General features: G+C 53.7%; 45 protein-coding genes and 1 tRNA gene (2 of these 46 running past the window's edge). 5 read left to right on the top strand and 41 right to left on the bottom strand.

The window, feature by feature from the left end:
* The 14 genes from WKI47_RS09925 to prmA all read right to left on the bottom strand — a co-directional run.
* Nucleotides 1-324: the 5' portion of a GatB/YqeY domain-containing protein gene (locus WKI47_RS09925; RefSeq protein ID WP_037289974.1), read on the bottom strand. Its footprint begins 120 nt before the window's first position; the window shows 324 of its 444 coding nt (coding positions 1-324); it begins with the start codon at nucleotides 322-324; its stop codon lies off the left edge, out of view.
* A 123-nt stretch (nucleotides 325-447) separates the two neighbouring features.
* Nucleotides 448-621, bottom strand: coding sequence for a 30S ribosomal protein S21 (rpsU, locus tag WKI47_RS09920; protein ID WP_005547957.1), 174 nt, complete (start codon nucleotides 619-621; stop codon nucleotides 448-450).
* 195 nt (nucleotides 622-816) lie between these two features.
* Nucleotides 817-1,179 (bottom strand): histidine triad nucleotide-binding protein, encoded by a 363-nt coding sequence (locus WKI47_RS09915; protein WP_340226978.1) that lies wholly within the window; start codon nucleotides 1,177-1,179, stop codon nucleotides 817-819.
* A 319-nt stretch (nucleotides 1,180-1,498) separates the two neighbouring features.
* Nucleotides 1,499-4,978: an SMC family ATPase gene (locus WKI47_RS09910; RefSeq protein WP_340226977.1), complete on the bottom strand. Its 3,480-nt coding sequence runs from the start codon at nucleotides 4,976-4,978 to the stop codon at nucleotides 1,499-1,501.
* On the bottom strand, nucleotides 4,975-6,162 hold the full coding sequence (locus WKI47_RS09905; protein ID WP_340226976.1) for an exonuclease SbcCD subunit D: 1,188 nt from the start codon (nucleotides 6,160-6,162) through the stop codon (nucleotides 4,975-4,977). Before WKI47_RS09905 ends, WKI47_RS09910 begins: the two co-directional genes overlap by 4 nt.
* 35 nt (nucleotides 6,163-6,197) lie before the next feature.
* Nucleotides 6,198-10,190 (bottom strand): helicase-exonuclease AddAB subunit AddA, encoded by a 3,993-nt coding sequence (gene addA / locus WKI47_RS09900; protein ID WP_340226975.1) that lies wholly within the window; start codon nucleotides 10,188-10,190, stop codon nucleotides 6,198-6,200.
* Nucleotides 10,191-13,748: a helicase-exonuclease AddAB subunit AddB gene (gene addB / locus WKI47_RS09895; protein ID WP_340226974.1), complete on the bottom strand. Its 3,558-nt coding sequence runs from the start codon at nucleotides 13,746-13,748 to the stop codon at nucleotides 10,191-10,193.
* A gap of 111 nt (nucleotides 13,749-13,859) precedes the next feature.
* The gene (locus tag WKI47_RS09890; RefSeq protein WP_340226973.1) at nucleotides 13,860-14,243 is read right to left on the bottom strand and encodes a hypothetical protein; all 384 of its coding nucleotides are present in this window, start codon (nucleotides 14,241-14,243) and stop codon (nucleotides 13,860-13,862) included.
* A 216-nt stretch (nucleotides 14,244-14,459) separates the two neighbouring features.
* Nucleotides 14,460-15,809: a class I SAM-dependent rRNA methyltransferase gene (locus WKI47_RS09885; RefSeq protein WP_340226972.1), complete on the bottom strand. Its 1,350-nt coding sequence runs from the start codon at nucleotides 15,807-15,809 to the stop codon at nucleotides 14,460-14,462.
* 42 nt (nucleotides 15,810-15,851) lie between these two features.
* Nucleotides 15,852-16,283 (bottom strand): NUDIX hydrolase, encoded by a 432-nt coding sequence (locus WKI47_RS09880; RefSeq protein ID WP_340226971.1) that lies wholly within the window; start codon nucleotides 16,281-16,283, stop codon nucleotides 15,852-15,854.
* A gap of 111 nt (nucleotides 16,284-16,394) precedes the next feature.
* Nucleotides 16,395-17,738 carry a tRNA (N(6)-L-threonylcarbamoyladenosine(37)-C(2))-methylthiotransferase MtaB gene (gene mtaB / locus WKI47_RS09875; RefSeq protein WP_340226970.1) on the bottom strand — a complete coding sequence of 448 codons (1,344 nt, stop codon included), beginning with the start codon at nucleotides 17,736-17,738 and terminating at the stop codon, nucleotides 16,395-16,397.
* Nucleotides 17,738-18,502, bottom strand: coding sequence for an RsmE family RNA methyltransferase (locus WKI47_RS09870; RefSeq protein WP_340226969.1), 765 nt, complete (start codon nucleotides 18,500-18,502; stop codon nucleotides 17,738-17,740). Before WKI47_RS09870 ends, mtaB begins: the two co-directional genes overlap by 1 nt.
* 137 nt (nucleotides 18,503-18,639) lie before the next feature.
* A complete protein-coding gene (locus WKI47_RS09865; protein ID WP_340226968.1) occupies nucleotides 18,640-19,308 on the bottom strand; it encodes a site-2 protease family protein in 669 nt (222 codons plus the stop codon).
* A complete protein-coding gene (gene prmA, locus WKI47_RS09860) occupies nucleotides 19,309-20,286 on the bottom strand; it encodes a 50S ribosomal protein L11 methyltransferase (RefSeq protein WP_340227501.1) in 978 nt (325 codons plus the stop codon).
* Nucleotides 20,287-20,388: 102 nt separating this feature from the next.
* On the opposite strand from prmA, the gene WKI47_RS09855 reads away from it, so the two are divergent.
* Nucleotides 20,389-20,889 carry a PH domain-containing protein gene (locus WKI47_RS09855; RefSeq protein WP_340226967.1) on the top strand — a complete coding sequence of 167 codons (501 nt, stop codon included), beginning with the start codon at nucleotides 20,389-20,391 and terminating at the stop codon, nucleotides 20,887-20,889.
* Nucleotides 20,890-20,972: 83 nt separating this feature from the next.
* Here WKI47_RS09855 and WKI47_RS09850 read toward each other — a convergent pair whose 3' ends face one another.
* The 10 genes from WKI47_RS09850 to lepA all read right to left on the bottom strand — a co-directional run bounded on the left by WKI47_RS09850 (nucleotide 20,973) and on the right by lepA (nucleotide 34,255).
* Nucleotides 20,973-22,484: a DHA2 family efflux MFS transporter permease subunit gene (locus WKI47_RS09850; RefSeq protein WP_340226966.1), complete on the bottom strand. Its 1,512-nt coding sequence runs from the start codon at nucleotides 22,482-22,484 to the stop codon at nucleotides 20,973-20,975.
* On the bottom strand, nucleotides 22,477-22,935 hold the full coding sequence (locus tag WKI47_RS09845) for a MarR family winged helix-turn-helix transcriptional regulator (protein WP_340226965.1): 459 nt from the start codon (nucleotides 22,933-22,935) through the stop codon (nucleotides 22,477-22,479). Before WKI47_RS09845 ends, WKI47_RS09850 begins: the two co-directional genes overlap by 8 nt.
* A gap of 842 nt (nucleotides 22,936-23,777) precedes the next feature.
* Nucleotides 23,778-23,954: a hypothetical protein gene (locus WKI47_RS09840; RefSeq protein WP_340226964.1), complete on the bottom strand. Its 177-nt coding sequence runs from the start codon at nucleotides 23,952-23,954 to the stop codon at nucleotides 23,778-23,780.
* Nucleotides 23,955-24,143: 189 nt separating this feature from the next.
* Nucleotides 24,144-25,265, bottom strand: a complete 1,122-nt coding sequence (gene dnaJ / locus WKI47_RS09835; RefSeq protein ID WP_340226963.1) for a molecular chaperone DnaJ — start codon at nucleotides 25,263-25,265, stop codon at nucleotides 24,144-24,146.
* A gap of 204 nt (nucleotides 25,266-25,469) precedes the next feature.
* Nucleotides 25,470-27,314 (bottom strand): molecular chaperone DnaK, encoded by a 1,845-nt coding sequence (gene dnaK, locus WKI47_RS09830; RefSeq protein ID WP_340226962.1) that lies wholly within the window; start codon nucleotides 27,312-27,314, stop codon nucleotides 25,470-25,472.
* Nucleotides 27,315-27,485: 171 nt separating this feature from the next.
* On the bottom strand, nucleotides 27,486-28,070 hold the full coding sequence (grpE, locus tag WKI47_RS09825) for a nucleotide exchange factor GrpE (RefSeq protein ID WP_340226961.1): 585 nt from the start codon (nucleotides 28,068-28,070) through the stop codon (nucleotides 27,486-27,488).
* A gap of 71 nt (nucleotides 28,071-28,141) precedes the next feature.
* Nucleotides 28,142-29,170: a heat-inducible transcriptional repressor HrcA gene (gene hrcA / locus WKI47_RS09820; protein WP_172247126.1), complete on the bottom strand. Its 1,029-nt coding sequence runs from the start codon at nucleotides 29,168-29,170 to the stop codon at nucleotides 28,142-28,144.
* A gap of 167 nt (nucleotides 29,171-29,337) precedes the next feature.
* Nucleotides 29,338-29,808, bottom strand: coding sequence for an N-acetyltransferase (locus WKI47_RS09815; RefSeq protein ID WP_340226960.1), 471 nt, complete (start codon nucleotides 29,806-29,808; stop codon nucleotides 29,338-29,340).
* A 497-nt stretch (nucleotides 29,809-30,305) separates the two neighbouring features.
* The gene (gene hemW / locus WKI47_RS09810) at nucleotides 30,306-31,505 is read right to left on the bottom strand and encodes a radical SAM family heme chaperone HemW (RefSeq protein ID WP_340226959.1); all 1,200 of its coding nucleotides are present in this window, start codon (nucleotides 31,503-31,505) and stop codon (nucleotides 30,306-30,308) included.
* Nucleotides 31,506-32,440: 935 nt separating this feature from the next.
* Nucleotides 32,441-34,255, bottom strand: coding sequence for a translation elongation factor 4 (lepA, locus tag WKI47_RS09805; protein WP_340226958.1), 1,815 nt, complete (start codon nucleotides 34,253-34,255; stop codon nucleotides 32,441-32,443).
* A gap of 240 nt (nucleotides 34,256-34,495) precedes the next feature.
* Between lepA and rpsT the strand changes: the two genes are divergently transcribed.
* A complete protein-coding gene (gene rpsT / locus WKI47_RS09800; RefSeq protein WP_037290044.1) occupies nucleotides 34,496-34,771 on the top strand; it encodes a 30S ribosomal protein S20 in 276 nt (91 codons plus the stop codon).
* A 154-nt stretch (nucleotides 34,772-34,925) separates the two neighbouring features.
* Here the strand turns inward: rpsT and holA are convergent, their stop codons facing one another.
* The 8 genes from holA to WKI47_RS09760 all read right to left on the bottom strand — a co-directional run bounded on the left by holA (nucleotide 34,926) and on the right by WKI47_RS09760 (nucleotide 45,257).
* Nucleotides 34,926-35,945 (bottom strand): DNA polymerase III subunit delta, encoded by a 1,020-nt coding sequence (gene holA / locus WKI47_RS09795; protein WP_340226957.1) that lies wholly within the window; start codon nucleotides 35,943-35,945, stop codon nucleotides 34,926-34,928.
* Nucleotides 35,946-36,152: 207 nt separating this feature from the next.
* Nucleotides 36,153-37,508 (bottom strand): hypothetical protein, encoded by a 1,356-nt coding sequence (locus tag WKI47_RS09790; protein WP_340226956.1) that lies wholly within the window; start codon nucleotides 37,506-37,508, stop codon nucleotides 36,153-36,155.
* The gene (locus tag WKI47_RS09785; protein ID WP_340226955.1) at nucleotides 37,509-38,054 is read right to left on the bottom strand and encodes an RNA polymerase sigma factor; all 546 of its coding nucleotides are present in this window, start codon (nucleotides 38,052-38,054) and stop codon (nucleotides 37,509-37,511) included.
* Between the two features lie 294 nt (nucleotides 38,055-38,348).
* Complete coding sequence (locus WKI47_RS09780) at nucleotides 38,349-41,054, bottom strand: ComEC/Rec2 family competence protein (protein WP_340226954.1); 2,706 nt, start codon at nucleotides 41,052-41,054, stop codon at nucleotides 38,349-38,351.
* Between the two features lie 11 nt (nucleotides 41,055-41,065).
* Nucleotides 41,066-41,605, bottom strand: a complete 540-nt coding sequence (locus WKI47_RS09775; protein ID WP_340226953.1) for a ComEA family DNA-binding protein — start codon at nucleotides 41,603-41,605, stop codon at nucleotides 41,066-41,068.
* Between the two features lie 276 nt (nucleotides 41,606-41,881).
* Entirely contained in the window at nucleotides 41,882-42,397 is a 516-nt protein-coding gene (locus WKI47_RS09770; protein ID WP_340226952.1) for a dCMP deaminase family protein, read from the bottom strand.
* 135 nt (nucleotides 42,398-42,532) lie between these two features.
* Entirely contained in the window at nucleotides 42,533-44,983 is a 2,451-nt protein-coding gene (gene leuS, locus WKI47_RS09765) for a leucine--tRNA ligase (protein WP_340226951.1), read from the bottom strand.
* A gap of 100 nt (nucleotides 44,984-45,083) precedes the next feature.
* Entirely contained in the window at nucleotides 45,084-45,257 is a 174-nt protein-coding gene (locus tag WKI47_RS09760; protein WP_340226950.1) for a hypothetical protein, read from the bottom strand.
* 259 nt (nucleotides 45,258-45,516) lie between these two features.
* Here WKI47_RS09760 and WKI47_RS09755 point away from each other — a divergent pair, with 259 nt between their 5' ends.
* Nucleotides 45,517-46,593 (top strand): HEAT repeat domain-containing protein, encoded by a 1,077-nt coding sequence (locus WKI47_RS09755; RefSeq protein ID WP_340226949.1) that lies wholly within the window; start codon nucleotides 45,517-45,519, stop codon nucleotides 46,591-46,593.
* 367 nt (nucleotides 46,594-46,960) lie between these two features.
* On the opposite strand, the gene WKI47_RS09750 is transcribed toward WKI47_RS09755, so the two are convergent.
* From WKI47_RS09750 to WKI47_RS09725, 6 genes are all read right to left on the bottom strand, one after another.
* The gene (locus WKI47_RS09750; RefSeq protein WP_340226948.1) at nucleotides 46,961-47,815 is read right to left on the bottom strand and encodes a methyl-accepting chemotaxis protein; all 855 of its coding nucleotides are present in this window, start codon (nucleotides 47,813-47,815) and stop codon (nucleotides 46,961-46,963) included.
* Between the two features lie 233 nt (nucleotides 47,816-48,048).
* Nucleotides 48,049-49,620 (bottom strand): ABC transporter substrate-binding protein, encoded by a 1,572-nt coding sequence (locus WKI47_RS09745; protein WP_340226947.1) that lies wholly within the window; start codon nucleotides 49,618-49,620, stop codon nucleotides 48,049-48,051.
* Between the two features lie 85 nt (nucleotides 49,621-49,705).
* Entirely contained in the window at nucleotides 49,706-50,605 is a 900-nt protein-coding gene (locus WKI47_RS09740) for a carbohydrate ABC transporter permease (RefSeq protein WP_340227500.1), read from the bottom strand.
* Nucleotides 50,606-50,644: 39 nt separating this feature from the next.
* On the bottom strand, nucleotides 50,645-51,583 hold the full coding sequence (locus WKI47_RS09735) for an ABC transporter permease (RefSeq protein WP_340227499.1): 939 nt from the start codon (nucleotides 51,581-51,583) through the stop codon (nucleotides 50,645-50,647).
* 296 nt (nucleotides 51,584-51,879) lie between these two features.
* Nucleotides 51,880-52,959, bottom strand: coding sequence for a LacI family DNA-binding transcriptional regulator (locus tag WKI47_RS09730; protein ID WP_340226946.1), 1,080 nt, complete (start codon nucleotides 52,957-52,959; stop codon nucleotides 51,880-51,882).
* A 102-nt stretch (nucleotides 52,960-53,061) separates the two neighbouring features.
* Nucleotides 53,062-53,844, bottom strand: a complete 783-nt coding sequence (locus WKI47_RS09725; RefSeq protein ID WP_340226945.1) for an AraC family transcriptional regulator — start codon at nucleotides 53,842-53,844, stop codon at nucleotides 53,062-53,064.
* A 123-nt stretch (nucleotides 53,845-53,967) separates the two neighbouring features.
* Here WKI47_RS09725 and WKI47_RS09720 point away from each other — a divergent pair, with 123 nt between their 5' ends.
* A complete protein-coding gene (locus WKI47_RS09720) occupies nucleotides 53,968-54,921 on the top strand; it encodes a glycoside hydrolase family 43 protein (protein ID WP_340226944.1) in 954 nt (317 codons plus the stop codon).
* Nucleotides 54,922-55,316: 395 nt separating this feature from the next.
* Nucleotides 55,317-55,390, top strand: a tRNA-Pro gene (locus WKI47_RS09715).
* 174 nt (nucleotides 55,391-55,564) lie between these two features.
* Here WKI47_RS09715 and WKI47_RS09710 read toward each other — a convergent pair.
* From WKI47_RS09710 to WKI47_RS09700, 3 genes are all read right to left on the bottom strand, one after another.
* Nucleotides 55,565-56,041: a DinB family protein gene (locus tag WKI47_RS09710; RefSeq protein ID WP_340226943.1), complete on the bottom strand. Its 477-nt coding sequence runs from the start codon at nucleotides 56,039-56,041 to the stop codon at nucleotides 55,565-55,567.
* A gap of 81 nt (nucleotides 56,042-56,122) precedes the next feature.
* A complete protein-coding gene (locus WKI47_RS09705; RefSeq protein ID WP_340226942.1) occupies nucleotides 56,123-57,286 on the bottom strand; it encodes an amidohydrolase in 1,164 nt (387 codons plus the stop codon).
* Between the two features lie 383 nt (nucleotides 57,287-57,669).
* A protein-coding gene (locus WKI47_RS09700; RefSeq protein ID WP_340226941.1) for an amino acid ABC transporter ATP-binding protein crosses the window boundary here: on the bottom strand, nucleotides 57,670-57,671 show a 2-nt sliver of it. It continues 751 nt past the right edge of the window; only 2 of the gene's 753 nt are visible here; the start codon falls outside the window, past its right edge; only part of the stop codon is in view: it crosses the right edge, with 2 bases visible at nucleotides 57,670-57,671.

Below are 57,671 nucleotides of genomic sequence, written 5' to 3'. Positions count from 1 at the left end.
CTGGATGGTCTGCTGTACAATGGCTTTAACTTCTTCTTCAGCAAGCTGAGCGGGAAGGTATTCAGCAACAATAACGATCTCGGCTTCGACAGTCTCGGCCAAATCGTCACGACCTGCTTTTTTAAACTCTTGGAGGGAATCTTTGCGCTGCTTGATTTCACGACTCAGAATATCAAGCACTTCTGCGTCATCCAAAGTCCGCTTCAAATCGATCTCCTGATTCTTGACCGTTGCGCGAATCATTCGTATGGTCGAGAGTTTGAATTTATCCTTACTCCGCATGGCTTGTTTCATATCTTCGTTCAATCGTTCGCTAAGATTCATTTAAAATAAAGCCTCCTACTGGTGATGTGTTTGTTGCCGAAGCAATTCGGCAAAAATCGCCTAAAACACATCTTGGTGATGTGTTTGTTGCCGAAAAAATCGGCAAACGAAAAAAACACATCTTTAGAACTTTCTTTTGCGAGCCGCCTCAGACTTTTTCTTACGCTTTACGCTAGGCTTCTCATAATGCTTGCGCTTTTTGACTTCCGCCAGTACGCCGTCTTTTGCAATAGAGCGTTTAAAGCGGCGAAGAGCAGCATCAATAGTCTCATTTTTGCGAACTTTAGTTTCAGACACCAGTTTCCCCTCCCTCCGACCAGACCGTCCAAGAGCATAACACGGTTAATCAACTTTCATTATAGGCGAAAATTAAACCCCGTGTCAATGCTTATCAAAAAGGTTATACGGATATATTCGCGCATCTGCCTGTTCCTGCCTCGCTTGCTTGAAAAGCCACCGGCGGCAGGCGACGTTTGGAGTTTTTTTGCTTGGTTACTCGTGCGATCCCGAAATTCCCGTTAACGCCCCAAGCTTTGCACCGCCAAGCAAATGGAAATGCAGATGCGAAACGGTCTGACCGCCGTCGGAGCCACAGTTATTGATCACCCGGTACCCGCTCTCCGCAATACCGAGTTCTTGAGCCAGCTGTACCGCTACTTGGTGGATTTCTCCGATTACAGCCAAGTCTTCTTGTTCGATCTCATTCAGCGACGGGATTGGCTTTTTGGGTACGATCAGTACATGCACCGGAGCCGCAGGCTGAATATCGTGAAAAGCATAGATTCTTTCATTCTCGAATACTTTTTTGCTTGGGATACTGCCTTCGATAATTTTGCTGAAAATCGTCTCGCTCATAAGGGTTCCTCCTCGTCTATTCGGCGGCCATAGGACACGAACAGATTCGTGCAGCCGTTCAATGGGAATGCCGAGCTTTGCTCCGCAAGTTCACTTTATTCATTGTACAAATAAACGCAGGAAAAAACAAAAAAAAGAAGCCCCCCGCAAATCCCAAAAGAATCTGCATGCTTGAACGACGATCGAGTCCAGGCTTCGGAAAAGCCAAAGGAAAATCGTAGTTCGGGGTACTTCTCATATGATGTCGGCTGACTGTATTATAACAACGACTTGAATCTGTATCTGTGATCGAAATCACGTATTCTGCCCGAATACTGAATTACATTTTCTCCAAAACAACTTTTGAGCCTGCGCCTGCATGATCTGCCGGTTGGACGACAAGCCGTCTCGGCAATCGGGCACGCAGCTCTTGCACGTGACTGATAACCCCTACCGACAACCGGTCGTTATGCAGATGTTCCAGCGAAGTAATGACCGTATCCAACAGCTCGGGGTCGAGCGTGCCAAAACCTTCGTCGAGGAAAAAGAATTGAAGCGGGTATTCGCCGCGCAGCTGAATCTGCGCAGACAAAGCAAGTGCCAGCGATAGCGAGGTCAGGAATGTCTCGCCGCCCGACAACGTAGATACAGGTCGCCGCACGCCCCCGTTGGCATCGTCGCAAACGACAAATCCGCCGCTGGAATCGACCTCAAGCGAGTAACGCTGTTTGGTCAAGAACCGCAGGCGATTCGAAGCGGCCCGGCTGATCTGGATCAACTGCTCCTCCGCTACGTACTCCACGAAAGCATTGCCTCGGAAACAGGTCTGAAGCCGGGTCAGGCGATCCAGTTCCGAAGAAGTCTCTACGCGCGAGGTCTCCAATTCGCTCCAGCGTCCATGTCTTGCCGATACGTCTTCCAGATCCCGCTGCGCACGCGCTCGGCCTGCCAGAGCTTCTTCGTCGAGGCGCCGCGCTTCTTCCAATCGCTTCACGCAGTCTATCCACTGTTCTTCCGAAAGTTGGATGCCTTCCAGCAATGTTTCCAGCTCGCGCAGGCGTGAGGACAATTCATTCTCCCGTTCGCGGTGAACTTGCACGCGGCGTTCAGCTTCCGCGATCTCATCGGCAGCCATCCGGGATGACTCCGCCTCCTGTTCCGTTGCGAACAATGAGGAAGACAGCGCTTCGTTCCAGGAAGCTTCGGCAGCGGTCGCATGCTCCGCTGCCGAAACTACCGCTTGTTCCGCCGCCGCCGAAGCATTCGCGGCGAGCTGCCAGGCTTCGCGTGCCGCTTCCAGATCAAGGCGCGTTTGTTCCGCCGACTGGCGCAGGCTTTGCAAGCGGGTCGTTGCTTCACGCAGAAGCTCAGCAACCGAAGATCCGCCGGAAACTTCATGCAGACGCAGTTCTTTTTCCTTGAGCAGCTCCGACCGGCCTTCGGCTTGCGCGGTAAACTGAACAAGACTCCGTTCCGCTTCAGCCGAAGCTTCTGCATAAGCTTTTAGCGTTTCTTCCATTCCGCGAATAACAGGCACGCTTTTGTCCAACCGTTGCTTCAGTTCTTCGGCCTGCGTATCGCGGCCGCGAATGTCTGCGCGCTGACGCTCCAATTCGTCCCGGCGAAGCTTGGCGAAGGAAGCTTTCCAACGTTCTTCGGCTTCGCTTAGCCGCTGCTCCAATTCGCTGACGCGCTCGGCTGCGCGCTGACGTTGACGCACCGCGCCGTCCAGGCGGATGCGGGGGGCTTCCGCCCCCCGGGCGGAAGCCCCGTAAGCGCGCTCGGCGTCCCTTGCCTGGCCTTCGAGCTGCGCGGACCCGCGCTCGAAGGCTTGGGCCGCAGCCTGCAAGCGGACGAATTCGTCCGCGCGGGCCTGCGGCGTTAAAGAGGTCGCCGAGGCACGCGGCGAGCCGGGGCTTGCGCCGGCCGCTTCGAGGGGCGGCCCGGGGTTGCCCTGCGCGGATTCGGGCGCAGGGTGCTCGGCTTCCGCCTGCGCAGCGGCGGAAGCGCCCGGCGTCTGCGCCAGTTCTTCGCGCAGGCGCCGGGCCAGGGCTTCGCTGCCCTGCCGCAGGCGGGCGGCGGCGAGGCGAAGCTCGCGCGCGCCGAGCTGCTGGGCGCGCAGAGGTTCCAGTTCCGCCGCAGCTTCGGCGGCGGAAGGGTCTTCGCCCGCCGGCAGCGGGTGATGCGTCGCTCCGCAGACCGGGCACGGGTCGCCTTCGTTCAAAGCTTGCGCCAGCTCCGCCGCCATACGGCGTCTGGCGTGTTCAAGGCCGGCATGCTCCAAGCGCTGCTCCTCTGCCGCCAGGTCTGTCAGCCATTCGGACAGCTCCGTATCGAAAGCTGTCAAAGCTTCGCTCTGAGCGTGCGCCTGATCAGCGAAACGCTCCAGTTCTTTTCGGCAGATTTGCTCTTGCCCACGTCCTGCCGCAAGTTCCGCCTCGGCTTTATTTTCTTGACGCTGCGCTTCGTCCAAATCGCGACGAATTCCAGGAAGCTGATCTTCCAAACTCGCCATGGAATCCGCAAGGCGTCCTGCCGCTTCCAATTCGGCGCGATCGGCGCTGCGAACCTCGCAGGCATTCAGCTTTTCCTGCAAGTCATTCCGCAGGACATTGGCCTGTTCCAGTTTGCGCCGAAGATCATCAGCATCCTGGCGCGCGCGCTCCAAACGCAAAGCCGCTTCGCTCCGTCCGCGTTCCAGACGTTCGCTTTCTTCGCGCAGCGTTTTCAGCTCCTGTTCAAGCTGAAGCCCTTGCTCGAGTTCCGCTGTTCGGCGCAGCAGCTGCGGTTCTGCGCTTGTTAAAGCTTCACGCGCCTGAGCCTCCGCCGAAACCGCGCTATCCGTGCGGCTTTTCGCTTCATCCAGCGCAATGCGCAGCCGCTGCGCTCCGGCAGTCAGTTCCTTCGAACGAACCGCAGCCGACCGGAAACGCTCCAGTGTGGGTAACAGCTGCGCCGAAGCTCGCGCACGTTCGGCCCGAATCTGAAGTTCGCGCACAGATTCAGCGCGACTGCGCAGTTCTTCAAGCGTCGCCAACACGCGGTCGCGTTCGCCTGCATGTTCGCGCACACGCGATAGTTTGTTATGTTCGGCAGCAGCCGTATCCAGCGTTTTACGCTGCTTCTCCGCCAAAGCGGACGCTTCCTTCAACTGGTTATTTGCTGCTTCCACAGCTTCGGCAGAAGCGAGTCCAAGCCCTTGCTGTTCGGCCTCGACCGCACGCAGCGAACCTTCGGTATCGCGGGTACGCTTATTCAGCTTTTGAATCAGGCGGTCCCCATACTGTTCCAAATGGAACAGACGTTGAAGCATTTGCCGCCGATCGCTGCCTTTCAGCGATAAAAACTCCGCGAATTTGCCTTGCGGCAGCACGACCGCGCGCGTGAAATCATCCATTTTAAGCCCAATCCGTTCTTCGACCGCGCGCGTCACCTCCGCCAGCTTATCGGCTACCACGTCGTCGCCTTCCGGCTTGACCTCGATAAACCGGCTCAGCGTATTGCTGACCGACACTTCGCCCGTACGCTTGAAACGACGTTCGACGCGGAAACGCCGCACGCCCGCCGAAGATTCCAGTTCAAACGTGAACGCGACGAACAACGTGTCTTCGGAATGGTTCATGATCCCCTGCGTGCCTCCGTAGGCGCGCTCGACTTTGCCGTACATCGCCAGCGTGATCGCATCGAGCACGGTGGACTTTCCGCTTCCGGTCGGTCCGAAGATCCCGAACAACCCCGTTTCGCATAGCTCGGTAAAATCGACTTCCTGCGCTTCGCGGTAGCTTTGCAATCCCGATAATTTCAGCGTAATCGGCTTCATTCGGTGTCTCCTCCTTCCAAAGCGGCATCCCGGTCTTCGGAAGCCAATTCCATAAACAAGCTCACCATGGCATCGTCAGGCTCCGCGCCACCTGTTTGTCTGCGGTAAAAAGTTTTGAACAATTCATGCATAGGCAAGCGCACACGCTCTTCCGGCATATCTGCTTGTTCTAGCTGCGGATATACCGGACGGATATGGACAAGCCCTTCGCAGGCTTTTCTCAGCGACTGAATATCGCCGAGAGACATGGCTTCAGTCAACGTGATTTTGAGATCGATAAATGCTCCTGCGTCCCGGCCTTCCTCCAGCCAACCGTACACCTGCGCAATGCCCTCTTTTGCATTCCATTCGACAAGCTGCCGCCCGCAGGACAGATAGATTTCCTCCAGCTTCGGTTCTTGGCCCGGTTCGATATCCATCAGCATGACCGACTTCGCCTGGCCCGCTTCGGAAAAGCTGTACGCGATCGGCGAACCGCTATACCGAATGATGCCTTCGCCTTTGACCGATTGCGGACGGTGCAGGTGTCCCAGTGCCGTATACTGCGCACCGCAGGCAAGCGCCGACGGATCGACCGTGTACGCGCCGCCCACCTGGATCGGACGCTCCGAATCGGATTCCAGACCGCCGAGTACATAAATATGGCTCATCGCCAAGTTGACCGTTTCCGGCGAAAAATCGGCCGCCAGCTTGCGCATCAGCAGACCTACGCGTTCGCTGTACGCGCGGCGCAGCAACGTCTCGTCCGTGCCGTCGATCGTCAACAGTTCGTTCAAGCGTGCTTCCGACGGATAAGGAAGAGCGGCGATAATCGCACGCTCTCCCGTGCGTGCCACGTCGAGCGCGAGCGCTTTTTCCGTCGGCAGCCCGATTAACGAGATCCCGCTGTCTTTGACCAACGGACGTACCGACGCTACCCGTTCCGGGTGATCGTGATTGCCGGCAATCGCCGCAAGTTGGCAGCCTTCTGCCCGAATGCGGGCCACACTTTCATAAAAAAGCTGCTCGGCCGCCGCAGGCGGATTCACGCTATCGTACACGTCTCCCGCCATCAGGATTAGATCGACCTTTTCGCGGCGGACGATCTCCACCAACTCTTCCATAAATTTTTCCTGTTCTTCAAACCGGCTTCGGCCTTCCAGCGTTTTGCCCAGATGCCAGTCCGCCGTATGCAGCACGCGCATGTTTTGCGCCCCTTCCTCTTTATCCTTCTCTGTCTTTACAATCTTACGCCTTGCCCGGCATCGAAAAAGTACAGCCACTTTTCCGCAACCGGCTCGCCCAGCATCTCTTCGACAGCCTGTGCATAAAAATCGAGCTGGAAACGATAATGCACGGACAGCTCTTCGATTCCCCGATCCGCGTGGAGCCGATCCGTTTTGTAATCAAGCAAAATCAGCTTCCCGTTCTCGCGGAACAGGACATCCACAACCCCCTGCACAAGCACGCGTTCACCAGGCAAACGTTCCAAACGGACGCGGCGGTCCAGTCCCGAAGCTGTTTTTTCGATATCGGTCGGCCAAGCTCCCGAAGCGCCGCTTCGCACAGGAAGTACCAGCGCCCCGAGTTCGTCGTCCGTTCCGATCCCCGTGCTGAACGGAAGCTCTCTGCGCAGCCACTCTGCCGAAGCGGCTCGTTGGCCAATATCGCTGCGGATAAAAGCTGCGATATCGGCCGGATTGACGGTATCCGCTTCGACTTGAAGCAGAATGCTTTTGCCGACAAGCGCCGCCAGCGTCTCCGAAGCTTCGTCCTCGCCTGTATCCGCCTGGATCGGCAGATGCTGCATCACAGTATGGTAAGCCGTACCGCGTTCCGCTCCGGTCAAGCGGCTGCGTTCCATAAATCTCGGACGTCGAAGCTGAAGCGTTGGCGAATCTCCGGCATTCCCCACTGACTCTTCCGATCGTTCTTCGGTCAGGCCCGATACCTTTCTTGCAGCTTCCAGAGCATCCGCTGCCGGATATTCTTCCCCTGCAAAACGCGACTTGATTTCCGTGACCGACGTCTTGGCTGCGGCTCCGCCAGCTTCTGCATAAGGGTATGCCCAATCGAACACATCCCGGAAATTTCCGCGCAACCCTTCAATCGGCTCCCCGCTCATGATTGCTTTCAGTTGTTGGATACGCTCGGCATAAAGTTCTTCTCCGGCTGAGCGTTCGGCAGCAGATTCCGCATCGCCGCTGCGTACCGAGAACACCCATCCATGGTCCGAAGCCGGCGCGGTAGCGGACAAAGCCGGATCCGCCAGTCCACGCAGCTCTTCGGCTCCCGTTTCAAAAATCAGCGACGGGCCGACCCAATCCAGATACGAGCGTGCTTTGGCCAACGTATAATCGGCGATCCCTTCCGCGTTGCCAGCAGACTGCATCCAGGCTGCGATCCGCTTAGGCACATCTTTGACCGAAGCGGTCAAAATCATCTTATCCCGAGGCCGGGTCAACGCCACGTAGAGCACGCGCATCTCTTCAGCCAACAATTCCATATGTGCCCGTCTGCGAATCGCCAGCGCGGGCAGCGTCGGATAGCTAACGCGACTGGCCTCGTCCACGAATCGGGGACCGAAACCCAGTTCTTTGTGCGTCATGAACGGTGCGTTCAGATCCTGCATATTAAAGTTTTTGGAAAGACCCGCGACAAAAACGACCGGGAACTCCAGTCCTTTGCTTTTGTGGATAGTCATGATCCGTACCGAATCCTGTCCCGCTTCCGACGGAGCTTCGGCCAGATCGCCGCCGTTTTCTTTCAAACGCTCCACAAATCGCAGGAAACGGAACAATCCCTGCGCCGACGTCGACTTTTCGAACTGCGCCGCCCGATTATACAGAGCCAGCAAATTCGACCGGCGCTGCACGCCGCCCGGAAGTCCCGCCACCCAATCGGCATATCCCGTCTCCCGGTACAGCGTCCAGATCAGTTCGCTAAGCTCGCCGCCGCGCGCCAAGTCGCGCCAGCGTTCCAAGGAATCCATGAACCCTTTTAGTGTACGTTTTAAAGGATCAGCAACAGCCTCGTCGCTTGGCGGTTCCGATGTACTTGGACTTAACCGTTCATCCGCACGTTCCGAATCGGTTACACCCGAACTTTCACCGGCGGCGAGTCCGCCCTCGGCCGCCGCGGATACCGCTTCGTAAAACGAAGCCCGTGGTCCGCATAACCGCACCTGTGCCAATTGATCTTCGGTCAAGCCTACGATCGGAGAACGCAGTACCGAAGCAAGCGGAATATCCTGCTGCGGATTGTCGATGATGCTCAGCAAAGACATGATCACTTCGACTTCGGTGGCTTCGAAATACCCGCGTGCCGCATCGCCGATCGCCGGAATACCGGCCAATCTCAATTCTTCGATCATCATCGGCGCCCATGTGCTTACCGAACGCAGCAAAATCACGATATCGCCGTATTCGACCGCACGAAGTCCTCCTGCGTTTTTGTCATAGATCGAGAGCGCTTCGCTGCCTGGCGCCGATCCGATCAATTCGTGAATCCGGGCCGCGATCGCCCGCGCTTCAAGCCTTGCCGTCTCGATCTCGGCCGCTTCGGCGGCAAGACCGGTCTCTGCGGCCTCGTTTTCTTCCGATCCGCTTCCTCGCTCGACCAACATCAGTTCCGGCGCATACTCGTTATGCTCCGCATCCAGATAGGATTGCGCGCCATAAGCCAGTTCCGCGCGTTCATCGTAAGCAATTTCGGCGACTCTTTCGTTCATGATCCCCCGGAAAATACCGTTGACCGCTTCGACCACTTCTTTTCGACTCCGGAAATTCCGGGCCAGATCGACGCGAAGCCCGCCTTCCGAGAAGTCTTCGCCGTATGCACGGTACTTATGCAGAAACAGTCCCGGCTCCGCCAAGCGGAACCGATAAATGCTTTGCTTCACGTCGCCGACCATAAAGCGGTTGCCGGTTCCTTCTCTCGCGATCAGCGACACGATCTTTTCCTGCACAGAATTCGTATCTTGATATTCGTCGAGCAGCACCTCATCGAAGCGCTCCCGGTATTCCAAAGCCGCTGCCGAAGGCACGGGACGACCCGGGCTCGAAGAAGGATCGCGCAGAATACGAAGGCAGTAATGCTCCAAGTCGGAAAAATCCACCATCCCCCGGACTTTTTTCGCTTTTGCATAACGCTCTCCGAATTCAATCGTCAGCTCGGCAAGCTCTTCCATCAAAGGAGCGGATTCATTCAATTCGGCCAAAAAAGTTTCGGGCGAACGCCCGAAATAAAACTCGCGGATATCCGTCAGATCATCCTTAGCGGCATCGCGCAGCGCTTTGGCCTGCTCTTTGATTTGCGGGTCGCATTGATCTTTGCGAACCGCGCTCAGCTTACCGAAAACCATGCTCTCGAAATGGACATACAGCCTCTCCCACGGTTCCCGCTCTGCCGCAGCTTGCAGACGCCGAACCATATCGAGGTCGTTTTGCAGCGTATCGAGATAAGGAGCAGGCCCGTCTGGCGATGCCGCCAGATCGTACGCACGCAGCAGCAGATTTTCCGTACCGGCCAGCGCCAGACGCGCATCGGCCATCAGACTGCGAGTCCAATCGGTATTGCCGAGCGATTGCACGTCGTCCACGCGGAAAGCCGCTGCCGATTCCCTGAGCCAATGCTCCGGCCACGGATGGCTTCGCGCAAAGTCGTACAATCGCTGCACAAGAGCAAACGCAGGGTCGTCGGAACGTTCGCCGCCGAACCAGTCGATCAACCGCCGAAACATTCTTCCGTCTTCTTCGAGCGCGTAGTTTTCCTCGAACAGCTCTTCCAAAATCTCCTGGCGCATGATCTCGCTCTCATGCTCGTTCGCGATACGAAAAGCAGGATCAAGCGGAATAAGCGTATAATGGCGGCGAATGACCTCCAGGCAAAAAGAGTGCAGCGTCGTGATCGAAGCTTGCCCAAGCAGAGACAATTGGCGGCGTACATGTTCGTTTTGCGGATCGACAGACAGTTCTTTGTTCAGCGCATCGCGTATCCGTTGCCGCATTTCCGATGCCGCGGCCTTCGTGAACGTCGCGATCAGCATCCGGTCTACGCCGGTGCCTTGATCGGGATCGGTCACTTTGCGGATAATCCGCTCGACCAGCACCGCCGTTTTGCCCGATCCTGCCGCGGCTGCCACCAGCATATCGCCACCGGAGACCGCTATCGCTTTCCACTGGTCATCGCTCCATTGGCTGCCCGCCGGCTTTTCGGCATATGACATTCCCATTTATTGTTTCTCCTCCCTAAGACCTTCCTCGTCCGTTTCGTCGAACATCTGCCAGATCCGATCTTTGCCCGGCTTGCCCAGATGGTTGTAACCGGCATGATCCAGACTTTCGTCAAACTGGCAAACGGAATGGTACGGACAGAAATCGCAAGCCGTCTCTTGTTGGATACGATACGGACGAGCCTCGGATTCGCCTTCCGTGATCCGTTTGCCGATGCCCGCGATGTTACGGCGCACGCCTTTGAGCAAAGACTCCCACTGCTGCGGATCGGCGACGGCGGAGCTGCTATAGAAGCTGCCGTCTTTTTTCACCGCGACCGGAATCACCGGCGATTGGCCGCTGGCGAGCGTTCGGTCCATTTTGGCCACCACATCCGTATCGGCCAGCACCAGACCTTTCATTTTAAAACGCTTGAGCATTTCCTGAGCCGCCGCATCCCGTGCCAATCCGTTTTGCGAAGACAACAGCGGATTTTGCACATGGAAATACAAGGTTCCCGCCGGAAGCGCGGGTGCGCCGATCCACTGCTCCGCATGCGTCAAAATCACATCCAGATACGTGAGCATTTGCAGCGACAGACCGTAGTAGACTTCATGCAGCTTCAAGTCTTTGGAACTGGATTTGTAGTCGATGACCCGCAGCAGCAAGCCTTCGTCGCCTTCGGCAACGTCGACGCGGTCGATCCGGCCGATGATTTCCATCGTACAGCCGTTGTCCAGCTCGAAAGTAAGCGCCGGAATGTCTTTGCCCGGGCCGAAGTCGACTTCGATGCCAAGAGGTTCGAAATCGCCCCGCCGCGCATGTTCGCCCAAAATGACCGAAGCACGGCCGACGATATCCATCAGTTTGCGCGAAATATAGCCGTACCGGCTTGTGCTGAACAGAATCTCGCCTTGCAATCTCGGTGCGATCTTGTCCACTGACGCGCGCGCTTCCGCCAAACATTCTTCGGTCGATAGCGATCCCCAGCTCCGGTTTTCCAGCTTCAACCGCATCGCGATATCGCTGAGTGCCGCATGGAACAACTGCCCGATATCCGGCGCGTTCAGCTTGTATAGTTGGCGTTCTTTGAGCTTTAAGCCATGTGAAGCAAAATGCGAAAACGCGCAAGCCGTGAACTTTTCCATGCGCGAGACGCTGGAACGCAGATTGCGACCGTACAAACGCACGCTGGTGTCCTTGGTCAACCGGTCCGAATCATTGGCGTATACCAGCGAAGCCAGTCGGCTGTTCAACAGCTTTTGCCGCCGCGGATCGCTTTGATAAGCGTCCAGTACCTCCCACCAGACCGGATGGATCTCCGCGCCCGTTTTCCATAACCGAAGCTGGGCCAGCAAATGCGGCAGCGTCGGTTCGGGCCGCGTGACGAACCGTTCGTAATCGGCCCGTTCCATCCCGATCGCAGGCAGTCCCTGTTCTCGGCGCTCGCGCATAAACGGGAACGCGGCGCGCAGATCCAGCACGATCTCCGACGGCAGCAAAGGCTTGTCCTCGTCGTCGCTTAGGGCATAGCTCAACCAAAGTTTATGCGTAGCGCTCGTCAATGTATGGTAAACCAGCAGCTTTTCGTCCAGCATCCGGCGTTCCGATCCCGGCGACAATTCCAGGCCGCCTTCGGCCAGACGGATACGTTCCGGCTCGCTGAGGAGTCCGCTTTGTACGGGAGCGAGCGGCACGACGCCATCGTTCAAGCCCAGTACGAACGCATAACGAAGACCTAAAGGCCGCGTGCGATCCATATCGCCCAGCAGCACCCGGTCAAGCGCAGGCGGCACCAATCCCAGCGTCAAGCCGGCAATCCCCGTTTCCAGCATACCCGCAAACTCGTCAACGGTGACCTTCTCGTCGTCGATCAACTCCGCGATCTGATCCAACAAATCCAGCAACGCTCCCCAAATTTGGCGATTCACGTCGGCTGCCTGCGGATCGCCGGCTTCGGAAGCTTCGCGCGCCAATCGATCGAGCCGCTGCGGAACTTCGGCCGCTTCCAGCATCCGATAAACACTCTCGCACATCGCTCTTGCCGTCTCCGCCTGCTTCAAGTCGTGTTCGAAATCCGATAACGGAGCCACGATCCGATCCCGGCAAGCTTCCAAACGCGCCATTCTGGCTTCCGCTTCCTCCGCAGCCTCCTGCGCGACCGGACGGCCTTCGTCATCCAGCGAAAGCTTCGGCGCTTCGCGCCAAGGGCGGCCGTCTGTCCATCTCGTTCCGCGAATGCCGGAAGCGAGCACGAAGTTCTCCAATCGGTCCAGCTCGCTCCGCGTGATGCTGTCGTCCTCCGGCAGCATCAAATCCGTTTTCACGCAGCGGAACACGTCTTCGTACTGCCAACGGCGAAGCACGACATCGAGCGCGGCGCGCACGAATTCGGATAACGGATGATGCAGCACCCCTTTTCGGCGGTCCGTAAATACGGGAATCCCGTAATCTTCGAGCACCGGTGCCAGCACGGATTCGTAATCGTCCAGACTGCGCACGAATACGGCCATGTCGCGGTAGCGGGCGCCCTTTTCCCGAGCCAACCGCAGCATCTCCCGCGCTACGGCGTCCGCTTCGGCCCGACGGTTATCCGCTACATGCAGGGTAATCCCCGGCTCGCCTTCGTCGTTAAGCAGCACCTTTCCGTTCAACCCGTCGCGAGCCGAGCTTCGGTCTCCGCGCAGTTCGGCTTCAAGTCTTGCCAGCATTGGACTGGAGACAAATCTCGGCAACTCATTCCCTTTCTCGAAAACAACCTCGCATCCGTGATCCAGCGCCTCGGTCAACTTGCGCAGCTTGCGGTAGGTGGTCCCGGTCTGGTGAAACAGATCCAGATCACCGGGCTGTTCTCCTCCGTCATAAGGGCGATCCAAGGTCAACGAGCAGACAACCGAGTCCGCCATGCCGAGCAGCGCGCCTATGACTTCATACTCTCGCGGCGTAAAGCTGTCGAAGCCGTCGATCCATATGCGTGCTCCTTTTACAAGCGAAGAATCTTTCAATTGGCTGGCCAATCGAATCAAGGTATCTTCGGAATCGACATACAGCTCGGACAACTTATTTTCAAAATCCTGATAAATCGGCAGCGCGTCTTCCAGCTTTTCTTGCAGAAGCGGCGAATGTCCGATCGAGACCAGGTCTTGCATATGTTCTTCCAAAAGAACGGAATCGATCTTGTAACGCTTGAGTTCCGTGTACAAATCATTCAGTTTGGCGATAAAGCCGGGCTGCTCGCTGGAAGCGCCGAACAGACGGAGATCGCTCCGCCGTTCGCGCAGAAGGCGGTATAGCAGCATCCGTTTTCCTTCGTCTCCGATCGCCGTCAGCGCCGAGCCTCCCGTTTCCTGCATGACGCGGTAAGCCAGCCGGTGAAAGCTGACGACCTGCGCACGCAGGCTTCCGCTTTGTTCTTGTCCGGCAAACAACGCATACTCAGTCTGAAAAGTCGATTGTTCCGGCACGATCAGCAGCATAGGCGGGCCCAGCGGGTCGGCTTTCATTTGGGTACGTATTTCATCCAATATCCGGCTGGTCTTGCCGCTACCGGAACGTCCGAGTCTAATGTGTAACGTCATCGGCCGATGGCCTCCTTATTTTGCAAACTTTAGCGGTTGCTTATACTATCTAGTATACCTGAATCGGGCATGTAAAAAAACCATAAAAGGAACATATGTTCTTGAATCTTTTTAATGGTTACGACCGGTCAGTCTACGCCAAATTCGACGAGGAATATTCAAAGCCCACATAAATCCAACCAAGATCGGCGAGACGCCGCCCATAATCGCCGCGCCAAGCCATGCTGCGTCGCTATTTTTGCCAAGTATGTACCCGACCCAAGCTCCCAGCCCCGTCAGTATGCCGCAGAAAAGGATAATGAGGCTCCAGAACCCTACCGTAGACGCAAAGTCGCGCAAAATCTCCCCCGGCAGTGCCCGTGCTTCGCGGCGCAGATCTTCTCGGTTCCGAATCATTCCGTCTTGTCGTTCGAACGATTCGGCGCTTCGACTACTGCCGGGTCCCTTCGAACGACGTTGTTTGTCCGTATTCCGACCGTTTGTTTCCTTGTTCACAACGATTCCTCCCTGACCTCTAAAATACTGGATCATCGCGGTTTACCCATTGAACGCAGACCTCATCTCGACTACAGTCAATGTACTCATCCTGTCTCTTATAGCGTACGACGAGTAGCGCTTGATTTCAAAGTCCTGCAACTCTAAAAAAAGCTTGCCTCCCGCCCAAAAGCGAAAAGCAAGCTATAATCGGTTCTTTATAAACGTTGCAAAAAATTAACGGCTGCGCACTTCGAACACGGCGAACTTCAAATAATGCCCTTCGTCCACGCCCGAGATTTGCGGATGGTCTTTGCCTGCCGCGCGCCATTCGATCAAGCGCAGCGTTTTGCCCGCGTCGCGCGCCGCTTCCTGAATCGTTTCCAGGAACAGATCCGGACGCATATGATACGAACAACTGGCTGTCACCAAATAACCGCCTTCGCTGACCAGCTTCATCCCATGCAGGTTGATGTCTTTGTAGCCGCGAACCGCGCCTTTGACCGCCGAACGCGTTTTGGCGAACGCCGGCGGATCGAGAATCACGACGTCCCAACTGCGGCCGCCGCCTGCCGGCATCGGTACGGATGTGTCGACTTTGGACAAGCCTTCCGCGCGGCGTTTGCGTTCTTCCAGCCCTTTCACGTTCTCGCGCAGGTAATCGAAAGCGTCGGCGACCACGAACTCGACGCGATCGTCGAAGCCGTTTAGGCTGACATTCTCGCGCGCGCTTTCGATCGCATGTGCCGAGATATCGAGACAAGTGACTTTTTTCGCGCCATACTCGCAAGCATGCAGTGTGAAGCTGCCTGTATGCGAGAAACATTCCAATACCGTCGCGCCGTCCCAATGCGGAAATTCGACGACTTTGCCGTTTTTATTGACCGGACGCTGTTCGCCTTCCACGTCTTGGAGCGCGATGCCGCTGCGTTCGCCCCAGCCGGTCATCAATGGACGGATCGAAGCGCGGTTTTCCCGTTGGTCGAAGAAATAACCCGTTTTTTGTCCTTGCTCAATATCGACTTTGATCAGCAGGTCGTTTTCTTTGACGGTCACATGACGCGGGCATTCGCCGTACAGAACGCCTGTCGTCTCTTCGAGACCTTCAAGATTTCTTACCGAAACGTCGCTGCGCTCGTAAATGCCGACCGGGCGCATGACTTCGACCAGGGCGTTGACGATCTCGGCACGGCGGCGATCCATGCCAAGCGTCAGGATTTGCACGACCAATACATCATCGAAGCGATCCACGATCAAGCCCGGCAAAAAGTCGGCTTCCCCGTAAACGAGCCGATAAGCTGTGCCGACGACAAAGCGATCGCGGTGGCGCAAACAATCCCGGAAACGCGAAACGAAAAACGCTTCGTCCATCTGTTCGACCTTGCCGTGCGACAACAAACGAACGGTAATTTGCGAATTTTCGTTATAGTAGCCTGTACCGAGCGGCTTGCCGCGATGATCGGTCACTTCGACTACATCGCCGGGTGCCGGATTTCCTTCCGTGCTTGCGATCTCGCTTTTATAAATCCACGGATGGCCTTCTTCAAGACGCTTTTTCCGGTTTTTGTCCAATATGACTTTTGCCAAATTGCTTCCTCCTCAAATTGCCGCTGCGCTTGCCGCTGTCTGTTACAGCTTCAGCCCCAGCATTTCCATCGCCGATCTCAGGATCGGATGGTTGTTTTCATAGCCTGACTTCTTATGCAGGATCAAGGCTTCCTCGGGCGAAAACCATTCGACGCCCCGGATTTCTTCCTGCTGGGCGCGTAATTCGCCTCCGAGCGCTTCGACCAAATAATAACGGACTTCTTTGTCGACCAGCCCGTATTTTTCGTTCTCGTATTGGTAGCGAATAATATCCACGAGTTGGATGATGCGGCCTTCGATGCCCGTCTCTTCGCGGATTTCGCGCAATGCCGCCTCGCGCGGCGTCTCGCCCGGCTCACGCTTGCCTTTGGCTAACGACACCTTACCGTATCGATCTTGAATCAGTTGGATTTGCAGGCGTCCGCCTTCTGTGCGATAGACGACACCGCCCGCCGATATTTCCGTTCTGCTCACCGTCTTCTCTCCTTATCCGTGCTTTGCCTTTTCGCAAGCAAAGGGACTTCGCAACCTCCGGCGAAGTCCCTTCTGCCTCCCACGTTCCCTCTGTCGGCCGAAAGGCCGAATTTAGGATACCGACGGCGTGCGCACTTCATCCAGAACACGCAGCAGTTGACCCCGACATTCATTCGCGCCCGCTTCCGTGATCTTGACGCGGCACAATTGCCCTTGAAGCTCTTGCGAGCCTTCGAACACGATCGTCAGATAGTTGTCGCTGTGCCCGCCTACGAAACCTTGCGGATACGTCCCTTTTTCGTTTTTTTCCGGGATCACGTCCACGACTTCGCCAATGAACTTTTGCGCATACGCAAGCTGCATCTTTTCGGACAGTTCGATCAGCTCGTGCACGCGCGCGTTTTTGATTTCTTCGTCCACCTGATCGTCCATCCGTGCGGCAGGCGTGCCTGTACGTTGCGAATAAGGGAACACGTGCATTTCGGAAAAGCCGATTTGTTGCATGAAATCATAGCCGTTTTGGTACATTTCGTCCGTTTCGCCAGGGAATCCGACAATCACATCGGTCGTGATCGCTACGTCCGGCATCGCTTCGCGAATGCGTGCGATTTTCTCGGCAAATTCAGCAGTGGTGTACTTGCGGCGCATTCTTTTCAATACCGAATCGTCGCCTGCTTGCAGCGGAATATGGAAATGGCGGCACATCTTCGTGGAACGCTTCAGCACTTCCAGCATTTTGTCGTCGATTTGGCTGGCTTCGATCGAACTGATCCGGATACGCTCCAACCCTTCGACTTTGTCCAGCTCCGCCATCAGGTCCGACAGACGGTAGTTATCCATATCGTCGCCGTAGCCGCCCGTATGAATGCCGGTCAATACGATCTCCTTATAGCCGGCTGCCACCAGTTGGCGCGCTTGTGCCAGCACGCTTTGCGGCTCGCGGCTACGGGACAGTCCGCGCGACCACGGAATGATGCAGAAGGTGCAGAAGTTGTTGCAGCCTTCCTGGATTTTCAGGAACGCGCGCGTATGGCCGTTGAAACTCGGCACATCGAGTTCTTCGAACGTGCGCGTCTTCATGATATTGCGTACCGCATTGATCGGCTCGCGTTTGGCTTTGATCTCATCGACGAGCGGCAGAATCTTCTCGCGGTCCTGTGTGCCGATTACCAGATCAACGCCCGGAATCTCCAAAATCTCGGCCGCGGACGTCTGCGCGTAGCAGCCCGTCACCGCGACGATGGCATTCGGATTGCGACGAACGGCGCGGCGAATGATCTGACGGCTTTTTTTATCGCCCGTATTCGTGACCGTACAGGTGTTAATCAGATAAACGTCCGCTGTCTGATCGAACTCCACCTGCTCGTATCCGTCTTTTTTGAACAGCTGCCAGATGGCTTCCGTATCGTAGAAATTGACTTTGCAACCCAGCGTATAAAAAGCAACTGATGGCATTATAAACTTCCTCCCATTTCTCCGGACTCGTACAGAATGCAGGACAGCGCGGTCATGCCCGCCGTCTCCGCTCTCAGGATGCGTTTGCCGAGTCCCGTAATTTTGGCGCCGGCAGCTTCCGCTTCATCGGCTTCGCGTTCGGCGAAACCGCCTTCGGGGCCGACGACCAGCAGCACGTTCGCTTCGCTTTCCCGGCGACTTTCGGCGAACGGACGAACGGCGTCGCGCAATTGCAACCCGTTTTCTTTTTCGTAGCAAAACAGTACCAGATCGTAATCGCCGAAAGTCTTCAGCAATTGCTTGTACGTAAGCGGCTGCTTCACTTCGGGAATACGGCTGCGGTGACTTTGCTCGGCGGCTTCCTTCGCGATCTTGCTCCAGCGCTGAAGACGTTTTTCTTCCTTCTTCGCGTCATACTGGACCACCGTCCGCTCGGACAGGAAAGGCACGAACGCGTTCGCGCCGATCTCGGTACATTTTTGAATGACCGTCTCCAGCTTGTCGCCTTTAGGCAAGCTCTGGGCGATACTTACCCGGAAACGGGCTTCGTTCTTTTCGGCGATCTCTTCCAGTACGGCCGCGACGACCTCGCCCTGCTCGACGATCTCAAGCTCGGCAAGCACTACGCGCAAGATACCGTCGCACACAATAATCTTGTCTCCGGCGCGACCGCGCATGACACGGCTGATATGACGCGCATCCTCGCCGAGAATGCGGACTTTTTCATTTTCGAATTGCTCTTTTTCCACAAAATATCTCTGCATCGCTCATCCACTTCTCTTCCGTTTTTGACCAAATTCCATCATACACAATTTGGCCTGCCCTGACCAGTGGACAACGCGAAAAACCGGCATTTCCCGAAGGAAAAGCCGGTCATGGCTATCTTTTTCGAAGCGCACGGTTAGCCGAATATCGACGCGCCCCAACCGAGGAACAACTGCATGATATCTCCGATCCATACGTACATGCGTCCGATCGTATTTTCACGCAGCGGAGGAATAAATACGATCAGCAGGAAAATGAAGATGGAATACGGCTCGATCTGTTGCAGTTTGCGCCGAATCCGCAGCGGAGCGATATCCTCAATGATCCGGTAACCGTCAAGCGGCGGCAGCGGAATCAGGTTGAACAGGAACAATAGGATGTTCATCTGGATCAGGTAATTGAAAAAGAGCAACAAGGCTTCCGTCACACGGGAAGTATCCGCGTTAGCGAAAAACCCGTTCATATTCAACGCCTGGAAAATCATGGCCCCGACGAACGCGATCAACAGATTGCTTAGCGGCCCGACCGCCGAGACGATGATCCCCATCAACCTCGGTTTGCTGAAATTCTCGCGGGTGACCGGAACCGGACGCGCCCAGCCGAATCCCGCGATCAAAATCAGGATCATGCCGAGAAAATCGACATGCCGCGCCGGATTCAGCGTAACGCGTCCAAGCAGTTGCGCCGTGGGATCTCCAAATTTATAAGCCGCGTACGCGTGCGCAAACTCGTGCACGGTGAACGCGATAATCAATACGATCAGAACAAACGGCAGGACGTCCCAAGAAAAGGCCAAAAAGTCCATTTAGACCACCTTTTCCGCGATAAATGCCAGCCATTCCTCCTCGCGGTGCACATCCCGAATCGTCAGGCCTGCCGCAAGCAATCCTTCACGGACCGCGTCTTCTTTATCTTTGTAAATGCCCGATGCCAGATACAAGCCGCCCGGACGCAAAGCTTCGAACACGTCGTTCGTGAACAGCAGAATGATCTCGGCCAAAATGTTCGCCACGACGATCTGCACCGGAAGTTCTACGCCGATATCGGACGATGCGCCGTGACCTTCGGGACGCAGCACGGAGAGCAGATCGCTTTCTTTGACCGTGATCTCGTTCGACAACCCGTTCAGCGCTACGTTTTCTTGCGCGCTTTTGACGGCTACCGGATCGAGGTCAAGCGCCAGCGCCCGTTTCGCGCCCAGCTTGATGGCCCCGATCGACAAAATCCCCGAGCCTGTGCCGACGTCGATCACATCTTCTCCGCCTTTGACGATGCTTTCCAGCGCGCGCAGGCACAAAGCCGTCGTGGGGTGCGTTCCAGTGCCGAAAGCCATGCCCGGGTCCAGCTCGATAATGCGTTCGCCTTCGGACGCTTCGTATTCTTCCCATACCGGTTTGATCGTAAGCGTATCGGATACTTTTAACGGCTTGTAATAAGCTTTCCACGCCGTGGCCCATTCCTCCTCGTCGACCAACCGCGTCTCGTACGTCGGACTTCCCGTGTCGATATTGAATGTTTCCAGCTCGGCGGTACGGCTTTTGACTTCTTCCAGCACGTCTTCGATCTTTACGTCATCGGAAAAGTAACCTTTGATCTCCGCGCGTCCTTCCGGAATATCGTTCAGCGGCTCGTCGAACCATTCGCCGTACGGACGCTCCCGCTTTTTGTTCAAGTTCCCCGATTCTTCGATCGAAACCCCGCCCGCTCCCGCTTCGTGCAGGAAATTCGAGATGGCTTCCACCGCTTCCTCTGTCGTATGTATGGTCAATTCGTGCCACAACATCATCTATCGCTCCTCAATGTTTAACTTTTTCGCTCGTTTCATTGTACTATAGAGTGAGAAGCAGCACAAAACCCCAACTTTTCGTGAAAAGAGGATGAGTGTATGATCTATTGTACGAATTGCGGCGCGTCAAACGCGGACGATGCCAACTTCTGCGGAAAATGCGGCAAGCCCCTGCAAGGAGAATCACGTTCCGATGCCTCGGCGCGACCTCCTGCGCGAGCGGAACAGCCGGATGTGCGGACAGAAAAAACGTTGTGGGAAGGCCGTCCTTCCGACCTCGGCGACCAGATCAAAACCGGACTGCTGATGAACAATATCCGCTACAAAATCACGAGTCAGCGCCTGATCGTAACTACGGGATTGGTCGGCAAAAAATCGGAAGAAGTGGAACTCGTCCGGATCAAAGATATCGCGATGGAAAAAACGGTCATGGACCGCATGATGGGCGTCGGCACGATCATCGTCTATTCCAGCGATCCGACCACTCCCGAAGTTCGCCTGGAAGACGTGAAAGAAGTGGAAAAGGTCAAAGACTTGCTGCGCGACGCGGTAAGGGCGGAAAAAGAGCTGTATGGCACGCGGTATCGGGAAGACCTGTAAATGTAAAAAGACGTATAGAAAAAGCCCGCTCTCCAGAGATAGGAGAACGGGCTTTTGTTGCGTTTTAAAGGTATCGCAAAAGATTAAGCGTTGGCGTTTTCCGAAGCGGTTGTCTGCACCTTGTGCGGTACCGCTTTTTTGTTGTCCACGGCCACGCGCTTGATAAAGAAAGCCAGAACGAACGCGGCTGCGGTCATCCACGTTGCGACGACGAACGAATGGTTAATGCCTTCCACCATCGCCTGCATCGTAACGGTTTGCATTTGAGCGGCGTTTTGCGGATCGATGCCCATGCTGACGACCAGCTGTTTGCCGACTTCGGCCGCTTTGTTCGACATGATCGATACCAGCAGCGCCGTACCGAGAGCACCGGCAATGGTACGAAGCGTGTTGGACATCGCCGTGCCGTGCGCATTCAGACGGGCCGGCAATTGGTTGAGGCCCGCTGTTTGGATCGGCATCATCATCAGCGACATGCCGAACATGCGGATGGTGTAAACGGCGATCAGATGACCGTATGTCGTATCGACGGTCAATTGGCTGAATTCGTAGGTCGTTACCGTCATGATCGCAAGACCCGCGACAGCCAGCCAACGCGCACCGATTTTATCGAAGATGTAACCGGTAATCGGCGACATGATGCCCATCAGGATCGCGCCCGGCAGCAGCATCAGACCGGATTCGACCGGCGTAAAGCCGCGAACGTTTTGCAAATACAGCGGAAGCAGAATCATGCCGGAGAACAAAGCCATCGTCGCGATGACGTTGATGATCGTAGTCAGCGTAAACACGTCGTATTTGAATACGCGCATTTCCAAAATCGGTTTGTCGCTTCTCAGCTGGCGAATCACGAACCACAGCAGAGCGACGGCGCCGATTGCGAGCGTCCAAACGACTTCGCTTGCGCCCCAGCCTTCCGAACCCGCTTGGCTGAAGCCGTACAGGATGCCGCCGAAACCGATCGTGGACAACACCACGGCAAACATATCGAGTTTCGGGCGGGACGTCTCGGTCACGTTACGCATAAACAGAATGCCCAAAATGACGGACAAAATGCCGAACGGCAGAATCAGATAAAACAGGTAATGCCAATCGTAATGCTCGACCATCCAACCGGACAGCGTAGGACCGATCGCCGGAGCGAAGATCATGGCCACGCCGACGAGACCCATGGCGGAACCTCTTTTTTCGATCGGGAAAATGGTCAGAATCGTGAAGGTCATCAGCGGCATCAGGATACCTGCGCCCGCGGCTTGTACCATACGACCAGCCAACAGCACGCCGAACGTATCGCTGAACGCGCACAGCAACGTACCTACGGTGAACAAACTCATTGCGGTAATAAACAGGTTTCTCGACGTGAAGCGGGCCATCAGATAAGCCGTCACGGGAACCATAACGCCGTTGACGAGCATGAAGCCCGTACTCAGCCATTGAATGACGGTCGTCTCGACGTTAAGGTCTTTGGCCATCGTCGGCAAAGCTACGTTGAGCAGCGTCTGGTTCAGCAGGGCTACGAAAGCACCGATCAACAGGGCGACGAGAATCGGACCCTTTTTCAGGGTTTGAATGTCTTGCACGGCAGTTTTACTCATGGTGGTTTTCATCTCTCACTTTTTCTAGTTTTTTAATGATTTTTCGGTGCGCTTGAAGCATGACTTGAAGTTCCTCGGGGTCCAGATCGTTAAGACCGGATAGATATTGACGATAAGCGGAGTCTGCACCTTGAAGTACCTGCTCCCCTTTTTCCGACAGTTTCAAAACAAGCACGCGCCGATTGTTGGCCGGACGTTCGCGAATGACCAATTCTGCTTTTACCAGTCGATCGATCACGCCGCTGACCGTGCTGCTGCCCAGCCTCATATGCTCCGCCAGGTCGCCCAGCCCGATCTCCGGACGATCGCGAAGCGCCTTCAGCGTCATCAATTGAATTCCGGTTACGCCGAAACGGCACGACATATCCGACATCAATTGAAAAAAAAGCTGCTTCACTTCCCGAAACGAATCGACGATCTCATGCAGTTCAATCTCAGTATTCGTGTTCAAAGATATCGCTGTCCTTTCTGTTGCCTAAAACTGTGCTATAAGCTTGTCAACACCAAACGTAATTCTCTGATTAAGAATTGAAAAGTTACTACAACAAACGTTCTTTTGCGAAATGTTCGCTTGTAAACATTTCGTATACGAATGATTATACTACAAATTTTTATAGTGTCAACATATACATATAAAAAGCGCAGGGTTTTCTGGTCTTCGCTCGGGCTTGTTTTCCTCTCGGGCCCCTGTAACGGGCCGCGAGTAGAAGGAAAGCCAAAAGTCGCTCAGCCCAGAAAACCCTGCGCCGGGCCGGGGAAGCAGGCAGCCGCTTCGCTCAGGCTGCCGGTGCGGGTAAGGCATCGAAGCTCCCTGCCTCCGGCAGCTTCGATCGGGCAGCGGTTTTGCCGACTGCAAGGGCGAAAGGCAGCGACTATCGTATTTTATATTTAATCTGAATACAAAGTTTCAATCAGTCTATTTAAAGAATTCAAAAAAATCATTAAAGCATACACAAAAAAACAGCTTCGATTGAAGAAGCTGTCAGGATCAAATGAAATTAGTCTTGCATCCAAAAAAGAAATAAGTGCGAAAAGGCAATTATTTGTTCAAAAGAAAGATGGAATCGAAAATTAAGTGCGCGAGTGCAACTATTCTAAGCGTATTAAACAAAACCGTGTCCGAAAAGGCGATTTAATTGCATCTGAGCACTTATTTCGTCAAAAACCGAAAAAATGAACCGAATAATTGCAGATAAGCACTTAATTCGAAAAAACAATAAAACGCGCCGCTAAACGTTCGACGCTCAGACTTTATGGACTCCGATAAAACTTACGATCAATCTTTGCCACTCGTTACAATGCGGAGCTGACCAAATAGAAAAAGCCGCAAAGCAAAAAGATCAATGCAGCAAAGAAAAAGCTGGCCCAAGTTCTGGGATATTGTTCGGAAGAAGGATTGAGGGCTTTGATCAAAAAGTTGATGAATCCATAGCCGATCGAGGAAACAAGCACAAGAATCGCAATGATCATTCGAGTCGCTCCTTTGGTTGAGAAGTATCGGGAAATTCGCTTGTATGCTTGATGAACGTGCGGCAAAACCAAACAAAAAGACCTTCGGTTTTCTAACCGAAGGTCTTGAACACGCCGTGAATGCGGCGATCGCACTCAAAAACCAAAAAGGCTTTTCCCGTATTAAAATCGTTTGGCTCCGGTCGTCGATCAGTCGCCGCGGAAAGCGCGTTTCATCCGATCGAAGAAAGATTGTTCCTGTTCATGCGTTTGTTCGCCGCTAAGGCCGGAGAATTGGCGCAGCAGGTCCTTCTGCTCGTCGGTCAACTTGCTCGGGGTGATGATCACGACTTTCACGTGCTGGTCGCCTTGTCCGGTGCCGCGCAGACGCGGAACGCCTTTGCCTCTTAGACGGAAATAGGTTCCCGTTTGGGTACCGGCCGGGATCTTCAGTTTGACTTTTTCGGTCAGCGTCGGGATCTCGATCTCGTCGCCGAGAGCGGCTTGAGCGAAAGTCAAAGGCACTTCGCAATAGATATCGTCGCCTTCGCGATCGAAGAATTCGTCTGCTTTGACGCGGATGACGATATACAGGTCGCCCGCCGGGCCACCGCGCAGGCCGCCGTCGCCTTCGCCAGTCATACGCAGTTGAGCGCCGTCGTCCACACCCGCCGGAATGCGGATATGCACTTTACGCTGCTTTTTCACATGGCCGCTGCCGCTGCATGTCGAACATTTTTCTTTGATGATTTTGCCGTTGCCGCCGCAGTTCGAGCAGGCTCTGCGGTTGACCATACGACCGAAAGGCGTGTTTTGCACGACTTCTTCCTGGCCGCTGCCGTGGCAGACGGTACATACTTCAGGTTGCGTGCCTGGTTTGGCACCGCTACCGTTACAGGTATCGCAGCTTTCGGTGCGTGGAATGGTGATGTCGATCTCTTTTCCGAAGACCGCTTCTTTGAATTCCAGCGTCATCGTATACTGCAAATCGTTGCCGCGCTGCGGCGCGTTCGGGTTGCGGCTTCTTCCGCCGCCTCCGCCGCCGAAGAACATATCGAAGATATCGCTGAATCCGCCTCCGCCGAAATCGCCGCCACCAAATCCTTGGTTCGGGTCTTGGTGACCGTATTGGTCGTACTGAGCCCGTTTTTGTCCGTCACTCAGTACGTCGTAGGCTTCTTTCACTTCTTTGAACTTTGCTTCGGCATCGTCCGCCTTGTTGACGTCCGGGTGATACTGACGCGCCAGCTTGCGGTAAGACGCCTTGATCTCCTGATCGCTCGCGCCCTTTTCAATGCCGAGCACCTCGTAGTAATCGCGCTTTTCCGCCATCGCTGTACTCCAACTCCTTTATGCTCGTAATCTGTTCTTCTATCGCATATAGCAGAAAGTCAAATACCCGCTTTCCGCCCGTGAACCTGACAAAAGGGAAGCCTGGTCCGGGATGACCCGGCCTGACCTCCCCCAGCCGGCCCGTCCGCCGATCGGCGGGGTCGGGCTCTTGTTCGGTTAACCAAAAACGACTACTTCAAAATATTAGTCTTTTTTGTCTTCGTCTACAACTTCGTAGTCGGCATCGACGACGTTATCGCGGTTTTGCGAAGAAGCTCCGGCTTCCGGTTCGCCGCCTGCTTGCGCGCCTTCTGCGTTAGCTTGCTCATAGAGCTTCACGGACAACTGCTGAACGATCTCGGTCAGTTCTTCCGTTGCTGCTTTGATTTCGTCTACATTTTCGCCTTCCAGCGATTTTTGGACTTTTTCTTTTGCGGCATTCGCTTTTTCGATCTCGGAAGCGTCGACTTTGTCGCCCAGGTCTTTGATCGTTTTGTCGGCTTGGTAAATGAGTTGGTCGGCGTTGTTTTTCGTTTCGACCAATTCTTTGCGCTTTTTGTCTTCTTCGGCGTGCAGCTCGGCGTCTTTCATCATTTGCTCGACTTCGGCGTCGCTCAGGCCGCTCGAAGAAGTGATGGTGATTTTTTGGCTTTTGTTTGTGCCTTTATCGGTTGCCGATACGTTGACGATACCGTTGGCGTCGATATCGAACGTAACTTCGATTTGCGGTACGCCGCGCGGCGCCAAAGGAATATCGCCCAGCGTGAAGCGACCCAGCGTTTTGTTGCCGGCAGCCATTTCGCGCTCGCCTTGCAGCACGTGGATTTCTACGCTTGGTTGGTTATCCGCATAAGTCGAGTAGACTTGCGATTTGCTTGTCGGGATCGTTGTGTTGCGGTCGATCATCTTCGTGAAGACGCCGCCGGCCGTTTCGATACCCAGGGACAAAGGCGTTACGTCCAGCAGGACAACGTCTTTGACTTCGCCTGTCAGTACGCCTGCTTGAACGGCGGCACCGAGGGCTACCACTTCGTCCGGGTTAACGCCTTTATGCGGCTCTTTGCCCGTCAGCTTTTTGATCGCTTCTTGAACGGCAGGAATACGTGTCGAACCGCCGACGAGAACGATCTTGTCGATTTCGCTCGACGACAGACCGGAGTCTTTGATCGCTTGACGCGTCGGAGCCAATGTACGCTCAACCAGCGAAGCGGAGATTTCTTCGAACTTCGCACGGGTCAGGTTCAACTCCAAATGCTGGGGAACGCCGTCAACCATCGTGATAAACGGAAGCGAGATCGTTGTCGTCATCACGCCAGACAGTTCTTTTTTCGCTTTTTCGGCTGCGTCTTTCAAACGTTGCACGGCCGCTTTGTCTTTGCTCAGGTCGATGCCTTGTTCTTTTTTGAATTCGGCTACCAGGTAGTCGATGATGACTTGGTCAAAGTCGTCGCCGCCCAGGTGGTTGTCGCCGCTTGTTGCTTTAACTTCGAAGAAGCCGTCGCCCAGTTCAAGGATCGAGACGTCGAACGTGCCGCCGCCCAGGTCATACACGAGGATCGTTTGGTCTTCGGATTTTTCCAGACCGTAAGCCAGTGCCGCAGCCGTAGGCTCGTTGACGATACGCAGCACTTCGAGACCCGCGATTTTACCTGCGTCTTTCGTTGCTTGGCGTTGAGCATCGTTGAAGTAAGCCGGAACCGTGATAACCGCTTGCGTTACCGTTTGGCCCAGGTAAGCTTCGGCGTCGGATTTCAGCTTTTGCAGGATCATGGCCGAAATTTCTTGCGATGTATAGTCTTTGCCTTCGATCGTTTCTTTATGGTTCGTGCCCATATGGCGTTTGATCGAAGCGATCGTGCGGTCAGGGTTCGTGATGGCTTGGCGTTTTGCCGTTTCGCCGACGATGCGCTCGCCGTCTTTTTTGAAGCCTACGACCGAAGGGGTCGTGCGTGCGCCTTCCGGGTTAGGGATAACGACGGCTTCGCCGCCTTCCATAACAGCCACGCAAGAGTTTGTTGTTCCCAAGTCAATACCAATTACTCTACTCACAGTAAATATCCTCCTCAGTTAAGTACGGTTGATTTTAAAATGAAATTTTCTTTGCTCGCGCTGTGTCCGACATGCAGACCCTACGCTCTATCATAACGGTTTGGCGCGCATTTTCAAACTTGTCTCGGTCGCCGGGAATATTCCCGGAAAAGACGCTTTTGAAAACACGGTTTAACCGCTGACTTTCACCATTGCGGGACGAAGCACTTTGTCTTTTAACATATAACCTTTTTGCAGCTCTTCGACTACGATACCTTCTTCATGCTCGTCGCTCTCCACCTGCATAACGGCTTGGTGGAACTCCGGGTTAAAGGCTTCGCCGACCGTATTCATTGCCGTCAGACCTTCGGCCTGAAGCACGCTTTCGAATTGACGGTGAATCATTTGCACGCCTTTCACAAACGATTCGGCGCCTTCGCCTTCCGGCAGAGTATCCAGCGCGCGGCCGAAGTTGTCGATGACCGGAACGAGTTCGGTGATCAGCTTCGATGAAGCATATTTGCCGAGCTCTTCCTTTTCCCGAATCGTACGCTTGCGGAAATTATCAAAATCGGCCTGCGAACGCGCGAGACGCTGAGCATAATCGTCTACCTGCGCCGTTAACGCCTCGATTTTGGCTTGCAGTTGCTCTGCGCTCTCTTCCGTGACAACACCATTGGTTTCTTCGGCTGTCTCTTCCGACGTGTGTGCATCCTGCTCGTTTTCTACGATTTCGACTTCTTCGTTTTCCGAATATTGCGTTTGTTCTTTACTCAAGATGCGTTCACCTCCTTGTGTCGATCAAAACTTATCCTAACGCAGTGGTTCATATACGCTTACGCCTACGGTCACGGCCCATAGCGACCGGTCAATGCCCGGCTCATGGCGCGTGACAACAGATCGAGTGTTCCTATGACTTTGGCATACTCCATCCGGGTCGGACCCAGAATGCCTATCGTACCAAAAGACTCGCCATCCAGCGAATACGTCGCCGTAATAAGGCTACAATTGACGAAAGCCTGATGGATATTTTCGCTGCCGATCCGCACATGAATTCCTTTTTGCTCGGAGTTGAGCAGGCGCGTCAGTGTCGGCGTCTCTTCCAACAGATCAAGCACCGTTTTCAACTTGCCGATATCTCGGAACTCCGGCTGAATCAGCATATTGGTCGTTCCGCTGAGGAACACCTTCTGGTCTTTGCCCGAAACGAGCGAATCATCAAGCAGCTTCATCAACTGTTCGTAATGCTCGGCATGACGCTGAATCTCTTGCCCGATCTCGGAATAAATCCGCGCTTTTAGCATGTGCATCGGCACACCCGACAGTTTCGCGTTCAGCAGGTTTGCCGTCCGCTCCATATCGGAAGCCGAGACGCCCGGAGGAATCGACACCGTCTTATTTTCTACCTCGCCCGTACTGGTCACGATAATCGCAACCGCCGTGGTCTCGTTCAGCGGAAGAAGTTGAAAATGCTTGAGCGAAGTATTAAACATCTCCGGTCCCAGCAAAATCGACGTGTAATTGGTCATCGAAGCCAATATCGTTCCGGCGTGCTGTACGACCTCTTCCACAGCATTCAGCTTTTCGGCAGCCAGTTGCTTGAATAACTTCAAGTCTTCTGCCTTGAGCGGCTTCAAAGGGGCCATATGATCGACGTAATACCGGTATCCTTTATTGGAAGGAATCCGTCCCGCCGACGTATGGGGCTGTTCCAGAAAGCCAAGCTCCTCCAGGTCCGCCATCTCGTTACGAATGGTGGCCGGACTGAACGCTACGTCGCCCCGCTTGGAGATACTTCGGGACCCGACCGGTTCGGCCGAACGAATATAGTCATCGACAATAGCATTTAAGATCATACTCTGACGTTCGCTTAACACGAGATCCCCTCCTGTCGGATCGATAAGAGCCAATCGGAACATTCTTCCGTTAGCACTCTGTCCGAATGAGTGCTAAACTCTATTACAAAAATACCAAACCGGACTCAACGTTGTCAAGTTCGGTTTGGCAGGATACGAAACGTTTTTCGATTTGAAATTGCAGGACTTTAACCGATGACTTTCAGTACGGCGATTTCGTCGCAACGGTCGCGCTTGGCGCAATGAATACAGTCGGTCCATACCTTTTCCGGAAAAACATCCATCGGCACCACGGTAAACCCGTTTTTCACGAAAAAAGAGACTTCGTACGTCAAAGCGATGATCTTCGGAATTCCCTGCTCTATCGCAAGTTCGATCAGACGATCCACCAGTTTCGATCCGACGCCTTTTCCTTTATTTCCATCCATAATCCCCAGCGAGCGAATCTCGACAAGATCCGGGCCGAGTAGGCAAAGCGAACCGCAGCCGATCACCTTACCGTCTTCTTCCGCCACAACGAAATTGTCGATCTGGCGTCGCAGCACTTCTCTGGAGCGCGGAAGCATGATTCCTTTTCGCGCATATTCTTCGATCATAAGATACAGCGGTTCAACATCTTGCAGATTCGCTTGTCTGCATACAACGGTAACGGCGGGCATCGGCCGTTCACCTCCTTGTTTATTATGTAGGACGTGTACGCAAACTCAACGCAGTGCATCTTTTACCGTCTTTTCGCCCTCCGCTGCGTCACCTTTTCTCGACGTGCCCCGGCACATCTTCGAAAAGCTTCCTTGCTGAGAACAAAAATCCGGAAAAATCTGCTTCCTTCGGAGTTTGCGCACACGCCCTAACGCATGCGCGTCAGGTCCGATTGTTTTCGATTGGATAAATATACATCAATACGCATAGTTTTTCAATACTTTTGCACAACGAAAATATAAAATTTTTAAAGTCCGGTTTTCTTGCTTTATTCGGCTTTCTTTACCCGATTCAGTGTATTTGTAACAGCAGGAGAGCGACGTCAGCGCCTTTTTTTCTTCGCGTTCTTTCTCTAAGTTATCGGTAAAAATAGTTTTATTTATGCGCAAAAAAGCGAAAAACCGCCGGGAATCTCCCGACGGTCCTCGCTTTATTTTCGACAGTCAAATTTTCTTCGTCACGCTTCGATCGTCAGATACCCGATAAACTCGCCGAAAACGTCGTTGCCGAACAAAATGCCTTTTTCGCTCAACCGATACCCTTCGAGATCCTCCCGACGTTCAATCAAGCCCAAGTCCATCATCTTTTTCAACGGAGCGGCAAAAATTTCTTCTACCGGTACGCCGAACTGTTTGCGGAAGCGCTCGCTTTCCATCCCGTCCAGCATGCGCAGCCCGACCATCATGAAGTCTTCCATCGCTTCCTCGCGCGGCACTTCGAACTGGTCGAGTCTCGGCAGTCCTTTGGACGCGGCTTCGTTGTACGGATTCACGCCTTTGATATTGATATGGCGTTTGCGTCCCACGTATCCGTGCGCACCCGCGCCGAAGCCGTAATAGTCCTCGTTTTTCCAATACGTGATATTATGCTGGCTTTCTTTGCCCGGCTTGGCGAAGTTGCTGATCTCGTACTGCTTGTACCCCGCTTCGCGCATCCGGTCCATCAGCAGCTTGTACATCGCCAATTCGTCGTCTTCGTTCGGAAGCGGCAGCTTGTTTTTGTTGAAAAGGGCATGGAACAGCGTGTTTTCTTCGACCTTGAGGCTATAAATGGAGTAATGCGGCAAATCCAGCTCCAGCGCGCGCGTGATCGTCTCGTCCAGCATCGCCACCGTCTGGTTCGGCAGCCCGAACATCAAGTCGATCGACAAATTATGCAGACCCGTCTTGTGCGCGTTTTCCAGCGAGCGATATACGTCGTCCGTATTGTGGATACGCCCGATCTCGCCGAGCAGTTTGTTTTGGAACGCCTGCACGCCGAAGCTGACCCGGTTGACGCCGCCGTCTTTCATCACTTTCATCTTGTCGAGATCGGTCGTGCCCGGATTGGCTTCCATCGAAAACTCGATATCGTCGGACCAGTTGGGAAAATGTTTGCGTACGGACGCCAGGAAAAAGGCCATTTCGTCCGGCTTCAGTACGGTAGGCGTTCCTCCGCCGACAAAAATGGTTTTGATCACGCCCGGCGGAGTAATCGCGACGGTCTGCTCCATTTCCAGATCCAGCGCGCGCAAATAATCCATCACCGGCTGGTCTTTGAGCACATACGAGTTGAAGTCGCAGTAAAAGCATTTGTTGGTGCAAAACGGAATATGAATATAGACGGCTTCCGGCGCGGAAGTCACGTTGATTTCGCTGGTGTTGGTGTTATTCGTCATGATTTTGAATCCTCCTGTATGGGTGAAGCATCAGGGGTAGGCGGTTGGGAGGCGCTGCGGGAGGAGTGGGATTTCGATTGCCGCTAAAATCGGATTTTTCATTGGATAAATGACTCAGAGGTGAAAATCCGATTTTAGATGCAAGCGCTCCGCTTCTCCATCTCACCTCCTCCCTCCGCTAATCCCGACGCATAGAGGGTAATTAGTAAAAAAGATGTCTGGCTACGCGGCGACAAAGGCCATAAAAATCTTAACGCTATTTGATTATTAAACGATTGAGCTGAGCTTTTGAACGGCTTCTTTTGAGCTACAATCTCTTTTGAAGATAAATCTCGTTTTAAAACCACTATTATTCCGTAAAAACCTTGCCTTCAAACCGCTTTTTATATCGTTCACTCTTACGCAAAATGTCCCCAATCTTCAAAAAGGAAAGCCGGGATTCGGCTTTCCTTTTTAATAACGACGTGAACCTCATGATTTCTTAACAAAAAAATTCTGTATAAAAACGATCTTCAATGCACACAAAAGCACTTTCAAGCACTCTATCTCAATCCAGGCAAGAAACAAGCCACGGGAACAGGCCCACCAAGGCCGCATTCCCCACCCCTATCCACTAATCAAAAGCTGGATAGGAACGGGGCTTGGAACGGATGCGGGCGTGCGAGTGCGGGAGGGAGAAGGGAACGAAGCGAGGGCGCATTTGGAAATCGGGGATCTCCTTGAATCTGCTACGAAGCCAATCCCCGATTCCAACGGCGACCGAGTACTCTGTACCCGACGAAGGTAAAGTTACGCTCGTCCGAAACGCACTAGACCCGTGTGCGTTTCGGCCAAACATAAGCCTACTATTTGAAGGTGTACAGAGTATTAGCTCGTTCCCTTCTCCCGGCCCCCAAACCGCACATCCCCCGCATACGATCCAAGCAACCCCACCGCTACTCGTCCAGCTTCAGCACCGCCATGAACGCTTCCTGAGGCACTTCCACGTTGCCGACCTGCTTCATCCGCTTTTTACCTTCTTTTTGTTTCTCCAACAGTTTGCGTTTACGCGAGATATCGCCGCCGTAACACTTGGCCAAGACGTTTTTACGCATCGCCTTAACGGTCTCGCGCGCGACGACTTTCGTGCCTACGGATGCCTGGATCGGCACTTCGAACATCTGGCGCGGGATCAGCTCGCGAAGCTTCGCGCAGATAACGCGGCCGCGTTGGTACGAACGGTCTCTATGCACGATAAAGGACAGCGCATCGACCTGTTCGCCGTTGAGCAGGATATCCATTTTGACCAGGTTCGATTTGCGGTAGCCCGAAATCTCGTAGTCGAACGAAGCGTAGCCTTTCGTGCCGGACTTGAGTTGGTCGAAAAAGTCGTAGACGATTTCGGACAGCGGAATCTGATACGTCAGCGTAACGCGGGTCGTATCCAGGTACTCCATATTGACGAATTCGCCGCGCTTGTTCTGACACAGCTCCATAACCGTTCCGACAAAGTCGTTCGGTACGATAACCGCGGCTTTGACGTAAGGCTCTTCGACGTAGTCGATGCGGCCGACTTCCGGATAATGCGACGGGTTGTCGATCTGCATGACCGAACCGTCGCTCAGTCCGATCTTGTAAATAACGCTCGGAGCCGTCGTGATCAGGTCAATCCCGAACTCGCGCTCGATGCGTTCTTGAATCACGTCCATATGCAGCAATCCGAGGAATCCGCAACGGAAACCGAAGCCCAGCGCGCTGGACGTTTCCGGTTCGAACGTCAGGGAAGCGTCGTTCAATTGCAATTTTTCCAAAGCTTCGCGCAGGTCGTTGTAATCCGAAGATTCGATCGGATACAGACCGCAGAACACCATCGGGTTGATTTTGCGGTAACCCGGCATCGGTTCGAGCGTCGGGTTTTTCGCGTCCGTGATCGTATCGCCGACGCGCGTGTCGCCGACGTTTTTGATACCCGCCACGACGAAACCTACATCGCCGACGTTCAATTCGTCCACGATGGTCATGCGCGGCATGAACGCTCCGACTTCGATGACTTCAAACGTCGTGTCCGCCGCCATCATCTTGATCTTGGAGCCGGCTTTGATCTTGCCGTCCAATACCCGGATATACACGATAACGCCTTTGTACGGATCGTAGTGCGAGTCGAAGATCAGCGCTTTGAGCGGCTGGTCCGGGTCGCCTTCCGGCGCCGGAACTTTCGCTACGACTTGTTCCAGAATTTCTTTGATCCCGATGCCCGCTTTGGCCGAAGCCAACACCGCGTCGCTCGCGTCCAGTCCGATCACGTCTTCCACTTCCTGCTTGACCCGGTCGGGCTCGGCGCTCGGAAGGTCGATCTTGTTGATGACCGGCAAAATCTCCAGATTGTTGTCGAGCGCCAGGTAAACGTTCGCAAGCGTCTGCGCTTCGATCCCTTGAGCCGCGTCGACAACCAGCAACGCGCCTTCGCAGGCCGCAAGGGAACGCGAGACTTCATAGGTAAAGTCGACGTGTCCAGGGGTGTCGATCAGGTTAAGCAGATACTCTTCGCCGTCATCGGCCTTATAGGTTAAACGTACCGCTTGAAGCTTGATGGTGATGCCTCGTTCGCGTTCGAGTTCCATTTGGTCGAGTACCTGTTCTTGCATTTCGCGCGAAGTCAGGGCACCCGTGTATTCAAGGATCCGATCGGCAAGCGTTGATTTGCCGTGGTCGATATGCGCTATAATGGAAAAGTTCCTTATTTTCTTCTGTCTTGCTGCAATGTCAGTCATTCCTTACCTCCGCCTCAATTTGACAAGTCGAATCAATCCATTCATTATAGCAGTTGGTCCTAATCCCAGCAATCCCGCAGAAAGCGAAAGCTGGCGCTTCTCTGTATTTTTTGTTGCCGAATTTACGTTTTTTTAATTGTGGGAATGGTTGCTTTTTTGCCGCTCCCATGCTAAGATACTTTAAGTTGTGAAACTTTCGATGTTCGATGTTTCCTATAAGCTTTACAGGAGGTGAATGCAATGCCTAATATCAAATCCGCTATCAAACGCGTAAAGACGAACGAGAAACGCCGTGCGCTTAACGCTTCGCAAAAATCCGCACTTCGCAGCGCTGTGAAATCCGCTACGACAGCGTTGGAGAGCAACGATGTGGAAGCTGCACAAACTGCAGTTAAGACCGCTTCGCAGAAGCTGGATAAAGCCGTAACTAAAGGCCTGATCCACAAAAACGCGGCAGCGCGCAAAAAATCCCGTCTTGCTAAAAAAGCGAATTCTCTGAAAGCTGAACAAGCTTAAGAAACCGCTATTTTGCGATATAATCGTGGACCCCGAAATCCTTTAGGATATCGGGGTTTTAAATTTTTCCGGAACCTTTTTCAAAAAAGAAAAGGCGGTCCGATCGCCTCCGCCCACAGCCGGAAATCGCCAGACACGCCTTTTCGCCTTCTTCTTAAGCCCCCAGCTTCAGCAAAAACATTTCCAAACCAAACACTTTATCAACCGCTCCCGTTTTGATCTCATGATCCAGCTTGGCAATCGAAGCCAGAATACCGCGAAGTCTCCCCGGTTCGAATCGCTTGGCCTGTTCAGCCGCAATCTTGACCGCATACGGATGCAAGCCGAGTTGGCCCGCCATTTGCTGCTGCGAGTAATTTTGCCCGGACATCTCCTTGACCTGAAGCATGATACGGAATTGGCGCGCAATCAAAGACACGATCTTGATCGGTTCTTCACGCTGCTTCAACAGATCGTAGAAGATGGCCATTGCCTGTTGGAGCTTCAGGTTGGCGATATGCTCAACCAGCACGAACACGCTCTGTTCCGTACCGATCGCGACCAACTTTTCCACATCGGCCGAACCGACAGATCCGCCCGCCCCCGCAAACAAGGACAACTTTTCGATTTCCGCAGACAACGCCCCTAGCGAGGTTCCTGCCCGTTTCAACAATACGTCCACAGTCTCCGAACCGATCGATACCGAGCTTTTGCCAAACTGCTTCGTGACCCATCCCGACAACTCATTCTCGCTCATCGGTGCAAACGAAAGGACAGGTGCCGCTGCTTTGAACGATTTTACGACCTTCTTGCGCTCATCCAGTTTTTCCGCATAAGCCAGAAATACAAGAACGCTATAATCAGCAGGATTACCCAGATACTCCAGCAGCTTTTCCACACGGTGCTCGATCTTGGTGGACTCCTTGCCTGCGATAAAAATAGTACTATCTCTCACCACAATAAGCTTGCGCTCCGCCAAAAACGGAGCCGTTTCCGCTTCCTCGACCACCAGCTCAACCGGAGTCTCCGCGAGGTCGTAGTGTGCCACCGCAAACGCCCGTTGATCTTCCTCGATCAGCTCGCTTTCCAGCGTCGCGACGAATTCCTTCATCCTGTATTTTTCGGTGCCGTAGCACAGATACAGCGGCGATACTTCACCCGCCCGTATTTGCTTGACCGCCGTTTTTAAATCCATAATATCCGTTACCTCTTTCCGCGCTTGCCGGTTCTAAATTCGACTCCGGCGCATTGAATCAGAGCGACTTTCGTTCCTCCGTCACTCTCTTTGTCTTCATTGTACCGAATATCGTCGAAAAAGGCACATAAAAAGACCGACCTGACCGTTCCGTACCCGCTTGGCGGATTTGAGAACGGCGCTCGGCCGGTTCATTTGGCTTACCTTTTATTTTTTACCCTGTTCAAGCGTCACTTCTTCGATCTTCCATGTTCCCTGGGCAGTCGTTCCGTCGGCTTTGATCAGATCGTACGTAAACGTCTTGCCGTCTGCTGACCAAATCCCTCCTGTAACTTCTCCATCCACTTTGTAGCTGTTCAGCTCTTTGGAATGATCCCCCTTGAGCAGCTTCAGCGTGTTTGTCGAGTAGGTAATCACGTAAGTTGAATCTGGCGATACCCATTCCGTTGGCGCAACCGTTAGACTGTAAATCTGGCTATCGATCGCGTCGGAATCGTTATTCGGCGCAGTCGCCGACTCCCGATCCGTTGGGAGTTCGTCTCCTAACGAGAACGTGCTAATCCCTTCGTTCGGCTGACCTTCTTCATCCGCCGCTCCTTCTTCAGCATCGCCTTGAACGGGCGGGCTGGCAGGCGGAGTAGGTTCGACGGTAGGCGCCTTCTGCTCTTGTGGATTGGCGGAAGGCTGACTGCTATCCGATGTACCTGGATTTTTGCGTGCGGTTCCATCCGTATTCGGTGCAGCATTACTTTTAGGCGTAGCCGGCTGTTGACTTGTATCGCCGCTTTTTGCATCATTCGACGAAGTTCCCGAATTAGGTACCGCGGAATTATCGGCTCCGGAATCCGTGGGTTGCGATCCTGTCGCGGGCTCTCCGGTATCGTTCGAAGAATCCGAAGCCGGTTCGTCCGCCTCTGTTCCGTCTTCCAAAGCAGACGGAGTCTTTTCCGGCTCTGTTTGATCTTCATTTTGACGCAGATTATTTTCGTTGGGTTCCAGTTTCGCTTCCGGCTGTACAGATTCGACTTCGGTACTAGGGTCTATTGTCGCGCTTTCTGTCTGTGCTTCGCCCGAAGGGACGAGAGTGTCGTCTGTCGCTCCGGTAACCGCGGCAGATGAACTCACTTCCGCATTGGGCATTTCCTTCGGCTCGTAATTAACCACGAAGATGCCCAGCACTGCGGCCGCGACAGCCGTTCCGCCAACGGCACGCCCCATCGTCGACCGCCAAAAAGCGGCTGCTTTGCGACGCTTCGGCGCTTCCTCTCCAAACATCCGCTTGCTTTCCATTTCGGATAATTTCTCGGGTTGTACATCTGGTGCAGCAATTGCCGCAAGACGGTCGATCTCATCCAATTTGGGCAAAATGGAGTCGACGAGGCTCACCGGTGGTTGAACATCCGGGAGCGACTCTAATTGATCCGACAACCCTTTAAGAAACTCGAAATCTTCCTGTGCCTCCGGAGACTCGCCGAGATGGCGAAACAGCGTATCCGTTTCTTCTTTGGTGAGGTCGTGGTCCAGGTAACGGTTCATATACTCCAACGCTTCTTCGCGTTTCATCTACAGCGCACCTCCTTTCTGATAATCTCCGAGCAATTGTTGAAGCTGTCCCCGGGCTCTGAATAAGTAAGATTTGACCGTGTTCAATGGCAGTTCGAGGGAGTCTGCAATTTCGCTATACGACATATCCTGTACATAACGAAGAATGACTACCGTTCGGTGATGTTCCGGCAGCAAGTTGATCGCCCGGTCAATATCTTCGCGAGTATAAGCCCGCATGACTTCGCCTTCAACGCTCTCTTTGCCTTCGAAGACCATCTCATGCTCTTCGATCGACACCGTAGGTTTGGCTCGTCTGAATTTATCGATACAAATATTGGTTACGATTCGCTGCACCCAGGTCTTGAACTGCGCTTTCTCTTCGTAAGAACCGATTTTCGTGTAAATACGGATCAGCGCTTCCTGGGCTGCATCCATCGCGTCCTGTTCGTTGTTCAGCGTATAATAAGCTGTCTTGTAGACAGCCGGTTCAATCTCTCGCAATAGGGTGATAAGAGCGTCGCGATCGCCCGATTGAGCGGCTCTAATGAGTTCCTGCCCGACCACTAAGGGTCCCCCTCTCTTGCAACCTCTCTGACGAGTCTTCCTCCGAAAAGGTTGCGCCATTTTTCTGTTTTTCTTAAAAATTGTTTCAAATTGATTTGAACGTATTCTTATGTCTGCCAAACCACGGAAAAGCCGCTTTTTCCGGATCGGTGCATATCTCCAACCAGTCTACCAGAAACGGATTTACTCGTCATCTGCGGCTTACTGTCTGGCTGTGTATTCTTATTCCTTTACTATATATCAAACGAAAAGCGCTCTTTTCTCCCACAGCGACAGGAGAAAGGAGCGCTACGATCAATCGGTTAGGTCGGCTATAGATGCTCCGAGTCGGGTGCGCACCCTGATCGGCTTTTGGAGCGGAACTTCAATCTGAATTTCGCCATCCAAATCTGTACGATGCACAACCGAACCGGCCTCCTGCAAACGGCCAACAATATCTTCGTTTGGATGACCGTACGTATTGGTAGCTCCTACAGAAATGATCGATAGTTGCGGCGACCACCGCTGAATCCATTCTTCGGTCGACGAATGCTTACTTCCGTGATGCCCGACCTTCAGAACCTCAACAGCACCCGAATCTCCTCGTTCATCCAGCCTTTTTAAAATCTCTCGTTCGGCACTGGCTCCAAGATCTCCGGTAAAAAGAAAAGAATGTCCGTTCATCATCAAACGAAAAGCAACGGAATATTCATTCTGGTCCTCCAGCTCCGGCAAATTGCCTGCAAAAACACCCGAAGGATTCAAAAATTCCAACGTCGTCTTTGCATCCGGTTTCCAAACATCGCCGTCCTGCGGAGCGTAGATGTCTGCACCAGACTTCATCACCGCAGACAACAACTCATCCAGATCTTCCGTTCCGCTGCGTGTTCCGTTCATGATGAACTGCTCGACCGGAATTTCATCGGCTACAGCAAGCAGTCCTCCATAATGGTCGCGATCGCCGTGAGTCAGAATCACAGCATCCAATCGGTGAACGCCTCTTTTTTTCAAAAGGGGAACCACGACGTCACGCCCTACCTCATACGGATCAAGCCGCCGTCTCCATTCTTCGCCCGGGCGCTCGAACGTAATCGTGCCTCCGCCATCGACAAGCAGAATTTTGCCTGAAGGCGTAGTGATCAGAATCGCATCGCCTTGCCCGACATCCAGCATCTGTACAAGTCCTGTCGGGGCGGATATCGGATGATAAGCCGCCACAAGCAATCCGCTTAGCATACCGATCGATATCAAAATAAGCCACGGCCTCATGCGATGCTGACGAGTATACGGCATTCCGCCATAACGAATAGACGGGGCAAGCATCTCCGTTCCAAGAGGTTGAGTGTCGCTATCGATCCGGCTTATCGTCGAGTAACCCGGCACCATGAGCGAACTTTCCGTATCAGGCGTACCTTCTGCTTGTTTGCTCAAAGATCGTCCTTTTAGATAACTGGCCAGCCAAAAGATTCCGCCGAATAAAGCAGCCAGGTACAACGCGATCCAGATCGGCGACGGCGTTGCCCATAGGGTTCGCGACCATCGGGCCGCTCCGCCACCTTCTGCGCACCAGAACACCAACGCATTCAACAGACGTACCGGATAAGCCGCCCACTCGGCCCCTTGCATCCAGAAAGTTCCCAAGATCAGCGATACGGTCCCTAGCGGAATGGACACCAAGCTAATCAACGGCACAAGGATCAAATTGGCTGCCAAGCCCAGTAACGAATATTGATTGAAGTAATAGATACTGAGCGGAAACGATACGAGGTCTGCAACCAACGATATCGCGGCGCCGCCTGCTACGGCTTTGGGCAAAAAAGATAAAATCTGCTGCATAGGACGTGTAAGAAGAATGATTCCGGCGGTTACTGCAAAAGAAAGCTGGAAACTGATCGAGGTCAAATAATACGGGTCCCACCATAACATCCCTACAGCAGCGAGGCATAAAATATGCAATCCGTCTTTCAGCCAGCCGCGTCTTGCCGCATAAAGTCCGATCATACTCATAATCCCGGCACGGACTGCTGAAGGAGACGAACCTGTCAGCAGCACATAAGGCGGAACGAAACAAAGCGCGACCCATAACGAAGTTTCTTTGGTCACGCCTGACCGACGAAGAATCAATAATACCGCACCTACATACAAGCCCACATGCATACCCGAGATTGCCAGCACATGCGTCATGCCGAGTCGCGCAAAATTCGTATACGTCTCGGGATCAAGACCGTCTTGTAGCCCCAAAAGCAGCCCTTGCATATATCCGGCACCGATCCCGGGATATAACTGCTCCAGTTTATTCGCAAGCCTTGCACGCAAATCGTCATTTCGACGAAGCAGCCGTACTCCGCTTTCCGATGGCGCAGTCAGATTCACACTGGACGCTCCTGCGGCTCGGGCTACCCAATGAATTCGTTTCTCTCGTAAATAGCTGCGGTAATCGAAGGCTCCGAAGTTCCGCGCTTCCGAAGGCGTTTCCAGATCGGCGGTAATCTCAAAGCGGTCTCCACGGCCCCACGAGGCGGCAAGCTTCTGCTCCTCCTCGGCAGCCAGCTTGATGCGCACCACGACTTTTTCAGTCCGTGGCAGTGAAGCAAAAGCAGCCGTGGCAGAAGCATCTTCCTTTTTTTCGGCTCCAGGATCTACAGTTATTTCGCTTCCCTGCTGTACCTGCTCTACATTCATCTCGAACATCGCCAAATCCCCGTCAACTTTAACGGGTCCTGCCATAGTTCCCGCAAGTTGAACACCGGCATAGCCACCTTCGATTGCCGTGCCTAGAACTTCGGGCAAAACAGAGAAGTTGCGAGCATCGCGAAAGGTTCCATAGCTTGCAGCCAAACACAAAGCCAACCCAAACAAAAGCAGCAAATTGCTTGGCAACCGACCAAGAATAGCAACTGCAACAAGCAGCAAAGTTAATCCGCCTAACACCATCGCCATCTGCGCTCCGTCATACAAATGAGCGACTATAGCACCTGCAAGCCAACAAACCGTGAATCCGACAAGGGGTCTACGCTTCATGGATACGCCTTTTACAAAGCCAGATCCGGCAGCATTTTTTCCAACATTTTGGCGCCGATCCCTTTGACCTTCACAATATCCGTCACATTCTGAAAAGGCCCGTTCTGCGTGCGATAATCCAGAATAGCCTGGGCTTTCTTTTCGCCTATGCCGGGCAATTCCATCAGCATGTTGGCATCTGCGGAATTGATATGGATTTTGCCGTCACTGATTGGAACCGGAATCGTAGAAGCGGCCGGTTGAACCGGGGTTGTATCCTGCATCCCGGTTGCCGCAACGGAAGTTGCGACGGTAGGCTGCGAGACAAGCGGTTCGGTTGCCGCTGGGACATTCGCTTCCTTGTCTGACGATTCTTGCGTAGCCACCTGATTACCTTCACCGGTTTCAGCCGTCGCCTCAAGCGTTCCTTCCTGCACGGCTAAAGCCGTCTCAAGTTGCTCATTCAAAGGCTTCCAAGGGACACCTTCCGCATCGTTGCCTCCCGACAAAAACAGAACCCCCGCACCAAGCACGACAGATAGGCAAGCTGCCCACAATAATTCCTTTTTCATTTTTTCGCCTCCCGAATGACATTCCTGCTTATTCAGCCAACGACCGCACATCCAAAAACCAAAAAACCTCCCGTCCCCGGCTATGATCGCCGGGGACGGGAGGTTATGCTTCCCGCATGTGAATCCCCAGTTAACGGCTATGCGTGCTTCGCTTGCCGTTCCCTTTCATCCGATAACGGAGATGAACCGATGAATACTTTTATTATAGAAAGCCGGCAAGCATAAAGTCAACATCCGCTTTGCGGCTCCCCTTTCCGATCAAAAAGGACGGTTCCTTTACGAAACCGGCTCGGCAGCGGGAGTCGGCGGCCGGTAATGTTCAATGCCGCGGAATACGATTCCTTTCTGCTGCATCATCATCCGTACCTTGCCGCTGTCTTTCGGATAAGCGCGGCAGAAAACGACTTCCGTAATGCCGCTGTTTGCCAGCATGTTGGCGCAGGTCCAGCACGGTTCATCGGTCACATACACCGTCGAGCCTTCGCGGTCGGCGCGATCCGTGAACAGCAGCAGATTCTGCTCCGCATGAATGGTGCGTACGCAGCGCTGCTTTTTAACTACTTTTTCCTCACCGCCGTCTTTAACCAGCTCATACTCCTCCGCGATCATGCAGCCGTCTTCCGAGCAGTCCGGCACACCCATCGGCGCGCCGTTGTAGGCGGTACCGAGCAATTTTTTACCTTGTACCAACACAGCGCCAACCTGACGTCTCGGACATTGCGAACGCGTCGAAACCATAAAGGCGATGTCCATAAAATAGGTATCCCAATCCTTGCGCGGATGGCTTCCCATACTGTTCTTCCACTCCCTTTTCAGCGATCTGCCGGAACGCCAAACCGGGAGTCAAGGCGAAGTTCGCCCCGCCTCCCGGTTTCTGCCAGATGTTCCGCAAAACAAGCTACGGATAGCTTGTCTGATTTAAAGGTATTAATTAGCGACGATGTTGACCAATTTGCCCGGCACGGCAATCACTTTGCGGATCGTTTTGCCCGCCAGCGCGTTCTGTACGTTTTCCAGACTCATCGCGTGATCTTCCAGCGCTTTCGCATCCCAATCTTTCTGGACGTTAGCACGCTGTACGATCTTGCCGTTCACTTGAATGACGATCTCGACTTCGGATTCCGTCGTCCAGACTTCGTCGAATTGCGGCCATGCGGCATACGTCAGGCTGTCCGTACGTCCGATCTTCTCCCACAGCTCTTCGGCGATATGCGGCGCGAGCGGCGACAGCAGTTGAATAAAGTCCTGCATCGCTTGAAGCGGCAGTTGCTCCTGCTTGTACGCGTCGTTCGTGAAGATCATCAATTGGCTGATTGCCGTGTTGAAGCGCAGAGCTTCCATGTCTTCGGTCACTTTTTTGATCGTTTTATGCCAGGTGCGTTTGAACTCGTCCGTACCTGCGGTATCCGAGATTTTCGCGCTCAGGGCGCCGTTGTCGTCCACGAACATCCGGTACACGCGGGACAGGAAACGGTGCGAGCCTTCCACGCCGTTCGTGTTCCAAGGCTTGGTCGCTTCCAAAGGTCCCATGAACATTTCGTAAATCCGCAGCGTATCCGCGCCGAACTCGTTCACGATCTCGTCCGGGTTGATAACGTTGCCGCGCGATTTGCTCATTTTCTCGTTGTTCGGGCCGAGGATCATGCCCTGGTTAACGAGTTTTTGGAACGGTTCTTTCGTGTTGACTACGCCGATATCGAACAGCACTTTGTGCCAGAAGCGCGCGTACAGCAAGTGAAGCACGGCATGTTCCGCTCCGCCGATATACAGGTCGACCGGCATCCAGTAATCCGATTTTTCTTTGCTGCACAGCTCTTGGTCGTTATTCGGATCAAGGTAGCGCAGGTAGTACCAACAGCTGCCCGCCCATTGCGGCATCGTATTGGTTTCGCGGCGTGCCTTCATACCCGTTTCCGGATCGACGATATTCACCCAATCCGTTGCGTTCGCCAAAGGCGATTCGCCTGTACCGGATGGCTTGATCTCGTCCATCTCCGGCAACAGCAGCGGCAGGCTGTCTTCCGGCACGGCTTTCATGCTTCCGTCTTCCAGATGGATGATCGGAATCGGCTCGCCCCAGTAGCGCTGACGGCTGAACAACCAGTCGCGCAAACGGTAGGTCGTTTTGCCTTCGCCTTTTCCGCCTTCTTCCAGCCATTGAATCATGCGCGCGATACCGTCTTCTTTGTTCAGACCGTCCAGGAAGCCGGAATTGACGTGCTCGCCTTCGCCCGTGTACGCTTCTTTTTCGACATCTCCGCCTTTAACGACTTCGATGACCGGAATGCCGAACTTTTTCGCAAATTCCCAGTCGCGCGTGTCATGTCCCGGAACCGCCATGATCGCGCCCGTGCCGTAAGCGGCCAGGACGTAATCGGCGATCCAGATCGGCAGTTTCGCTCCGTTGACCGGATTAACCGCATAAGCGCCCGTGAACACGCCGCTCTTGTCCTTGTTCAGGTCGGTACGTTCCAGATCGCTTTTATGCGACGCTTTTTCCTGATAAGCTTTGACGGCGTCTTTCTCGTGCTCCGTCGTGATCTTCTCCACCAACGGATGCTCCGGCGCCAGTACGCAATAAGTCGCTCCGTACAGTGTGTCCGGGCGAGTCGTGAATACCGCGATATGCTCGTCCGTGCCTTCCACCTGGAACGTTACTTCCGCGCCCTGCGATTTGCCGATCCAGTTGCGCTGCATGTCTTTCAGACTTTCCGGCCAGTCCAGCTCTTCCAGATCTTCCAGTAAGCGGTCGGCGTAAGCGGTAATTCTCAGCATCCATTGGCGCATCGGTTTGCGGATGACCGGATGGCCGCCGCGCTCGCTTTTGCCGTCGATGACTTCTTCGTTCGCCAGCACGGTTCCGAGCGCCGGACACCAGTTAACCGGAATTTCCGCCACGTAAGCCAGATCGCGCTTGTACAGTTGCAGGAAAATCCATTGCGTCCATTTAAAATATTCCGGGTCAGTCGTACTGATCTCGCGATCCCAATCGTACGAGAAACCAAGCGACTTGATCTGACGGCGGAACGTATTGATATTTTTCAGCGTAAACTCGCGCGGGTGGCCGCCGTTGTCGATCGCGTATTGTTCCGCAGGCAGGCCGAACGCGTCCCAACCCATCGGGTGCATAACGTTGAAGCCTTGCATCCGCTTGTAGCGGGAAACGATATCCGTCGCCGTATAGCCTTCCGGGTGACCGACGTGCAGTCCTGCGCCGGACGGATACGGGAACATGTCCATCGCGTAAAACTTCGGTTTGCTTTTGTCCGTATCGTCGGTCTTGAATGTTTTTTCCTCGTCCCATTTTTGCTGCCATTTCGGTTCGATCGTCTGCGCGCGGTAACCGCTTGCGGTCGCCTGCTCGTTTTTTTCGCTCATCGTCATCTGTCCCTTCGCTTCTAAAATCAAAAAGCCCCCCGCCCACCGGCGTCGTAAACGCCAGGGACGAGAGGCATTGCTTCCCGTGGTACCACCCTGATTAGCGGACAAGCCGCTCACTCAATGATCCGATAGCGGGGATAAGCCGATGCGGCCGGACGTCTTTTTCCGTAAAAGCGGATGTACCGCCGTCTGCCTGCATATCTCCGAGGCGAGTTCGCACAGGGTCCGCTGCCGACTTCCACCACCCGCCGGCTCTCTTGGAAACGCCCACCTGCCTACTGCTCCTCATCATCGACGAGTCTTGCTTCTATTCTTCTTCGCAATGCCCCTATTATATAGAAAACAAAAGCGGAAAGTCAATGACTTGCGTGCGAATTACTCCGCGCCTTCCGCCCTCAAGCTATGGTATACTGATAGGCGCTCCCGGACGCGGCGGCGAAGATCGGACACGCGATCGCGCCGCGCCGACAGCCGAAAGCGGGCTTCGTCTTTTTGCTGCGAAGCTTTTTATTACAAGGAGGAATACCGTTATGTTCAATCCCGATCAAGTCAAACCGTTTATCACGCATGCCGATCCTTTGGTGAGCAACGCGGCGATCCGGTTTTTGGCCGAAACGTATAAATACCCGCAGGATATCTCAGCGCTGGTGTTGGAAAAGCTGGTGTCCGCGCCGCGCAAAGAAGACGTCTATCTGCACCGCGCAGCCGCTTTTCCGCAAACCAAAATCACCGTGCAAGCCATGCTTCATCTGCTGAACGCGCGCATGGTGACAGGAAACGCGCGCATCTTCCTGTCCCGTATGCTGCTCGGCAGCAATCCCGATCTGCTCAAGCCGGTGCTGGAACAGATCAAGTCGCTGGACGAAGACTGGCATGAGGAAGCGGCGGAACGTGTACGCATCTCCGATCTAAGCGACGCGGACGTCCGCAACCTTTTTAATGAAGAAACGCAAAAAAACAGCGGGCTGGATTACGGCGATATCGACTACGATAAGCTTGATCTACTGCTCTCCGAGCTGATCGAACGCGAAATGCTGCAACCCCGCGAGACGATGGACGAACTTCAGGAGCAGTACACGCTGGATCCGGAGTCGATTCGCAGCGTGTACATGATCCAGGCTGCGGGCAAACTCAAAATCTCCTATGCTCTCCCTCTGTTCTACGACGCGCTTAAGTCCGATAACGATCTGGTCGCCGAACAAGCTGCCGATGCGCTCGTTCGCGTAGGCAGCGAAGAGGTGATCGAGAAGCTGGTGCAGATGTATAATGAAGAAAAAGACGGCTTTCTGCTGCTGAGTCTTGTTGACATTATCTCCCGCATCTTGCTGCCTTCGGCCGAAGAAGCATTGATCGCATTGCTGGAAAAAGAAGACCACTTCACCCGGATCGCCAAACTCGCCGACGGCCTGTGCCGACTCGGTTCCGAACAGGCTGTACCGGTCGTGCAAGAGCTGGTTAAGATCGGCTATGACAAAGATTACGTGGAGTTAAAAGAGTCCATCTACGCCTGCTGCGTCATGCTGGGCCGCGTATTGCCGGAGCTGGACGAATGGCGCCGGGAAATCGCGAAAGAAGACGAGGAACGGGCGGGCAAACTGCGAGGTTGAAACTTTTGAGCAAACGCGAAATAAGTGCATATGTGCAATTATTTTGCGTTTATTTTATCCGAATCCGAAAATAAGTGCTCAGATGCAATTATTTTAAGAAAAACGGTTCTATCCGGCTTAAAAAATAAAAATTAATTGCATTTGAGCATCTATTTGCGAAAAAAGACGATATTCAAAGAAAATAAGTGCATATTGGTACTTATTATTGATAAGCCGCTCCTTGAAAGGGAGCGGCTTTTTCCACGGAAAAATCGCGACCCGAAAAGACTCCGACAACGGCGAATCGCCGTGAAAATTCGTCTTCATGATCGGCGATCCTTGTTCTCGCTTCGCTTTCTAACAGCTTTCCAATAGCTTTCCTACAGCTTTACAGCAGCTTCGCGATTTCTTTGATACCTGTCGCCGATTCGGCCAACTGCTCCATCGAAGCCGCGATCTGCTGCGTGGCGGCGGCTTGCTGTTCGCTTTGCTCCGAGCAGCGGACTAGCGTCTCGTCCAGTTTGCCGATCCGGGTGCGGATCGTTTTGAGAATATTTTCGATCTCGCGCGTGGAAGACGCGCTCGATTCGGCCATTTTGCGGATTTCGGCGGCGACGACGCCGAAGCCGCGCCCGTGCTCGCCGGCGTGCGCGGCTTCGATCGAGGCGTTGATGCCGAGCAGCGTCGAGTTTTCGGACACTTCGCGGATAAACGACAAGATCTCGTCCGTTTTGCGCAGCTCGGCCACGACGCCGCGCCCGATTTCTTGCAGTTCGGCGATCTCGGCGGCCAGTTCGGTCGCGGTTCCGGCGATCTCGTCCGTCGCGGCGCGCACTTCGCCCGAGCTGACGGCCAGATGCTCCGCCGCGCCGTCCAGCACCTGCTGGTTGCGCAAGCTGATGCCGAGCGTCATCACGCCGGCCGGGGTACGGCTTCCGTCTTCAGACGGTATCGGTTTGGATACCGATTTGAATGCCGTGCCGTATACGCCCGCGTCCAGATTGGCGCTGACGATCCGCTGTTCGTCCAGAGCTTTGCGTATGCCGCTTTGCGGCGGAATCGCGGCTCCCGGTTTGATCGGGATATCGACTTCCTGACCCGGCAGATAAGCGCGAAACTGTTCCCGGTCGGTCAAAGCGAACATGACGTCGATCGGAAATAAATCCTGCACGATCGGCAACACAAGTTCGAACGCTTCGGTCAACCGCTCGATCCCGTCTTTTTTCTGTAGTTCGTCGTTCATTGGTTTTCCCCCTTTTCGAAGCAAGTCCGTAAGTATCGGCAACGCGTTTTCCGCCGCGTTGCCGATGACTTGCGGACTTGCCCTCGTCACAGCGAGTATACCATTAATGCCTCATTTTCGTATGCGCGCTTTGTTGCGGTAATCCCAGGAAATTTTGCTCAATGCTTTTGCCTGTTTCATCCATACGAAAAAGCCCTCGAACTCCGGTCGGGAATCCGAGGGCTTTTGCGAACTTACTGCTGCGCTTCCATTTTCGCTTTGTACGCGTCCAATTGCTTTTGCAACTCGGCTTTGACTTTGTCGTAACCGGCTGTTTTCAGTTTGGCGCGGAATTCTTCAACGGCTTGTACCGGATCGCTGACTTTGCCGAAGTTGATCGCCGGACCCAGTTCGCCCGCTACTTGCGAGATCGCGGTCAGCTCACTTTCAACCGGTGTTTTGTCGAATACGAATTGGCCGTAAGGGTAAGGGATTTTGATCTTGTCGTATTCGGCGTACACGTCGCCGATCTTATCCCAGACCGTATCGCTCGGAATCTCGAATTTGTCCATCCGTCCGCCCCAGAAGTCGGAGTAGAATTGGTCGCGCGTTTGGTCATAACCTTCCGGCAGCGTGCGTTTGCCGTCTTTGAGATCGTATTGCACGCCTTCGATGCCGTAGTTAATCAGGTGGTAAATTTCTTCGTTGTTGCGGATCAGGTCGTACGCCATCAGCGCGCGTTCCGGATTTTTGCTGTGCGCGCCCAGCGACGTGCCGCCGTGCGTGATCGACAGTTCCATCAGGTTTTTGCCGCCTGTCGTGTTGAAAGCGAACATTTGCAGATCGGAACCCGGTTGCGCTTTGTCCATTTCGACGCGAAGCGTGGAGAACGTTTGCGTATGGTGCTGGTCAAGACCGGACAATCCGGCTTTGAGCGCGACGCGGTTGTCGTTTTTGTTGTTCAGGGCATCTTCGCGCCAGAACCCTTTGTCCGCCCATTCTTTCATCAATTTCGCGTAATCCACCATCGTGTCGCTGAAGACCGGTTCGGCGACAGTGTATTTCTCGTCGTTCGATACGGCCGTGAATACCGGCATGTAGCCTGTCGAGATCGGCAACTCCAAGTTGTCGGTATACGATTGCACGTATCCGCCCCAAGTTTGCGCGCCGGAAGCCATATCCCACGGAATCACGTCCGGTTTGTTGTCTTTGATATATTGCAGATAATCGCCGATTTGTTCCCAATTAGTGATTGGCTCGGTAATGCCTGCTTCTTTGGCCCAGTCGCCGCGATAGAAGAAGCCGTGGTTGACCCATTGCGTGTAATCGTTTTCAGGAATCAGAACGATTTTGTCGTTGTATTTGCTTTCGTTCCAGTCTTCTTCCGGAATCGACTTCCATGTTTCAGGCGCATACGTCGGCAGCAGATCGTCCAAATTCGTGAACGCTCCGCGCTGCGCGTTGGCCCATGTATCCAGCCAGTCGGTGCCGATCGTGATCAGGTCGACCGGTTCGCCGGAAGCGAGCAGCAGATTGTATTTCGTTTGCCAATCCGCCCACTCCACCCATTTCCATTCCAATTCGGCGTTGATTTTTTCTTTCATGATCGCGTTGACTTTGGCCATTACCGCTTCGAATTGGCCGTTTTGCGGTTTGTCGCCGAGCACGACATAACTGATCTTGACGAACTTCGACGTATCTACGCTGCCGTCCGAATTCGTTCCGGTCGAAGCGGTCGATCCGTCACCTCCGCCTCCGCAGGCCGACAATACCACCAGCATTGTCGCCATCAATAAAGCCATGGTCTTTTTTTTCCATCTGAACATCTGTATACCCCCTTCGAACGATTTGGTGGATGCCAAAATCTTCAAACTGGCTTACGGCGCAGAAACTCTATAGAACGGGGAGCAATCAGCCTTTGACTGCGCCTACCGTAATGCCTTTGATGAAGTAACGCTGAACGAACGGATAGAACAGGATGACCGGACCGGTTGCAATGACGGCGATCGCCATCTTCATCGTCTCGATCGGCACATCGCTGAGCGGCACGTTGGATGCGGCTGCGGAATTTCGGATCGCGTCCGCTTTGGTGACCACGTTGTACAGATACAACTGGAGCGGCCTGAACTGCATGTCCGACGACAGGAACAGCATCGAGTTGTACCATTCGTTCCAGTAGCCGAGTGCGATAAACAATCCGATCGTCGCCAGCGCCGGCGTCGTCATCGGCAGAATCAGTTTGACGAAGATGGTGAAGTCTCCGGCTCCGTCGATCTTGGCCGATTCGGTGATCGCGTGCGGGATGGAACGAACGAAGCTTTTCATCATGATGATCAGGAACGGACTAAGCAGACCCGGCAGCAGCACCGCAAGATAGTTGTCTTTCAGATGCAGGTACTGGGTAATCAGCAGGTAGAACGGTACCAATCCCCCGGAGAACAACGTCGTGAAGTAAATGAAGAACGAAATCTTGTTGCGGAAAAGGAAATCGGGACGCTGAAGCGCGTAACCGGTCATGGCGACGATCAACAAACCAATCGCCGTGCCGACAACCGTGATGCCGATCGTAACCGCGTAAGAACCGAGAATCTGCGTCGGATTTTCAAGAACGATCCGGTAAGCGAACGTGCTGAACTCTTTCGGCCAGAAGTTGAATCCGCTTTGCTTGACGGATGCTTCCGACGTGAAGGAGGTACCCAGCACGAGCAGGAACGGCAGCAAGCAGCATAGCGCGAATGCGCCGATAAATACGTAACTGAATCCGCGAATGAACAGACTGCTTCGGTCCGTCGCGCGACGTTCGGTTTGCATTTTTTCATCCATAACGCCCATTGTTTAGCCCTCCTTCTGTTAAAAGAGTGAATTTTCCGGCGACAGCTTGCGCACCAGCCAGTTGGCGGTCAGCACGATCGCGAAGCCGAACAACGACTGGTACAGGCTGACCGCGCTGCCCAGCGAGAAATTGAAGTTGGTCATCAGCGAGCGGAATACGTAAGTCTCGATGATGTCGGTAGTGGCGTACAATGCGGTATTGTTGGCGCCAACCAGGTTGTAGATCAGACCGAAGTTGCCTTTGAGCACGCCTCCGAGCGAGAACAGCAGCAGGATGATGAACGTCGGTTTCAGCCAAGGAAGCACGATGTAGCGGATACGCTGGAACGCGTTCGCCCCGTCGATCTCGGCCGCTTCCACCACTTCGTTGTCGAGACCCATGATGGCGGCGAAGTAGATGATCGAACCGTAACCGGTCGCTTGCCAAAGGTAGGTCAACACGATGATGAACGGCCAGGCGTTAGGCGTCGAATAGACTTTGACCGGTTCCATGCCGAGCGATTGCAAGATGCCGTTCAGCAAACCGTAATCGTAGCTCAGGATGTTGTACGCGATCAGGCCGATCAGAACGGCGGAGATAAAGTGCGGCAGAAACATCAGCGTCTGGGAGACTTTTTTGAACCATTTTCCCCTCAGTTCGTTGAGCAGCACGGCCACGAAGATTTGCAGCACGTTCCCCAGCAGGATAAACGCCAAGTTGTACGCGACGGTGTTGAAGGTAAGCTTCCACAAATCCCCGGTGATGACGAGGAACCGGAAATTTTCGAACCCGACGAACGGGCTGTGGAAGATGCCGTCGGAGTAGTTATACTTGATAAACGCCAGATACAAACCCGGCATCGGCAAGTATGCGAATACGACGAAAAACACGATAGCGGGCAAACACATGATCAACAGCGTGCGATTGTTTTTGAACTTTTTCCACCATGATCCGGTCCGCTTGTCGGCAAGCTCCATGCTCGATTTTTTCTCGGTCAGTACAGACAATACAATCCCCTCCTTCTCTGGTCGGCGAAACGGACTTCGAATGAAACCGATTACATTTTTAACGCGATAAAAAGGAGCTATATGATCAGGTTTATGCGTTATTCTCATACCTAAAAATACGAGTTAAGCGATATTCCCGGATAGCTCCCTAGCACGTTGCAGCTTTTAGTGAAACCCGTTTCATTCGAAATCGTCATGTAAGGGCTTTCTTTTGACAACAGAATAATACCAGTTCGAACGCTTGTCAATCTTTTTCGCGAAAAAAATCATTGGGAATCCTTTCCATTCGCTTGTGCCGTCGTTTCGCGCACGATCAGCTCCGGCATCACGGATTGAAACAACGGAACCTTTTTCCCCGCGATCATTTTGTCCAGCGTTTTCGCGGCTTGGCGACCGATTTCCTGCGACATGAGCGACACGGTCGTCAGTTCGGGAATGCTGTAGGTCGCTTGCGGAATATCATCGTATCCGACGATAGACAGCTCTTCCGGCACCGATATGCCCGCCCGATGCGCCGCTTTCAACGCGCCGATCGCCAGCAGGTCGTTCATGCAGAAAATAGCCGTGGGGCGACGTTTTCCCGACAGTAACCTGGCCGCGTACTCTTGTCCTTTGGCGACGGAAAAGCCTTCGGTCAGTATCCATTCTTTGCGCACGGGAAGACCCGCTTCTTTCATAACGCTGCGGAATCCGGCCAAGCGCTGCTGCGTGTTGGTCATTTTCGCGTATCCGCCGATGACGGCGATATCCCGGTGTCCGAGTTCGATCAAATGCTGCACGGCAAGCTCCGCGCCGAACTTTTGATCCGCCGATACCCGATTCAGCTTGGTTTTGGGCAAGTTGCCGTTCAGCAGCAGCACGGGAACGCGCTTCGCGACCTCTTCCAACTCCCGTGTCAACGCAGGATCGGGTTTGGCCAGGTCGACGCGTCCGCCGATCAGCACGATGCCGTCTACCTGTTTTTCCATGAGGAGGCTTAGGTATTGCGACTCCCGCTCGTACTGCCGATCGTACAGTCGCTCGTTCTCCTCGTTGGTCGAAATCGTATCGCAGAGGAAATACGTATAGCCCAACTTGCGCGCTTCGTAGTCGAATCCGGATAACACCTCGGGGAAAAAAGGATTGGTGATGTCCGGCAAAATGAATCCGATCATGCCCGTCTCCTTGCGCGTCAAGCTTCTGGCCAGCGCGTTCGGTTGAAACTGGTACTTGTGCATCAGCGCAACGATACGTTCCCTTGTTTCTTTTTTGACGGGCGCCGTGTTATTCAGCACCCGCGATACCGTAGCCACCGACACATTAGCCTCTCTTGCGATATCGTATACGGTCACCGGTCGCATCTGCATTCCTCTTTCCCCGTGGATTTGTCTAAATGTGAAATGGGTTTCATTATGGCTCCGATTATACCCGCGGAGTTTGCCGGAAGCAATTGAAATTGTTCAGGTTTTTTAACGGTTCGTTTTTCGATAAGCTCCCGGCGTCACACTCGTCACTTGCTTAAACTGCCGCATAAAATGCGTCTCGTTCTCGTATCCGCACAGCCTGCCGATTTCGCCGACCGACAATCGGGTGCTGCCCAACAGATACTTGGCATACTCGACGCGCCCCCGGATCATGTCCGTCACTACGGAACAACCGAACAGTTCTTTGTACAAATGCTGAAAATAGGATTTGCTCAAACTCACGCGTTCCGCCAAGCTTTCGACCGACATACGCGCATCCGGCGAACCGTACAGGTCGCTTCGAAGCTGCACTAGAGATTCGGCGTAACGGTTCGTTCTGGCAGGTACCGCGTCGCGTGCAAGACCGTTAGCCAGCTTGGCAAAAAGGCCACGCAGCTCCAAATCAATGATTTCATCGCGGTAAGGTCCCTCTTCTCGCTCCGCATGCTGTACGTCGAGCACACATCTGGGCACAAGCACGGGATCGGCAGAAACAATCAACCGGTCTACCGGAAAATCCAACCGCTCCAGCCACATCTTCAGTTCCTGCTCTTCGCAATGTATCCAATCATTAACGAAAGGTTTTTCCAGATCGCGATACGCATGGTCGGAGTTTGGCGAGAACAGGATACATGAGTTGGGCTCTGCCTGCTCGATCCGTCCATTCACCTTCACTTCGGCACGCGAACGAAAAAACACAAAAGCATAATTCCCCGCTCCTTGCGGGCGCTCGATGCTAATCCCCTCTCTGTGCGTAAAGCGGCTTCCACAGCTCACTAACTGAAGCATATGACTCTCCTGCCTTTCCGATCGAGCACGATTCGTCAGTTTTTAGCCAGTATAATTCATTGTTTCACTTTCCGGCAAACCGCTATACTGGGAAAGAAATCCGATTAAGGAGATGAATATGCAGTGGACGCTTATCTTTTCGTGCATTTCAAGGAAAAACCAACCCCTGACGGCGAGCAAGTGTATTTCGCGCTCAGCCGTGACGGATTCAATTGGGAGTCCGTGAACGGTGGACATTATGTACTGGAAAGCACGCTCGGGGAACAAGGCGTACGTGACCACACGATCATTCGCACGGACGAAGGAAAGTTTGTCATTCTCGCAACCGACCTTAGCCTGGCGAACTCTTTTCATGGGAAATACAAAGGCGACTGGGCGAATATCGGAACGGGCGGCAGCAAATCCCTGTGCATTTGGGAGTCCGACGATCTGGTGAATTGGTCGGAGCAGTGTCTTGTCGAGCTTGGCGACGATAACTTTGGCTGCCTGTGGGCACCCGATATCGTTCGCGATCCCAAGGAAGGCGACTATGTGGTCCATTGGTCATCCTCGCACAAAAGCAATGGCTATGGGGAAAAAGGCATTTATTATTCGCGCACGCGGGATTTTAAACAATTCTCCGCTCCGCAGTTGTTGGTTCAAAAAGCGGATAGCGGGATTATCGATTCGGCGATCTACGAAGAAGACGGATTCTTTTACCGATTCCTGAAAAGCGAGGCGAACCCGGAGACACTGATTTTGGAAAAAGGCAGCTCCGTCGCAGGCGATGATTATGTGCGTATCGACGCGTTTGACGAGGAGATGGCGAAGCTGGAGCAGGGATTATACGAAGCGCCGACGGCGTTCAAGCTTCCGAACGGCAAATGGTGCCTTATGATCGACTACTACGGCGTGCCGGGAGAAGGCCAGGGATATGTACCTTTTATTGCCGACAGCTTGGCGGACGGGCGGTTTGTGCGGTCGGATGAGAGTTTTAGTTTCCCTTATGGGTTCAAGCATGGGACGGTGCTCGGGATCACGTCCGCCGAATATGAGCGGGTGAAAAGGCATTACTCGCCTGAGGTCGCGAGTTTTTAGATCCTTTTCGTTGGGAAGCTGGGGGGCGCTGCGGGGGAAATTGCCAGCATATGCTCCCGAAGTGCATTTCTTCGAAATGCCTCACAAGATGCTGTCTCACCCGGAAAACTTGATTGAAATTTAAATGGATTGTTTTCCGGGTTCAAAGGCCAACCTCTTCGTCTATGTTACCGCAGGTCTTCTTTGAAGACCTGTATTTTCACTGATTTCCCCCTCCGCTTAAGCTTCGCAAGGAATAGGATCTGTTGAGAGTACGGGCGGCGAGTAGTGCCTTTTTGGAAGAGAAGTGAAAAAGATTAAAAGAGAAAGATTACTGGATGAGATCTTTTTTCGAAAAATGCTTGACGTCTAGCTTTGGGGAGCGTATAATCTAATTTTGTAAGAAATACTTCTTACGGGATGTAGCTCAGCTTGGTAGAGCACCTGGTTTGGGACCAGGGGGTCGCATGTTCAAATCGTGTCATCCCGATTATAGGCAAGAAAAGAAAATCGTGATCCTTCGGGATTGCGGTTTTTTTGTGCGGATTCGGCCGACTGAATGTTTGACAGAAAGATTGTACCCTGAAAAAAAGGATGTCCCGAGCTTTGGTTATGGCTTTGGGGCATCCTTTTTCGGTTAGCAATAAAGTGTGGCATTCTTTGGTCACGCTTTGCTCGCTGCCGCCTGTGCGGCTTTGATCCGGTCAATCTGTCCCAAATGGCGATCCACGTGCGCGGAGAAGCCGCGTGCGATATCGGCAATACTCACGGTATTCCCTTGTGCATTCACGCCACTTTTCTCCCATTCATGCGGCTCCAGACGGCGCAGCAACAGGCCGTTATATCGCAGTTGAGCCTGGAAAAAAGCCAGAATGTCTTGCGCGGAGCCTGAATTGGTATGCTGATTCTCTACCCACTCGTCCTGAGCAAAAGCCGGCAGCGTTTCCGTCGTTCCGGCCAGTACCGCGCGAATCCGGAACGATACGACGATGCTGTGATCGGCCAGATGGCCCAATACTTCGGTAACGCTCCAGCTATTCGATGCCGCTTTCCAGATTAGACGTTGCTCGTCCAATCCTTCGATCGCTTGGGTCAGACGGGCATGGGTATCCAGAAAGTCCTCGATTACAGATTTGCTCATAAAAAATCCTCCTTTTCGGGTTTTGATTTATTTAGGTTTTCTTTTATGAATTTTTCATGCTTTGATTTTATTTTTTAAAAATTAACCTGACGTATTTAGCCCGCCTAATGCACGGATAGCCAGCTCAGCCAAAAGTGCGGAAGCGTCCGGCAATGCAGCTTCATCCAGTTCAAATGCCGGATGATGCCATTCTTGGCTACCGGACGTTCCGACAAACAGAAATACGCCGGGAACTTTTTGCTGGTAAAAAGAAAAGTCTTCGCTGGCTGGTGATGTAACGCCGGAAGCAACGTTCAACCCTAGCGAAAATGCCGATTCTTTTGCCAGTTGAGTCAGCTTCGGATCGTTCACGACCGGAGGCGGGCCGCCGCTCCAGCGTACAGACGCTTCCGCTCCGAAAGCTGCGGCGACGCCGCCTGCAATCTCGGCAAAACGTTCCTTGATCCGCTCGTGTACCTCTTCGTTAAACGAACGGACGGTTCCTTGCAGGATCGCGGTATCGGGAATCACGTTCCATGTGTTCCCCGAATGGATTTGCGTGACGCTGACGACGGCCCGTTCCTGCGCGCTGATGCTGCGTCCGGTAATGGTCTGAAGCGCGGAGACGATCTGCGCCGCAACGACGATTGGATCGACTCCGGCTTCCGGCACCGCGGCGTGCGTAGCCACGCCTTTGACGGTAACGGTAAAACCGTCGGATGCCGCCATGATCGGCCCGGCATCGATGCCGATCGTGCCGACAGGCAGATCCGGCTTGTTATGCTGGCCGATGATCGCGCCAACGCCTTCCAGCGCGCCGGCTTCGATCAATTGTTTGGCGCCTTTGGCCCGTTCTTCGGCAGGCTGGAACAGCAGCCGGATCGTGCCCGGCAGTTCCTGCTCTCGCAGCTTAAGCGTCTGGGCGGCGCCGATCAGGACGGCGGTATGGAAATCGTGTCCGCAGGCGTGCATTTTGCCCGGAATTTCCGACGCGAACGGTAGTCCGGTTTCTTCCTGAATCGGCAAGGCGTCGATATCCGCTCGCAGTGCGGCGATCGGTCCTTCGCCGTTGCCGATCTCGGCGATCACGCCGGTTTTGAGTCCGTAATCCACGATACGGACTCCGATTGCTTCGAGCGTTCGCTTGATATAAGCGGTCGTCTCGTATTCTTCGCCGGAGAGTTCGGGGAAACGGTGCAGGTGACGTCGGATCGCGATCCAGTCTTCGGCGGTGAGGACGGTGGATGAAGAGGATAGGGATGGCATAGTAGGCCTCCTTTCTGAGCCGTGGGGGGCGAGACTGCGAGAGAAATTCGTTCAAGGCGCCTTTCACTGAATTTCTCCCTCCGCTTCTCGCTTCCCTTGTATAAGGGATTTTGAAAGATCAACGTCTTCAAGATAGACGTTAGTTAGATTTGCCGGGTTTTCGGTGTCTTCGCCGCGGCGCGCCCTTTAACAGGGCTTCGGCAGCCTTGGCGAAGACAATTGTGTGAATAACGCGGTTCCGTCCATGACTGGACTCTACCTCCTTATTCACTGTGGCATTAGCACGGCGCGCCCTTTAATAGGGCTTCGGCAGCCTTGCTAATGCCACTTTTGTGTGAATCACGCGGTTCCGTCCATAACTGGACTTCGCCTCATGATTCACACT

Source organism: Saccharibacillus sacchari, assembly GCF_037722395.1.
Lineage (GTDB): Bacteria > Bacillota > Bacilli > Paenibacillales > Paenibacillaceae > Saccharibacillus > Saccharibacillus sacchari_A.
This window is presented reverse-complemented; position numbering and strand designations above follow the sequence as displayed.

Coding starts and splice junctions, on each gene's coding strand:
- WKI47_RS09770 (WP_340226952.1), bottom strand. CDS start 42,397: ATGGGAAGCCATCCGCGCAAGGATTGGGATACCTATTTTATGGACATC.
- WKI47_RS09850 (WP_340226966.1), bottom strand. CDS start 22,484: ATGAGTAAAACTGCCGTGCAAGACATTCAAACCCTGAAAAAGGGTCCG.
- WKI47_RS09780 (WP_340226954.1), bottom strand. CDS start 41,054: ATGAAGCGTAGACCCCTTGTCGGATTCACGGTTTGTTGGCTTGCAGGT.
- holA (WP_340226957.1), bottom strand. CDS start 35,945: ATGGATTTAAAAACGGCGGTCAAGCAAATACGGGCGGGTGAAGTATCG.
- dnaJ (WP_340226963.1), bottom strand. CDS start 25,265: ATGGCGGAAAAGCGCGATTACTACGAGGTGCTCGGCATTGAAAAGGGC.
- addA (WP_340226975.1), bottom strand. CDS start 10,190: ATGGGAATGTCATATGCCGAAAAGCCGGCGGGCAGCCAATGGAGCGAT.
- WKI47_RS09815 (WP_340226960.1), bottom strand. CDS start 29,808: ATGCCCGCCGTTACCGTTGTATGCAGACAAGCGAATCTGCAAGATGTT.
- hemW (WP_340226959.1), bottom strand. CDS start 31,505: ATGACGAATAACACCAACACCAGCGAAATCAACGTGACTTCCGCGCCG.
- leuS (WP_340226951.1), bottom strand. CDS start 44,983: ATGAGCGAAAAAAACGAGCAGGCGACCGCAAGCGGTTACCGCGCGCAG.
- WKI47_RS09755 (WP_340226949.1), top strand. CDS start 45,517: ATGTTCAATCCCGATCAAGTCAAACCGTTTATCACGCATGCCGATCCT.
- prmA (WP_340227501.1), bottom strand. CDS start 20,286: ATGTTGTGGCACGAATTGACCATACATACGACAGAGGAAGCGGTGGAA.
- WKI47_RS09735 (WP_340227499.1), bottom strand. CDS start 51,583: ATGGAGCTTGCCGACAAGCGGACCGGATCATGGTGGAAAAAGTTCAAA.
- mtaB (WP_340226970.1), bottom strand. CDS start 17,738: ATGCCATCAGTTGCTTTTTATACGCTGGGTTGCAAAGTCAATTTCTAC.
- rpsT (WP_037290044.1), top strand. CDS start 34,496: ATGCCTAATATCAAATCCGCTATCAAACGCGTAAAGACGAACGAGAAA.
- WKI47_RS09910 (WP_340226977.1), bottom strand. CDS start 4,978: ATGAAGCCGATTACGCTGAAATTATCGGGATTGCAAAGCTACCGCGAA.
- WKI47_RS09775 (WP_340226953.1), bottom strand. CDS start 41,605: ATGAAAAAGGAATTATTGTGGGCAGCTTGCCTATCTGTCGTGCTTGGT.
- WKI47_RS09710 (WP_340226943.1), bottom strand. CDS start 56,041: ATGAGCAAATCTGTAATCGAGGACTTTCTGGATACCCATGCCCGTCTG.
- lepA (WP_340226958.1), bottom strand. CDS start 34,255: ATGACTGACATTGCAGCAAGACAGAAGAAAATAAGGAACTTTTCCATT.
- WKI47_RS09740 (WP_340227500.1), bottom strand. CDS start 50,605: ATGCAAACCGAACGTCGCGCGACGGACCGAAGCAGTCTGTTCATTCGC.
- WKI47_RS09745 (WP_340226947.1), bottom strand. CDS start 49,620: ATGTTCAGATGGAAAAAAAAGACCATGGCTTTATTGATGGCGACAATG.
- WKI47_RS09790 (WP_340226956.1), bottom strand. CDS start 37,508: ATGAAACGCGAAGAAGCGTTGGAGTATATGAACCGTTACCTGGACCAC.
- addB (WP_340226974.1), bottom strand. CDS start 13,748: ATGACGTTACACATTAGACTCGGACGTTCCGGTAGCGGCAAGACCAGC.
- WKI47_RS09705 (WP_340226942.1), bottom strand. CDS start 57,286: ATGCCATCCCTATCCTCTTCATCCACCGTCCTCACCGCCGAAGACTGG.
- WKI47_RS09915 (WP_340226978.1), bottom strand. CDS start 1,179: ATGAGCGAGACGATTTTCAGCAAAATTATCGAAGGCAGTATCCCAAGC.
- WKI47_RS09725 (WP_340226945.1), bottom strand. CDS start 53,844: ATGCTTCAGTTAGTGAGCTGTGGAAGCCGCTTTACGCACAGAGAGGGG.
- WKI47_RS09840 (WP_340226964.1), bottom strand. CDS start 23,954: ATGATCATTGCGATTCTTGTGCTTGTTTCCTCGATCGGCTATGGATTC.
- WKI47_RS09750 (WP_340226948.1), bottom strand. CDS start 47,815: ATGAACGACGAACTACAGAAAAAAGACGGGATCGAGCGGTTGACCGAA.
- WKI47_RS09905 (WP_340226976.1), bottom strand. CDS start 6,162: ATGCGCGTGCTGCATACGGCGGACTGGCATCTGGGCAAAACGCTGGAA.
- WKI47_RS09870 (WP_340226969.1), bottom strand. CDS start 18,502: ATGCAGAGATATTTTGTGGAAAAAGAGCAATTCGAAAATGAAAAAGTC.
- WKI47_RS09730 (WP_340226946.1), bottom strand. CDS start 52,959: ATGCAGATGCGACCGGTGACCGTATACGATATCGCAAGAGAGGCTAAT.
- WKI47_RS09855 (WP_340226967.1), top strand. CDS start 20,389: ATGATCTATTGTACGAATTGCGGCGCGTCAAACGCGGACGATGCCAAC.
- WKI47_RS09865 (WP_340226968.1), bottom strand. CDS start 19,308: ATGGACTTTTTGGCCTTTTCTTGGGACGTCCTGCCGTTTGTTCTGATC.